The sequence below is a fragment of the Paramesorhizobium endophyticum genome (assembly GCF_014640615.1).
Classification (GTDB): Bacteria; Pseudomonadota; Alphaproteobacteria; order Rhizobiales; family Rhizobiaceae; genus Paramesorhizobium; species Paramesorhizobium endophyticum.
Genome location: NZ_BMHH01000006.1, coordinates 1 through 56,130 on the forward strand (window position 1 = coordinate 1; position 56,130 = coordinate 56,130).

Annotated in this window: 56 protein-coding genes (1 of these 56 only partly in view); 33 read left to right on the plus strand and 23 right to left on the minus strand. The window is 62.0% G+C overall.

What is annotated here, in order from left to right; translation table 11 throughout:
* Window positions 1-84: 84 nt before the first annotated feature.
* From IEX53_RS23845 to ocd, 4 genes are all read right to left on the minus strand, one after another.
* A complete protein-coding gene (locus IEX53_RS23845) occupies window positions 85-555 on the minus strand; it encodes a transposase (protein ID WP_236016108.1) in 471 nt (156 codons plus the stop codon).
* Between the two features lie 60 nt (window positions 556-615).
* Window positions 616-906 carry a hypothetical protein gene (locus tag IEX53_RS23850; RefSeq protein ID WP_236016109.1) on the minus strand — a complete coding sequence of 97 codons (291 nt, stop codon included), beginning with the start codon at window positions 904-906 and terminating at the stop codon, window positions 616-618.
* Between the two features lie 353 nt (window positions 907-1,259).
* Window positions 1,260-2,171: an arginase gene (gene rocF, locus IEX53_RS08810; protein WP_188823520.1), complete on the minus strand. Its 912-nt coding sequence runs from the start codon at window positions 2,169-2,171 to the stop codon at window positions 1,260-1,262.
* A gap of 86 nt (window positions 2,172-2,257) precedes the next feature.
* Window positions 2,258-3,304, minus strand: coding sequence for an ornithine cyclodeaminase (ocd, locus tag IEX53_RS08815; protein WP_188823522.1), 1,047 nt, complete (start codon window positions 3,302-3,304; stop codon window positions 2,258-2,260).
* 131 nt (window positions 3,305-3,435) lie between these two features.
* On the opposite strand from ocd, the gene IEX53_RS08820 reads away from it, so the two are divergent.
* The 6 genes from IEX53_RS08820 to ada all read left to right on the plus strand — a co-directional run bounded on the left by IEX53_RS08820 (window position 3,436) and on the right by ada (window position 8,952).
* Window positions 3,436-3,852 carry an Lrp/AsnC family transcriptional regulator gene (locus tag IEX53_RS08820; protein WP_188823524.1) on the plus strand — a complete coding sequence of 139 codons (417 nt, stop codon included), beginning with the start codon at window positions 3,436-3,438 and terminating at the stop codon, window positions 3,850-3,852.
* Between the two features lie 462 nt (window positions 3,853-4,314).
* The gene (locus IEX53_RS08825; protein WP_188823526.1) at window positions 4,315-5,220 is read left to right on the plus strand and encodes a metal ABC transporter substrate-binding protein; all 906 of its coding nucleotides are present in this window, start codon (window positions 4,315-4,317) and stop codon (window positions 5,218-5,220) included.
* Entirely contained in the window at window positions 5,217-6,119 is a 903-nt protein-coding gene (locus IEX53_RS08830; RefSeq protein WP_188823528.1) for a manganese/iron ABC transporter ATP-binding protein, read from the plus strand. Before IEX53_RS08825 ends, IEX53_RS08830 begins: the two co-directional genes overlap by 4 nt.
* Window positions 6,116-6,973: a metal ABC transporter permease gene (locus IEX53_RS08835; RefSeq protein WP_188823530.1), complete on the plus strand. Its 858-nt coding sequence runs from the start codon at window positions 6,116-6,118 to the stop codon at window positions 6,971-6,973. The genes IEX53_RS08830 and IEX53_RS08835 overlap by 4 nt, the downstream gene beginning before the upstream one ends.
* Complete coding sequence (locus IEX53_RS08840) at window positions 6,970-7,833, plus strand: metal ABC transporter permease (protein WP_188823532.1); 864 nt, start codon at window positions 6,970-6,972, stop codon at window positions 7,831-7,833. The genes IEX53_RS08835 and IEX53_RS08840 overlap by 4 nt, the downstream gene beginning before the upstream one ends.
* A 33-nt stretch (window positions 7,834-7,866) precedes the next feature.
* The gene (gene ada, locus IEX53_RS08845; RefSeq protein WP_373288614.1) at window positions 7,867-8,952 is read left to right on the plus strand and encodes a bifunctional DNA-binding transcriptional regulator/O6-methylguanine-DNA methyltransferase Ada; all 1,086 of its coding nucleotides are present in this window, start codon (window positions 7,867-7,869) and stop codon (window positions 8,950-8,952) included.
* Window position 8,953: 1 nt separating this feature from the next.
* Here ada and pheT read toward each other — a convergent pair whose 3' ends face one another.
* The 6 genes from pheT to infC form a co-directional block, all read right to left on the minus strand.
* On the minus strand, window positions 8,954-11,368 hold the full coding sequence (gene pheT, locus IEX53_RS08850; RefSeq protein WP_188823533.1) for a phenylalanine--tRNA ligase subunit beta: 2,415 nt from the start codon (window positions 11,366-11,368) through the stop codon (window positions 8,954-8,956).
* Between the two features lie 18 nt (window positions 11,369-11,386).
* Window positions 11,387-12,469, minus strand: coding sequence for a phenylalanine--tRNA ligase subunit alpha (pheS, locus tag IEX53_RS08855; protein WP_188823535.1), 1,083 nt, complete (start codon window positions 12,467-12,469; stop codon window positions 11,387-11,389).
* A gap of 114 nt (window positions 12,470-12,583) precedes the next feature.
* The gene (gene rplT / locus IEX53_RS08860; RefSeq protein ID WP_188823537.1) at window positions 12,584-12,985 is read right to left on the minus strand and encodes a 50S ribosomal protein L20; all 402 of its coding nucleotides are present in this window, start codon (window positions 12,983-12,985) and stop codon (window positions 12,584-12,586) included.
* A gap of 31 nt (window positions 12,986-13,016) precedes the next feature.
* Window positions 13,017-13,217: a 50S ribosomal protein L35 gene (rpmI, locus tag IEX53_RS08865; protein ID WP_110754263.1), complete on the minus strand. Its 201-nt coding sequence runs from the start codon at window positions 13,215-13,217 to the stop codon at window positions 13,017-13,019.
* A gap of 230 nt (window positions 13,218-13,447) precedes the next feature.
* Window positions 13,448-14,065: a methyltransferase family protein gene (locus tag IEX53_RS08870; RefSeq protein WP_188823557.1), complete on the minus strand. Its 618-nt coding sequence runs from the start codon at window positions 14,063-14,065 to the stop codon at window positions 13,448-13,450.
* 142 nt (window positions 14,066-14,207) lie between these two features.
* Window positions 14,208-14,744, minus strand: coding sequence for a translation initiation factor IF-3 (infC, locus tag IEX53_RS08875; protein WP_188823988.1), 537 nt, complete (start codon window positions 14,742-14,744; stop codon window positions 14,208-14,210).
* A 294-nt stretch (window positions 14,745-15,038) separates the two neighbouring features.
* Between infC and IEX53_RS08880 the strand changes: the two genes are divergently transcribed.
* From IEX53_RS08880 to IEX53_RS08930, 11 genes are all read left to right on the plus strand, one after another.
* Entirely contained in the window at window positions 15,039-15,818 is a 780-nt protein-coding gene (locus IEX53_RS08880) for an alpha/beta hydrolase (protein WP_188823559.1), read from the plus strand.
* A 226-nt stretch (window positions 15,819-16,044) separates the two neighbouring features.
* Window positions 16,045-17,196, plus strand: a complete 1,152-nt coding sequence (locus tag IEX53_RS08885) for a benzoate/H(+) symporter BenE family transporter (protein WP_188823561.1) — start codon at window positions 16,045-16,047, stop codon at window positions 17,194-17,196.
* 161 nt (window positions 17,197-17,357) lie between these two features.
* Window positions 17,358-17,801 carry a DUF2852 domain-containing protein gene (locus IEX53_RS08890; RefSeq protein ID WP_188823563.1) on the plus strand — a complete coding sequence of 148 codons (444 nt, stop codon included), beginning with the start codon at window positions 17,358-17,360 and terminating at the stop codon, window positions 17,799-17,801.
* 110 nt (window positions 17,802-17,911) lie between these two features.
* A complete protein-coding gene (locus IEX53_RS08895; protein ID WP_188823565.1) occupies window positions 17,912-18,664 on the plus strand; it encodes a M48 family metallopeptidase in 753 nt (250 codons plus the stop codon).
* Window positions 18,661-19,293: a YdcF family protein gene (locus IEX53_RS08900; RefSeq protein WP_188823567.1), complete on the plus strand. Its 633-nt coding sequence runs from the start codon at window positions 18,661-18,663 to the stop codon at window positions 19,291-19,293. The genes IEX53_RS08895 and IEX53_RS08900 overlap by 4 nt, the downstream gene beginning before the upstream one ends.
* A 54-nt stretch (window positions 19,294-19,347) precedes the next feature.
* Window positions 19,348-20,022 carry a phosphoribosylanthranilate isomerase gene (locus IEX53_RS08905; RefSeq protein ID WP_188823569.1) on the plus strand — a complete coding sequence of 225 codons (675 nt, stop codon included), beginning with the start codon at window positions 19,348-19,350 and terminating at the stop codon, window positions 20,020-20,022.
* A 12-nt stretch (window positions 20,023-20,034) separates the two neighbouring features.
* Window positions 20,035-21,255, plus strand: coding sequence for a tryptophan synthase subunit beta (gene trpB / locus IEX53_RS08910; RefSeq protein ID WP_188823571.1), 1,221 nt, complete (start codon window positions 20,035-20,037; stop codon window positions 21,253-21,255).
* Between the two features lie 8 nt (window positions 21,256-21,263).
* Entirely contained in the window at window positions 21,264-21,740 is a 477-nt protein-coding gene (locus IEX53_RS08915; protein WP_236016110.1) for a hypothetical protein, read from the plus strand.
* A complete protein-coding gene (gene trpA, locus IEX53_RS08920) occupies window positions 21,737-22,576 on the plus strand; it encodes a tryptophan synthase subunit alpha (protein WP_188823573.1) in 840 nt (279 codons plus the stop codon). The genes IEX53_RS08915 and trpA overlap by 4 nt, the downstream gene beginning before the upstream one ends.
* Before the next feature lie 37 nt (window positions 22,577-22,613).
* Complete coding sequence (accD, locus tag IEX53_RS08925; protein WP_188823574.1) at window positions 22,614-23,507, plus strand: acetyl-CoA carboxylase, carboxyltransferase subunit beta; 894 nt, start codon at window positions 22,614-22,616, stop codon at window positions 23,505-23,507.
* 5 nt (window positions 23,508-23,512) lie between these two features.
* A complete protein-coding gene (locus IEX53_RS08930; RefSeq protein WP_188823576.1) occupies window positions 23,513-24,844 on the plus strand; it encodes a bifunctional folylpolyglutamate synthase/dihydrofolate synthase in 1,332 nt (443 codons plus the stop codon).
* A gap of 11 nt (window positions 24,845-24,855) precedes the next feature.
* Here the strand turns inward: IEX53_RS08930 and IEX53_RS08935 are convergent, their stop codons facing one another.
* From IEX53_RS08935 to IEX53_RS08945, 3 genes are all read right to left on the minus strand, one after another.
* Window positions 24,856-25,470: an alpha-ketoglutarate-dependent dioxygenase AlkB family protein gene (locus IEX53_RS08935; protein WP_188823578.1), complete on the minus strand. Its 615-nt coding sequence runs from the start codon at window positions 25,468-25,470 to the stop codon at window positions 24,856-24,858.
* Between the two features lie 7 nt (window positions 25,471-25,477).
* Complete coding sequence (gene arfB, locus IEX53_RS08940; RefSeq protein WP_188823580.1) at window positions 25,478-25,915, minus strand: alternative ribosome rescue aminoacyl-tRNA hydrolase ArfB; 438 nt, start codon at window positions 25,913-25,915, stop codon at window positions 25,478-25,480.
* Window positions 25,916-26,104: 189 nt separating this feature from the next.
* Window positions 26,105-27,715 (minus strand): phosphoenolpyruvate carboxykinase, encoded by a 1,611-nt coding sequence (locus IEX53_RS08945; RefSeq protein WP_188823582.1) that lies wholly within the window; start codon window positions 27,713-27,715, stop codon window positions 26,105-26,107.
* Between the two features lie 326 nt (window positions 27,716-28,041).
* On the opposite strand from IEX53_RS08945, the gene IEX53_RS08950 reads away from it, so the two are divergent.
* The 13 genes from IEX53_RS08950 to trxA all read left to right on the plus strand — a co-directional run bounded on the left by IEX53_RS08950 (window position 28,042) and on the right by trxA (window position 46,631).
* On the plus strand, window positions 28,042-28,761 hold the full coding sequence (locus IEX53_RS08950; RefSeq protein ID WP_188823584.1) for a response regulator transcription factor: 720 nt from the start codon (window positions 28,042-28,044) through the stop codon (window positions 28,759-28,761).
* Window positions 28,762-28,858: 97 nt separating this feature from the next.
* Complete coding sequence (locus IEX53_RS08955; RefSeq protein ID WP_188823586.1) at window positions 28,859-30,685, plus strand: sensor histidine kinase; 1,827 nt, start codon at window positions 28,859-28,861, stop codon at window positions 30,683-30,685.
* A 9-nt stretch (window positions 30,686-30,694) separates the two neighbouring features.
* Complete coding sequence (locus tag IEX53_RS08960) at window positions 30,695-31,168, plus strand: HPr kinase/phosphorylase (RefSeq protein WP_188823588.1); 474 nt, start codon at window positions 30,695-30,697, stop codon at window positions 31,166-31,168.
* 232 nt (window positions 31,169-31,400) lie between these two features.
* Window positions 31,401-31,802 (plus strand): PTS sugar transporter subunit IIA, encoded by a 402-nt coding sequence (locus IEX53_RS08965; RefSeq protein ID WP_188823589.1) that lies wholly within the window; start codon window positions 31,401-31,403, stop codon window positions 31,800-31,802.
* 3 nt (window positions 31,803-31,805) lie between these two features.
* Complete coding sequence (locus tag IEX53_RS08970) at window positions 31,806-32,120, plus strand: HPr family phosphocarrier protein (RefSeq protein ID WP_188823591.1); 315 nt, start codon at window positions 31,806-31,808, stop codon at window positions 32,118-32,120.
* A complete protein-coding gene (locus IEX53_RS08975) occupies window positions 32,114-32,941 on the plus strand; it encodes a glutamate racemase (RefSeq protein ID WP_236016111.1) in 828 nt (275 codons plus the stop codon). The genes IEX53_RS08970 and IEX53_RS08975 overlap by 7 nt, the downstream gene beginning before the upstream one ends.
* Window positions 32,942-33,038: 97 nt before the next feature.
* Window positions 33,039-34,439, plus strand: a complete 1,401-nt coding sequence (ahcY, locus tag IEX53_RS08980; RefSeq protein ID WP_188823593.1) for an adenosylhomocysteinase — start codon at window positions 33,039-33,041, stop codon at window positions 34,437-34,439.
* 227 nt (window positions 34,440-34,666) lie between these two features.
* Window positions 34,667-37,147 (plus strand): PAS domain-containing sensor histidine kinase, encoded by a 2,481-nt coding sequence (locus tag IEX53_RS08985; protein ID WP_188823595.1) that lies wholly within the window; start codon window positions 34,667-34,669, stop codon window positions 37,145-37,147.
* Between the two features lie 9 nt (window positions 37,148-37,156).
* The gene (gene tsaE / locus IEX53_RS08990; protein ID WP_188823604.1) at window positions 37,157-38,665 is read left to right on the plus strand and encodes a tRNA (adenosine(37)-N6)-threonylcarbamoyltransferase complex ATPase subunit type 1 TsaE; all 1,509 of its coding nucleotides are present in this window, start codon (window positions 37,157-37,159) and stop codon (window positions 38,663-38,665) included.
* Between the two features lie 210 nt (window positions 38,666-38,875).
* Complete coding sequence (locus IEX53_RS08995; protein WP_188823606.1) at window positions 38,876-39,592, plus strand: nucleotidyltransferase family protein; 717 nt, start codon at window positions 38,876-38,878, stop codon at window positions 39,590-39,592.
* Complete coding sequence (addB, locus tag IEX53_RS09000) at window positions 39,589-42,723, plus strand: double-strand break repair protein AddB (RefSeq protein ID WP_188823607.1); 3,135 nt, start codon at window positions 39,589-39,591, stop codon at window positions 42,721-42,723. The genes IEX53_RS08995 and addB overlap by 4 nt, the downstream gene beginning before the upstream one ends.
* Entirely contained in the window at window positions 42,720-46,232 is a 3,513-nt protein-coding gene (gene addA / locus IEX53_RS09005; protein WP_188823609.1) for a double-strand break repair helicase AddA, read from the plus strand. Before addB ends, addA begins: the two co-directional genes overlap by 4 nt.
* A 72-nt stretch (window positions 46,233-46,304) precedes the next feature.
* Window positions 46,305-46,631, plus strand: a complete 327-nt coding sequence (gene trxA / locus IEX53_RS09010; protein ID WP_188823611.1) for a thioredoxin — start codon at window positions 46,305-46,307, stop codon at window positions 46,629-46,631.
* Between the two features lie 86 nt (window positions 46,632-46,717).
* Here trxA and coaA read toward each other — a convergent pair whose 3' ends face one another.
* From coaA to hisB, 7 genes are read right to left on the minus strand one after another with little or no spacing between them, the layout of a single operon-like run.
* Entirely contained in the window at window positions 46,718-47,686 is a 969-nt protein-coding gene (coaA, locus tag IEX53_RS09015; RefSeq protein ID WP_188823613.1) for a type I pantothenate kinase, read from the minus strand.
* Window positions 47,687-47,697: 11 nt separating this feature from the next.
* A complete protein-coding gene (locus IEX53_RS09020) occupies window positions 47,698-48,021 on the minus strand; it encodes a phosphoribosyl-ATP diphosphatase (RefSeq protein WP_188823615.1) in 324 nt (107 codons plus the stop codon).
* A gap of 20 nt (window positions 48,022-48,041) precedes the next feature.
* Entirely contained in the window at window positions 48,042-48,827 is a 786-nt protein-coding gene (gene hisF / locus IEX53_RS09025; protein WP_188823616.1) for an imidazole glycerol phosphate synthase subunit HisF, read from the minus strand.
* On the minus strand, window positions 48,824-49,555 hold the full coding sequence (gene hisA / locus IEX53_RS09030; RefSeq protein WP_188823618.1) for a 1-(5-phosphoribosyl)-5-[(5-phosphoribosylamino)methylideneamino]imidazole-4-carboxamide isomerase: 732 nt from the start codon (window positions 49,553-49,555) through the stop codon (window positions 48,824-48,826). Before hisA ends, hisF begins: the two co-directional genes overlap by 4 nt.
* On the minus strand, window positions 49,552-50,202 hold the full coding sequence (gene hisH, locus IEX53_RS09035; protein ID WP_188823620.1) for an imidazole glycerol phosphate synthase subunit HisH: 651 nt from the start codon (window positions 50,200-50,202) through the stop codon (window positions 49,552-49,554). The genes hisA and hisH overlap by 4 nt, the downstream gene beginning before the upstream one ends.
* A 2-nt stretch (window positions 50,203-50,204) precedes the next feature.
* Window positions 50,205-50,669 carry a DUF2628 domain-containing protein gene (locus tag IEX53_RS09040; RefSeq protein WP_188823622.1) on the minus strand — a complete coding sequence of 155 codons (465 nt, stop codon included), beginning with the start codon at window positions 50,667-50,669 and terminating at the stop codon, window positions 50,205-50,207.
* 4 nt (window positions 50,670-50,673) lie between these two features.
* Entirely contained in the window at window positions 50,674-51,282 is a 609-nt protein-coding gene (gene hisB / locus IEX53_RS09045) for an imidazoleglycerol-phosphate dehydratase HisB (RefSeq protein WP_188823624.1), read from the minus strand.
* Between the two features lie 393 nt (window positions 51,283-51,675).
* Between hisB and hslV the strand changes: the two genes are divergently transcribed.
* From hslV to IEX53_RS09060, 3 genes are all read left to right on the plus strand, one after another.
* On the plus strand, window positions 51,676-52,230 hold the full coding sequence (hslV, locus tag IEX53_RS09050) for an ATP-dependent protease subunit HslV (RefSeq protein ID WP_188823626.1): 555 nt from the start codon (window positions 51,676-51,678) through the stop codon (window positions 52,228-52,230).
* Between the two features lie 21 nt (window positions 52,231-52,251).
* Complete coding sequence (gene hslU, locus IEX53_RS09055; protein WP_188823628.1) at window positions 52,252-53,559, plus strand: ATP-dependent protease ATPase subunit HslU; 1,308 nt, start codon at window positions 52,252-52,254, stop codon at window positions 53,557-53,559.
* Between the two features lie 380 nt (window positions 53,560-53,939).
* Entirely contained in the window at window positions 53,940-54,881 is a 942-nt protein-coding gene (locus IEX53_RS09060) for a DUF1402 family protein (RefSeq protein ID WP_236016119.1), read from the plus strand.
* Here the strand turns inward: IEX53_RS09060 and IEX53_RS09065 are convergent.
* The 3 genes from IEX53_RS09065 to mltA all read right to left on the minus strand — a co-directional run.
* Complete coding sequence (locus IEX53_RS09065; RefSeq protein ID WP_188823632.1) at window positions 54,878-55,258, minus strand: helix-turn-helix domain-containing protein; 381 nt, start codon at window positions 55,256-55,258, stop codon at window positions 54,878-54,880. The genes IEX53_RS09060 and IEX53_RS09065 overlap by 4 nt on opposite strands.
* A gap of 13 nt (window positions 55,259-55,271) precedes the next feature.
* Window positions 55,272-55,877: a Smr/MutS family protein gene (locus IEX53_RS09070; protein WP_188823634.1), complete on the minus strand. Its 606-nt coding sequence runs from the start codon at window positions 55,875-55,877 to the stop codon at window positions 55,272-55,274.
* A 110-nt stretch (window positions 55,878-55,987) separates the two neighbouring features.
* Window positions 55,988-56,130: the 3' end of a murein transglycosylase A gene (gene mltA / locus IEX53_RS09075; RefSeq protein WP_188823637.1), read on the minus strand. Its footprint extends 934 nt past the window's final position; the window shows 143 of its 1,077 coding nt (coding positions 935-1,077); its start codon lies off the right edge, out of view — the gene reads right to left on this strand; the stop codon is at window positions 55,988-55,990.

The window sequence follows — 56,130 nt, forward strand, 5'->3', positions numbered from 1 at the left end:
GGCGCTACCCCTTACCCGGGCCGGACTTTCACCGGCTGGAACGCGCCAGCTTCGCCTGGCGCACCAAAAATGTCCACCACGTCATCAAGTCAGTTGTGGCTGGGGAGCGGTTTTGTCACGGATGCGGGCGTTTGCGCGGGTGATGATCTTTCGCATGATGGCTGCAAGAGCGAGGCGCTTTGGTTTCCCGGCTTTGAGGAATGCTTTGTATGCCGCGGCTAGATCATTTTTGCCGCGGATGGCGGTCAAGGCTGCGATAAAGAGCATCGGCCTGATGTGACGGCGGCCGCCCGTGGTGGTTCTATGGCCAGTCATCCTGCCGCTATCGCGGGGGTGGGGTGCGCAACCGGCCAGACAGGCCGCCTGTCTTCGGTTCATGGATCCCAGCTCCGGCATGCTGGCGATGAGGAAAGCGGCAATGGTTTCGCCGACGCCGGGAATGGTGCGCGCACCGGGCGCCTTGAGCCGGTTCTTTTCTTGTACCCGCATGGCGACGAGATCCAGCGTGCAGCCAGCAAGGATATCCGGCTGTGGTTGGCCTCGGCGGGCCGCCATGGCGCCAGCGTCTGGCCCCGGTCACACCCATACCGGACGAGCCATTGGGCATCGATGGCATCAGTCTTGGCCCTTTTGCCGAAGGAGCGGATATAGGACTTCACCTTGGCGGCATCGGCGCGATGGGTGGAATGGCCAGCATGGCCAGGAGCTCGTCTTCATATCCGCCGGTCGCCTCGCAAACCGCCAGAAGGCCGCCAGCCCGGCAAAAGCCTCCAGCGCGCTGCACAGCTCATCGCAGCGATTGGCGACCGTCATGGTTTGGCTGGTGAGGCTATCGAACAGGGTGACCGTATCGCAGGATACGCCCAACCCGATAACAGACTGGATTTTGTCATCAATTGTCATCATGATGCTCCACGCTTTGCATTGTCTGCGGGCGTCAATGCCCATTCAAGTCAACAAGCGATGCGAGACTGCGCGGCTGGGGCCAAGATGACGAGGGTCGCAAGACCTATTCCTGTACGGGCGCCCAGACCGCGGCGGTTCCCGGGGTGTCATCCCGGGAATCGCATCCAGCCTCAGCGCCAATTAAGCATGAAACAAACAGACAATTCCTGTGCTTGTCACAGGAATCCATGCCTCAACAGCCGTGTTGCTTCAACGAAGCAGAACACGCGACCGTTTGAGTACTCTAGCCCCGGAATGTCGACCGGGGGCCACGTCCCTCTCATATGAATGTTTCGGCCGAGTTCGGACAAAGCCTAAAAAATTTTCTGACCGAAGAGACTGCTCACCAATTCGACGAGCAGATAGGCTGTCTTGCCGCGGTCGTCGAGAAAGGGATTGAGCTCGACGATATCGAGCGAAGAGACAAGGCCGCTATCGTAAAGCATCTCCATCACCAGATGGGCCTCGCGATAGGTGCCGCCGCCGCGCACCGTTGTTCCCGTGCCGGGTGCGATCTCGGGGTCCAGGAAATCCGCATCGAAGCTCACATGCAGCAAGCCTCCGGCCTGTGCCACCGTTTCGAGGACGCACTTTATTGCCGGTACAATGCCGTTTTGGTCGATAAAGCGCATGTCGAATACGTTGACGCCAGCCTTCGCCAGTTCGGCGCGCTCGGCCGGATCGATCGACCGGATGCCGCACAGGAAAACATGGTTCGGCGCAACCACGGGCATGTCGTCAGGCAATATGCCGGAAAAGCCCTCCCGCCCGCAGAAAAAAGCCACGGGCATGCCGTGCATATTGCCGGAGAGAGAGGTGGCGGGCGTATTGAAATCCGCATGGGCGTCCATCCACAGGACGAAGAGCTCCCTGCCCTGCTCTGCCGCGTGGCGCGCGGCGCCCGCCACCGTACCCATGGAAAGACTGTGGTCTCCGCCGAGAAAGACCGGCACTCCACTCTCATTCAACGCGTCATAGGCAGCGCGCTCCAGCGTGCGGGTCCAACCGGCAATGAGAGGCGCATTCTTCGCGGCCCCGTGCAAGGCAAAAGCCGGGAGGTGTTCAGCAGAAAGATTGCCCCGGTCTTCCACCTCGTGGCCGAGCCGCTCCAGCGCGGGCCCAATGCCGGCGAGGCGCAGCGCTGCCGGCCCCATGGCGCAGCCGGCACTTTCCGCCCCCTCTTCGACAGGCGCTCCCAGGAGAACGATTTTCTTGTGGCCGGTCATGATTGCCTTTCATGCTTGCGTCCGCTTCCGCGATCGGTCGCGGAAACCCGGATCATTTCCCAAAATGAATAAGATTCTATGGCGGCTCAGAGAGCCAGTGCCTCGGGACGCGCCGCCGCGGCTTCAGAAAGAAGGCCGAAGAGATCACGCGGATCGGACGGCTCGGCGATGAGGTCGATATCGGCGTAGAAGTTCGTCCCCTGCACCTTGTCCCGCAGGAAACGGAGCGCGGAGAAATCCTCCACCGCGAAGCCGACGGAATCGAAGAGCGTGATCTGCCGGTCCGATACCCGCCCCGGCTTTTCCCCTGTAGCGACCTGCCAGAGTTCCGTCACCGGATGATCGGCATCGAGCTGCTGGATTTCCCCCTCGATTCGGGTTTGGGGCGCAAACTCGACAAAAATGTCGGATCGCAGCAGAATATCGCGGTGCAGTTCCGTCTTGCCGGGGCAATCGCCGCCCACCGCGTTGATATGCACACCCCCGCCGACCATGTTGTCTGTAAGCACGGTGGCGCACCGCTTGTCCGCCGTGACTGTCGTGATGATGTCAGCGCCCATGATCGCCTCCTCGGCGCTCGCGGCCCTGGCAATACGAATGCCCGACATCTCCATGTTGCGCTGGAACTTGCGATAGGCCGCCGGGTCCACATCGAAGGCACGCAATTCGCGGATGCCAAGAATGGCCTTGAAGGCGAGTGCCTGGAATTCAGCCTGCGCGCCAAGCCCGATCAGCGCCATGGTCCGCGCGTCCTTGCGGGCAAGGTATTTTGCCGCCATCGCCGAAGTAGCGGCGGTGCGCAGCGCCGTGGCAATAGTCATCTCCGAAATGAACTGCGGATAGCCGGTCGCCACATCGGCAAGCACGCCGAAGGCCGTGACCGTCTGCAGCCCCTGGCCGGGGTTCTGCGGGTGACCGTTGACATATTTGAAACCGTAGAGATCGCCGTCGCTTGCGGGCATCAGCTCGATGACGCCGTTGCGGGAATGTGAGGCGATACGCGGCGTTTTTTCAAACTCATCCCAACGGGCGAAGTCCTGCTCGATATAGGTGACGAGCTGGCGGAAAAGCGCTTCGATGCCGATCGATCTCACCAGATCGACCATATGTCGCGTACCTAAGAACTGAACCATGCTGCGCCTCCCTGTTTGAACCAAAGGATAGGGGACGGGACGGTTTAAAAGAAATGGCAAAGAGTTTTAAACTTCGGCATGTTTTTGATAATATCGTATAGTGGATTTGAGCAATTTAGCAGAGAACGACAATGGATGATCTCGATGCCCGCCTCATAGCCGCGCTTCGGCAGGACGGGCGAGCCCCGCTTTCCAAGCTTGCCGACATCCTGTCGGTTTCACGTGGAACAGTGCAGAACCGGCTGGACCGGCTGATCGCGAACGGCATCATCCTAGGCTTTACCGTGCGGGTGAAGGATATGGCCGGAACCGAGCGCATCAGGGCGATCATGATGATCGAAGTGGTCGGCCGCAACACGCGCCGCGTCGTGCAATCATTGCAGAAGATACCTGAAATCCTCTCGCTTCACACAACCAATGGCGCGTGGGATCTCATCGCGGAAATAGAAGTGGCAAGCCTCATCGATTTCGACCGCGTGCTCAATTCCGTGCGGCTTATCGAAGGCATCGCCCGTTCGGAAACGAACCTGCTGCTCGCGCCGGCGTAATGGGCAGTCATTCTTACTCTCTTCCGGCGAAAGCAGTCCATTTTTTAATGGAATCAGCGCCAAGCGCCCTCGTGGTTCGAGGCTCATTCCGCTGCGCTCCATTCACACCTCACCATGAGGACTACTGGAATGTCGCGGCTAGCCCCTCACCCTCACCCTTACCTAGCCCCGTGGTGGGAAAGGGTAAGGGGGGAGGCATTTCACCCGATAGGCTATTGGCTAGGCGCAACGCCTCTTCACCCTCATCCTGAGGTGCTCGCGGAGCGAGCCTCGAAGGACGAGGGTGAAGGGAGCCGGCATAGTTCATCATCAAATATGAACCGCACTAAGCTTTTCGAGCTTTTTGCAAATCATTCCCAGTTGCAAGTTTTCGTGAAATATGCCACCTCTTAATTAGGAATGAATTGCAACTGCAATAGGCCGTCATGCGTTGCATGCGCCGTGGGAAAAGGAAATCGCGACATGTTCGACCGCACAAGACGACACATCCTCGCCGGTATTGCGGGAGCCTTAGCCTTGGGCTTGATGCCCGGTGTTTCGCAGGCGGCAGGCAAATTCAAGGTGGTGACCACCTTCACCGTCATTGCCGACATGGCGAAGAATGTCGCGGGCGATGCGGCAATCGTGGAATCGATCACCAAGCCAGGTGCCGAAATCCACGATTACCAGCCGACTCCGCGCGATATTCTCAAGGCACAGAATGCACAGCTCATCCTATGGAACGGGCTTAATCTGGAGCGCTGGTATGAGAAATTCTTCCAGCGGCTCCATGACGTGCCGAGCGCCGTCGTCACCAAAGGGATCGTGCCGATAAGCATCGGCGAAGGCCCCTATGAGGGCAAGCCCAATCCCCATGCCTGGATGTCGCCCGAGAATGCGCTGATCTATGTCGACAATATCCGCGATGCCCTCGCCAAATACGATCCGGAGAACGCCGCGACCTATGAGGCGAATGCCAAGGCGTACAAGAAAAAGATCACGGATACGATCGCCCCTATCAGGGCCAAGCTCGACACCATTCCGAAGGACGAGCGCTGGCTGGTGACGAGCGAGGGCGCGTTCAGCTATCTTGCCCGGGATTTCGGCCTGAAGGAGCTCTATCTCTGGCCGATCAATGCCGACCAACAGGGCACGCCCCAGCAGGTGCGCAAGGTGATCGACGTGATGATGGCCAACCAGATTCCGGTTATCTTCAGCGAAAGCACCGTTTCGCCCAAGCCCGCCCAGCAGGTGGCGCGGGAAACCGGCGCGAAATATGGCGGAGTGCTCTATGTGGATTCGCTGAGTGAGCCTGGTGGCCCCGTCCCCACCTATATCGATCTCCTGCGGGTGACCTCCGACACCATCGCCAAAGGCCTCACTTCATGAATGCTCCCGTCAAAACCTTTGCCCCGCACCAGTCTTCCAGCCCCGGTGCGGGGCTTTCCGTCCATGATTTGACGGTCACCTACCGCAACGGCCACACGGCGCTTCATGACGCCGGTTTCGACCTACCCACGGGCACGATCACCGGGCTTGTCGGGGTCAATGGCAGCGGAAAATCGACGCTGTTCAAGGCGATCATGGGCTTTGTGCGCCCGGCGAAGGGGACGATCTCCATTCTCGGGCAGCCGGCGGCCCAAGCCTTGAAGAAGAATATCGTCGCCTATGTGCCACAGAACGAGGATGTGGACTGGAGCTTTCCGGTTCTGGTCGAGGATGTGGTGATGATGGGCCGCTATGGCCACATGAACATGATGCGCATTCCGAAAGCCGCCGACCGCGAGGCGGTAACATCGGCGCTGGAGCGCGTCGGCATGAGCGATTTCCGCAAGCGGCAGATCGGCGAGCTCTCCGGCGGGCAGAAGAAGCGCGTCTTCCTCGCCCGCGCGCTGGCGCAGGACGGGCGCGTCATCCTCCTCGACGAGCCCTTCACCGGGGTCGACGTCAAGACGGAGGATGCGATCATCGCGCTGTTGCGGACATTGCGCGACGAGGGCCGGGTGATGCTGGTTTCCACCCATAATCTCGGCAGCGTACCGGAATTCTGCGACCGGACGATCCTCATAAACCGGACGGTTCTCGCCTACGGACCCACCGCGCAAGTGTTTACGCAGGGCAATCTGGAAAAGACTTTTGGCGGCGTGCTGCGCCACTTTGTCCTTCACGAGCAGGCCGCCGGAAAGCCGGGGCTCGACGTGATCACCGATGACGAGCGACCGCTCATCCTGCGTGACGACAGGCCGGAGTCGCGCGGCCCCATCGAGGGCGGGAAGGGACGGGAATGATGGCGCTTCTCGAACCCTTCGCCTATGGCTACATGGTCAACGCCATGTGGGTGAGCGCCCTTGTCGGCGGGGTCTGTGCCTTCCTCTCCGCCTATCTGATGCTCAAAGGCTGGTCGCTCATCGGCGACGCGCTCTCCCATTCCATCGTGCCGGGCGTGGCGGGTGCCTATATGCTGGGCCTCCCCTTCTCCATCGGCGCCTTCTTCTCCGGTGCGCTCGCTGCCGGGGCAATGCTGTTCCTCAACGAGCGCACGCGGCTGAAAGAGGATGCGGTCATCGGGCTGATTTTCACCTCCTTCTTCGGGCTAGGGCTCTTCATGGTGTCGCTCTCACCCACCTCCGTGAACATCCAGACCATCATTCTCGGCAATATCCTCGCCATCACGCCCGAGGATACGCTGCAACTGGCCATTATCGGCTTCGTCTCCCTCGCTGTACTGCTCGTCAAATGGAAGGATCTGATGGTAACTTTCTTCGATGAAAGCCATGCGCGCTCCATCGGCCTCAACCCGCCGCTGCTGAAGGCCGTGTTCTTCACGCTGCTTTCCGCCTGCACGGTGGCGGCGATGCAGACGGTGGGGGCGTTTCTCGTCATCGCCATGGTGGTGACACCAGGCGCGACCGCCTATCTGCTGACCGACCGCTTCCCCAAGCTCATCATGATCAGCGTCGCCATCGGCGCGATAACGAGCTTTACCGGGGCCTATATCAGCTATTTCCTCGATGGCGCGACCGGCGGGGTCATCGTCGTCTTGCAGACGCTGATCTTCCTTGCCGCCTTCTTCCTCGCGCCCAAACACGGCATGCTTGCCGCCCGCAGGCGCGCGGCCAAGGCACTGGAGGCGAGCCGATGAGCTTCATCGATACGCTCACCCTGCCCTTCCAGTTCGAGTTCATGCGCTTTGGGCTTGCCATCGCCGTGCTCGTCGCCATTCCGGCGGCGCTGCTCTCCTGCTTCCTCGTGCTCAAGGGCTGGTCGCTGATGGGCGACGCCATCTCACACGCGGTCCTTCCCGGCGTGGTGGTGTCCTATATCATCGGTATACCCTATGCGATCGGCGCTTTCGCGGCAGGCATGATCTGCGCGCTGGGCACCGGCTTCCTCAAGGAAAACAGCCGCGTCAAACAGGATACGGTGATGGGCGTGGTGTTTTCCGGCATGTTCGGCCTAGGGCTCGTGCTTTACACCAAGGTCCGGTCGGATGTGCATCTCGATCATATCCTCTTCGGCGACATGCTGGGCGTCGGGCCTCGGGATATCCTCGAAACCGGTGTCATCGCGGCGTTCACCACCGGAATCATCGCCCTCAAATGGCGCGACCTCCTGCTTCACGCCTTCGATCCGGTGCAGGCCAAAGTGGTCGGTCTGCCGGTGCGGCTTCTCCATTATGGCCTGCTGGCGGTGCTTTCGCTCACCATCGTCGGCGCGCTCAAGGCCGTTGGGATCATCCTCGCCATCGCCATGCTGATCGCGCCGGGGGCCATCGCATTTCTCCTGACCCGCGCTTTCGGTCCGATGCTGGTGATTTCGGTGGTGATTGCCGTGCTCTCGTCCTTCTTCGGCGTCTATTTGAGCTTCTTCCTCGACAGCGCGCCCGCGCCGACCATCGTGCTCTTGATGACGATTGCCTTCATTGCCGCCTTCGTCTTCTCATCCAAGAAAGCAGCGTGGCGGGAACGGCAAGATTTGAAAGCAAGGGCCGGAGTGCGGTAGTCTGGCGGCGGCGATAGAAAGGCGGCAAGCTGAATGAAGGATCACACCATGAACCTTGCCACCATCAACACCACGGCCGCCGAGCGCGACCCGCGCTGGGCAGCGCTCGTCAATCGCGATCCGGCCTTCGACGGCAAGTTCGTCTACTCGGTGAAGACAACCGGCGTCTATTGCCGTCCCGTCTGCCCGTCGCGGCTCGCCAAGCCGGAAAACATCGCCTTCCATGCCGATTGTGCGGAGGCCGAACGGGCGGGCTTCCGCCCCTGCCTGCGCTGCCGTCCCAACGAAGCGCCGCTCGCCGAACGGCATGCGGCGATTATCGCAGAAGCGTGCCGCCGGATCGAGGCGTCGGAAGAACTGCCGTTGCTGGACGCGCTGGCGGAGGCAGCGGGCATCAGCCCGTTCCATTTCCACCGATTGTTCAAGTCCATAACAGGACTGACGCCGAGGGCCTATGGCGCGGCCCACCGCGCGCGCCGTGTTCGCGACGAACTCACCGCAAGCAAGGGCAGCGTCACCGAGGCGATCTATGATGCCGGGTTCAACTCCTCGAGCCGCTTCTACGAGACGTCCAACAAGGTGCTTGGTATGACGCCCAGCGCATTCCGGGCCGGCGGCGCCAAGGCGCAAATCAAATTTGCGGTCGGGGAGTGCTCACTTGGCGCAATTCTGGTGGCCGCGACGGAAAAAGGGGTCTGCGTCATTTCGCTCGGCGATGACCCGGATGCCCTCCTGCGCGAGCTTCAGGATCGGTTTCCCAAGGCGCAGCTGATCGGGGGCGATGCGGAATTCGAGAAGACCATGGCGAAGGTGGTAGGCTTCATCGATGCCCCTGGCATCGGCCTTGACCTGCCGCTCGATGTGCGCGGCACGGCGTTCCAGGAGCGCGTCTGGCAGGCCTTGCGGGATATCCCGGCGGGCAGGACGGTGAGCTATACAGAGATAGCCGAACGGATCGGCGCGCCCAAAGCCGTGCGCGCCGTCGCCGGAGCCTGCGCCGCCAACAAGATTGCCGTGGCCATCCCCTGCCACCGCGTCGTGCGTCAGGACGGCGACCTCTCCGGCTATCGCTGGGGTGTTGAGCGGAAAAGAGCGTTGCTCCAAAGGGAGCGGGGGTAGATCATCCCCGCAGCAATGCACCCGTCTGCTTGGTCACGCTTTCCACCACACGCTTGGCGATGCTTTCGATATCTTCATCGGTCAGCGTGCGTTCCTGCGGCTGGATCGCGACCTCGATTGCGATGGATTTCTTGCCCTCACCCAGCGCGGAGCCTTCGAAGATATCGAAGACCTGGATGCCTGTGATGAGTTTCTTGTCCGCGGCCCCTGCGGCACGGATCACCGCCGCCGCCTCTACTGCCTTGTCCACCACGAAAGCAAAATCGCGGCGCACCGTTTGGAAGTTCGACAGAGCGAGCGGGGGCTTGGTGCGGGTCGCTTTCTGTTTCGGCTCCGGAATGGCATCCACAAATACTTCGAAACCGCAGAGCGTGCCGCTCACATCCAGCGTCTCCAGCGTCTTCGGATGGAATTCGCCGAAATGCCCGAGAATGACCTTCGGCCCGAGCTTGATCGTGCCCGACCGGCCCGGATGATACCAGGACGGGCCACCCGCCTCGATCTGCAGCTTATCGACAGGCGCGCCGCAGGCTTCCAGCACGGACAGCGCATCGGCCTTGGCGTCGAACACGCCGACGCTTGCAGCATTGCCCACCCAATAGCGGCCCGAACCGTCTAGCTTCGCCGTACCGCGACGAATGCCGCCCGCAACGCGGCGCTGCTTGTCTGGCGTATCGCCTTCATAGGTGCCGGAGACTTCGAACAGCGCCAGATCCTGCGCGCCGCGGTCGGCATTCCTCTGCGCCGCCGCCAGCAGGCCAGGGAGAAGCGAGGGCCGCATGTCGGACATATCGGCGGCTATCGGATTGGCGAGCTTGAGCGCGGCTCCGCGATTATCGCCGCTACCGAAGGCCTCCGCATGGGCGGCGGGGATGAAGGAATAGGTGACGGCCTCCATCATGCCCCGCGCCGCCAGCGCACGCCGCGCGGCACGGCTGCGAATCTGGAGCGTGGTCAGGATCTTGCCATTGACCGCTGCATGGCCGGGCAGAGGCTGCGGCGCGATGCGGTCAACGCCGTGAATGCGCATCACCTCCTCGACCAGATCGGCCTTGCCGTCAATGTCCGGCCGCCAGGAGGGCACGCGAACATCCACCACATCGCCATTGTCTTGCGGCGTGAAGCCGAGGCGCGTGAGGATACCGATAGTCTCATCTTTCGTCACCTCAATGCCGGTTAGGCGCTTCACTTCCGCAACAGGGAAGGTAATCACTTTCGGCTCATAGCCCTCATAGCCGACCACTTCGGTCTGCGTTGGCGTGCCGCCGCAGAGGTCGAGCACCATGCGAGTTGCCAGTTCCAAGCCCGGCACCATGAATTCCGGATCGACGCCGCGCTCGAAGCGGTAGCGCGCATCGGTAATGATGCCAAGCTCGCGGCCCGTGCGGGCGATGTTGTAGGCGTTCCAGAGGGCGGATTCGATCAGAACATCGGTTGTGTTCTCATCGCAGCCCGAATGCTCGCCGCCCATGATTCCGGCAATCGATTCGACTCCGTTATCATCGGAAATGACGCAGACCTGCTCGTTGAGCTTGTATTCACGCCCATCGAGCGCCAGCACCTCCTCGCCGGTCTCGGCGCGGCGCACCGTCAGGTTACCGTTCACTTTGGCGGCATCGAAGACATGCAGGGGGCGGCCCCGGTCGAAGGTGATGTAATTGGTGATATCGACCAGCGCGTTGATGGGGCGCAGCCCTATCGCCTTCAGCCGCTGCTGCAGCCAATTGGGGCTCGGGCCGTTCTTGACGCCCCTGACCAGCCGCAAGGCGAAGCCGGGGCAGAGGTCCGGCGCATCGATAATTACCTTGACCGGCGTTTCGCCCTCGCCCTTGACCGGTGCAACCGCACCATCCTTAAGGGTGCCCAGACCAGCCGCGGCGAGGTCGCGGGCGATGCCGTAGACGCCCGTGGCATCCGGGCGGTTCGGCGTCAGGTTGATTTCGATCATGGGGTCGTCAAGTCCCGCATAGGCGGCGAAGCTTGTCCCCACCGGCGCATCAGCGGGCAGATCAATGATGCCGTTATGCTCGTCCGACAGCTCCAGTTCACGCTCGGAGCACATCATGCCATGGCTCTCGACGCCCCTGATCTTGCCGACCGACAGAGTGGCATCGATGCCCGGCACATAGGTTCCCGGCGGCGCAAAGACGCCGACGAGCCCGGCGCGGGCATTAGGCGCGCCGCAAACGACCTGAATCGGCTTGCCGTCGCCCGTATCCACAGAAAGCACCTGCAGCTTGTCGGCATCGGGATGGCGCTCCGCCGTAAGTACTCGGGCGATCTTGAACGACTTCAGCGCCGCCTTGTCGTCGACGGATTCGACCTCAAGGCCGATCATGGTGAGCGTTTCGACGATCTCGTCGAGCGAGGCTTCGGTATCGAGATGATCCTTGAGCCAGGAGAGTGTGAATTTCATGTTACCTTGATCTCCTTGTCACGCGCTCAAACCGCCGAACAGCGTCGGCATGTCGAGGGGGCGGAAGCCGTAATGCTGGAGCCAGCGGACGTCGGCGTCGAAGAAGGCGCGCAGGTCCGGCATGCCGTATTTCAGCATGGCGATGCGGTCGATGCCCATGCCCCAGGCGAAGCCCTGATATTCATCGGGATCGAGGCCGCAATTGCGCAGCACATTGGGGTGAACCATGCCGCAGCCCAGAATCTCCATCCAGTCACTGCCCTCGCCGAACTTCACTTCGGAGCCGGAGCGGTCGCACTGGATATCGACCTCCATCGACGGCTCGGTGAAGGGGAAGAAGGAGGGGCGGAAGCGCATTTTCAAGGAGGGAACCTCGAAGAACGCCTTGCAGAACTCCTCAAGCACCCATTTCATGTTGGCGACATTGGCGGTCTTGTCGATCACCAGCCCCTCGACCTGATGGAACATGGGCGAATGGGTGGCGTCGGAATCCATGCGGTAGGTCTTGCCGGGGATGACGATGCGGATCGGGGGCTTTTGAGTCTCCATAGTATGGATCTGCACCGGGGAAGTGTGGGTGCGCAGCAGCTTGCGCTCGCCCTTCTCGTCCGGATGGAAGAAAAACGTGTCGTGCATTTCGCGCGCGGGGTGCCCCTCGGGGAAGTTCAGCGCGGTGAAATTATAATAATCGGTCTCGATATCGGGGCCTTCGGCAATGGCGAAGCCCATATCGGCGAATATGGCCGTGATCTCGTCGATGACCTGGCTGATCGGATGGATGCGACCGCGCTCCGCCGGCGAGGCGCGCACGGGCAGCGTGACATCCACCTTTTCCGTCTCAAGGCGGGCGGCGATGGCGGCATCGCGCAATTCCATCTTGCGGGCGGCCAAAGCCTCGGTCACGCGGTTCTTCAATCCGTTGATGGCCGGGCCTTGTGTCTGGCGCTCTTCCGGCGACATCGCGCCCAGCGATTTCAGTTTCTCCGAAATCGAGCCCTTCTTGCCAAGCGCGGCGACGCGGATGGCTTCCACGGCCTCAACATCGGTGGCAGCGGCAATCTCCGCCAGAAGGTTTTGTTCCAGTTCAGCGATATCGGACATGGGCGTAAGGTTCCGTGGAATTTGGACGGGAAACAAGAGAAAACCCGCGCCAGCCCTAGCCAGCGCGGGTTTCCCAAACAGTATGAATTCGAAGCTTTGGGAGCGGCGGCTGGCTTAGCGGACAGCGCCTTCAAAAGCGTTCGGGGTGGTCTCTTTCAGATATTCCAGCGCCTTCTTGGCCGAAGCGATCAGCGCGTTGAACGCCTCCGGCTCATGGATGGCGATGTCGGAAAGAACCTTGCGGTCCACTTCGATGCCGGCCTTGGAGAGACCGTCGATGAAGCGGCCATAGGTCAGGCCCTGCTCGCGGACAGCCGCGTTGATGCGCTGGATCCACAGAGCGCGGAAGGAGCGCTTGCGGTTCTTGCGGTCGCGATAGGCATATTGCTTGGAACGATCGACGGCGGCCTTGGCGGCGCGGATCGTATTCTTGCGGCGGCCGTAGAAGCCCTCGGCCTGCTTCAGGACTTTCTTGTGCTTGGCATGGGACGTTACGCCCCGTTTCACGCGTGCCATGGTATGATCTCCTTAAAAATCAGGGCTCGGCTCAGAGGCCGTTCGGCAGGAACTTCTTCACGATCTTGGCATCCGGCTCTGCGAGAACCATGGTGCCGCGAGCATCGCGAATGAACTTGTTCGAGCGCTTGATCATGCCATGACGCTTGCCGGCGGCAGCGGCCTTGACCTTGCCGGAGGCGGTGATCTTGAACCGCTTCTTGGCAGCGGATTTGGTCTTCATCTTGGGCATTTTGCTACTCCTTTTCGACATTCCCCGTCGTTCCTTCGGAACTCCACGCCTCTTGGTGTATTGGCGCTTCCTACCGTACCGACGACGCTTGATGCCTATTGTTTGATACTTCCAGGCCGACCAAAGCCTGAAAAGCATGAAAAACCGCCACGGCATGCCCTGCCGGGCGGTTCGAACGCGGCCTTATAGACATGAATCCCGGTAAAACGCAAGGGAGGAATCGTGCGGAATCAGTAAAGCCTGAGCAGCACGGGCAAGGCATGGATGCCCTGCAGATATTCAACGAACTCGAACACCGGATAGGCGACGAAAAAGACGAGTCCATCCGTCAGCGTGCGGTAAATACGGTCCGGCCGCACCACAAGCTCGGCCTTGTCGCGAAAGAGCGAAAGGCGCGGGAAAAAGCGCGGCACTTCGCGCAAATAGGCCCGGTAAGGCTCGCCGAAGGTCTTTTCGAGAAATTTTTCTTCCGCGCGGATGACGATCTGAAAGGCGATAGAGCAAAGCACAGCGAAGCCGAATGCTAGGGTCAGGCTGCCCGTCTGTGCGCCGATGCCCGCCGCACCCAGCGTGCTGAAGACATAAAGCGGGTTGCGGGTGACGGAATATGGCCCGTCGCGAACGATTTCCGCGCTCTTCTTGCCCCCGATATAGAGCGTGCACCACATGCGGCCGATGATGGCGAGGACGATGAAGCCAAGCCCGACCGCCTCGATATATTCGTGAATCTGGTTATCGCGCCAGGCGGAGCGCACGAACAAAAGCGCAAGGAAAAGCAAACCGATCACCAGCGCAATAACGATGCGCCTCTTGCGTTGAAACCGGCCCATATCGCTTATGCTTTGCATTGCAAATTCTCCCGCCACCCGATTGAGGCGCGCCGGTGTCGGGATATTTCGTGGATTATTTGTGGCGGAAAACGGCCAATACTCCACCTCAAAGAAAAAGCCGCACAAGGCGGCTTTTCCGAATAGTAAATGGCAGACCAAATCAACGCGGCGCAAGCACCATCATCATCTGGCGGCCTTCGAGGCGCGGCTCGGCTTCGACCTTGGCAACCTCGGCCGTGTCTTCCTTGACGCGCTCGAGAAGCTTCATGCCGAGCTCCTGGTGCGCCATTTCGCGGCCACGGAAGCGCAGGGTGATCTTGACTTTGTCGCCCTCTTCGAAGAAGCGGCTCACCGCCTTCATCTTCACCTCATAATCATGGGTGTCGATGTTCGGACGCATCTTGATTTCCTTGATCTCGACCGTCTTCTGCTTCTTGCGGGCTTCGGCAGCCTTTTTCTGGTTCTGGTATTTCAGCTTGCCGAGATCGACGATCTTGCATACGGGCGGCTCGGCGTTCGGCACGATCTCCACGAGATCGAGCCCCGCCTCCTCGGCGAGCGCGATTGCTTCCTGAATGGACACGTTGCCGAGGTTCTGACCTTCGGCATCGATGAGCTGGACCCGGGGGACCCGGATATCTCGGTTGGAGCGCGGTCCGTCTTTCTGGACCGGCGACGCTCTGAACGGTCGGCGAATGGTCGTTATCTCCTAGTTATATCCTTCTGAGGCGATTCACGCCTCTCGAATTGGTTGTCGGCGCCATTGGTTCCACGCACAACAAAACTCTTGGCGGCAATGTCGCCAAGCGCGCGCGGATGTCAATAGCATCTTTGCAGCAAGAAATCACTCCTGCCAAGCATTTGCCGACAATCGATGAATATTGGCCACATTTGGCGGTTTTTCAATGCGGGGTTCCAAGCGCTTCGATTACATGGCAGAGATGCGAAGCAACAAGCGGGCGTGACAGGGACGCAGGAAGGAAGACGGGCAATGGAGGACGCGACACCCCATTTCATCGATGTGCAGGGGGCAAAGATCGCCGTTCTGCATCGCAAGGGACCGAAGGCGCCCGGTCTCGTCTGGCTCGGCGGCTACCGTTCGGACATGATGGGCGGCAAGGCGGTGCATCTGGATGGATGGGCGGCTGAGATGGGGCATTCCTGCCTGCGCCATGATTATTCCGGCCATGGCCAGTCCGGCGGCGATTTCAACGAAGGCACCATCTCGCGCTGGCTGGAGGAAAGCCTCGCCGTCTACCACCGCTTCGCGGAAGGCCCGCAAATCGTCGTCGGCTCCTCCATGGGTGCCTGGATCGCGCTGCGCATGGCGCAGGGGCTTGGCCGCTCGGGCAATGGACCTGATGGCATCGTGCTTATCGCACCCGCGCCCGATTTCACCGCCCTGCTCGTCGAGCCGCAGATGACGGAAGCGGAGAAACGGGACCTTATCGAGAAGGGCTATTTCGAAAAACCATCCGATTACTCCCCCAATCCATACATTTACACCCGCAAACTCATCGATGACGGGGGTGAGAATCTGGTGCTCAGCGGCATAATAGAGACGGGATGCCCCGTTCATATCCTGCAAGGCATGGAAGATGCTGATGTGCCCTATACCCATGCCCTCGCCCTCACCGAGCACCTGCCGATGGACGATGTGACGCTGACGCTGGTGCGCGACGGCGACCATCGGCTGTCCCGGCCGCAGGATCTCGATCTTCTCACGCGTACGGTGGCGGCGCTCGCCGAGCGTATTGCTTCAGGGAATTAGAATTCTGATGAAAGCGCCAAACATCCCCCTCTGCCCTGCCGGGCATCTCCCCCACAAGGGGGGAGATTGGCTGACACAACGGTCCGCTCTCATCCTACAACGCCTGAGATTGGTACCGAACGCCTATGAAGGCCCAATCTCCCCCCTTGTGGGGGAGATGCCCGGCAGGGCAGAGGGGGGTACTGTCCCGCCAACATTTCAATCTGATAACGGAAGGCACTAACCCATGCGCCTTTCCGTCATCGCTTCCGCAAGTGTCGCGGCCTTTGTCGGCTTCGGCGGCACATTGGCGCTCATCATTGCCGCCGCGCAGGCGCTGGGGGCGACGCAGGCTCAAACCGCGAGCTGGGTCACGGCGGTCTGCCTGGCGCTCGCACTATCTTCCGCCTGGCTGAGCTGGCGCTACAAGATGCCGATCATCACCGCCTGGTCGACGCCGGGGCTGGCGCTCATCGGCGCGAGCACGGGCTTCACCATGCAGGAAGCCGTGGGCGCCTTCATCGTCACCGCGCTCGCCATCATCGCCACCGGGCTCATCAAGCCGATCTCGACGCTGGTTTCGCGCATTCCCGCCTCCATCGCCTCCGGCATGCTGGCGGGGGTGCTGATGAGCTTCGTCACCGGCGCGGCGAAGACATTGGCGGTCGATCCCATGCTGGTGCTGCCGCTGGTGGCGCTGTTCTTCATTATCCGCCTGTTCAACCCCGCATTCGCCGTGCTTGCCGTGCTTTTCGCGGGGATCGCCCTCGCCTTTGCCCTTGCCAGGGTGCCGGAACTGCCCGCGCCTGAGCTCTCGACGCTCGCCTTGATCAGCCCCGTCTTCCATGCCAATGCCATGATCGGGCTGGCGCTGCCGCTTTATCTCGTCACCATGGCTTCGCAGAACCTGCCGGGCTTCGCCGTCCTGCGGGCAGCGGGTTATGAGCCGCCGACCGGGCCATGCCTGCAAGTTACCGGCCTGACATCGCTGCTGACGGCCCCCTTCGGCGCGCATACCAGCAATATGGCAGCGATTTCCGCGGCGCTCTGCACCGGGCCGGACGCGCATCCCGATCCTGCAAAGCGCTGGCTCACCGGTCCTGTTTACGCGCTCTGCTACCTGATCTTCGCCATTTTCGGCGCTTCGCTGGTGGCGCTTTTCGCTGTTCTGCCGGCGGCGCTGATCGTGCTCATCGCCGGGCTGGCCCTGATCGCGCCCTTCATCAATGCCCTCGTGCTGGCGCTGAAATCGGAGACCGAGCGGCTTCCAGCCATCGTCACCTTCGCCGTCACCGCCTCGGGCATTGCCATCGGCGGCATCGGCTCGGCCTTCTGGGCACTGGTGGCGGGCCTCGCCGTGGCTGGGCTCGATCACGCAAAATCGCTCAAATCGGCCTGACTCCCCGGAGGAATCGCGCAATTGCGCCTTGAAAAGTCATAATTCATTCACCACTTCGCGAATCGTAGCCACCAATAGGGGCTGGCTTATCTTTGGCCGCATGATCTTACCTGGAAGTCTGCAACTTCTCGGGATCATGCCCCAGATTACACGGAGTTGACATGAACAGTTCCGCATTGATCCGTCCGGCCTGGACGCCGGCTACCATCGCCCTGATGATCATCGGGTTTTTCGTTTGGTGGCCTCTCGGCCTTACGATGCTCGTCTACATCCTCTGGGGTGACCGCCTGGAAGGCTTCAAAAGTGACGTGAACAACGCCACCGACGGCATTTTCAGGAATTTCCGCAATGCCTGCCCGCGCGGCGGAGCATTCTCCTCGTCCGGTAATGCCGCTTTTGACGATTGGCGCCAGAAGGAGCTCGACCACCTTGCCGAAGAGCGCCGCAAGCTCGACGAGGCTCGCGCCGATTTCGAGGCTTATGCCCGCGAAGTGCGCCGCGCCAAGGACAAGGAAGAGTTCGACCGCTTCATGGCCGAACGCCGTAGCGCCGGGAAAAAGACCCCCGCCGCGAAGTCCGGCTCGCAGATCACCGATATCGACTGATCCGGCTTTAACATGCCCTTAACCACGAAACGGCGCGGATCATCCGCGCCGTCTCTGTTTGGGAAGACTTTCACATAAAATTTTCCACGAATCGTCTATGGTTGCAGTCCATGGTTCAGTCTCGCGTTACACCGCAAAAGAGTTTGGATGCCGAAAATGACCGGGCCTACGAGGTTGCCGGGCGGACCTTGCCGCTGCGCGTGGTGGAAAATCCGCGCGCGACAAGGCTGACGCTGCGTATCGAGGCCGGCGGCAAGGGTTTGCGCGTTACCATCCCGCCGGGCCTTCCGGCGCGTGAGGTGGATCGCTTCCTCTCCCGCCACGAAGGCTGGATCGAGACCCGCATCGCCAAGCTGCCCGACCGCGCTCTGGTGCGCCCCGGCATCAAGATACCCATCCGCGGCGTGCCGCATCTGATCGTGCATGAGCCGGGACGCGGCACGGTGGAAACCGCCATAGGCGAGGATGGCGAGCGGATGCTGATCGTCCATGGCGACCGGCTGCATCTGCCGCGCCGCATCGCCGATTATTTGAAGCGCGAGGCCCAGCGCGAGATGGAAGCGCTGGTCGCCCGTCATACGGCTGATGTCGGCCGCCGCGCCAAGGCGATCCGCTACAAGGACACCAAGAGCCGCTGGGGCTCCTGCACCTCGGACGGCGTGCTCTCCTTCTCCTGGCGCATCGCGATGGCCCCTGCCCCGGTCATAAACTATCTGGTGGCGCATGAGGTGGCCCATCTCATCGAAATGAACCACGGGCCGAAATTCTGGAAGCTGTGCCTCGAGCTTTGTCCCGACACGGAGCGGTGCAAGGTCTGGCTGAAGCGCAATGGCGCCGTGCTGCAAGCCATCGAATTCTCATGAATAACGGCGTGTACGAAGCGGCGCTCACGCTGTGGAACTATCATCTCGTTTATGACGAATTAAAGCCCGCCGATGCGATCATCGGCCTTGGCAGCTATGATCTGCGCGTGGCGAAACATTGCGCGGCGCTGTTTCAGGCCGGGCTTGCGCCGAAGCTGGTCTTTACAGGCAAGTCCGGCAACTGGACCGAAGGGCTCTATGAGAAGAGCGAGGCGGAGACCTTCGCCGACGTCGCGATTGCCGAAGGCGTGCCGGAAAAGGCTATCCTGATCGAACCCAAAGCAACCAATATCGGCGAAAACATCCGCTTCTCGCACGACCTTCTGGGCAATGCTCTCAAGCGCGTCATCATCGTGACGAAACCGCAGACGCAGCGCCGGGCACTAGCCACCATCGGCAAGCAATGGCCCCGGGTGGAGGCATCGATCACCGCGCCGCCCGTTCCCTTCGAGGAACAGCCGACCGCGGACTATCCGTTCGAGAAGCTTGTCCACGAGATGGTTGGCGACGTGAAACGGATCCGCGACTACCCGGCGAAGGGCTTCCAGATTCCGCAGACCGTGCCGCCGCGGGTGATGGAGGCATATAAATTCCTCCTCGGCCACGGATTTGGCGCACATCTTGGCTAGCCTGCCAGCGTAAATACTCGACTCGCCCGCTAATTTATGCGACGTGGGCAGACCATGGCTCTCGATATCAAAATATGCGGATTGAAGACATCCGAGGCGGTCGAAGCCGCGTTTCTTGGCGGCGCGACGCATATCGGCTTCATCTTCTTTCCTAAAAGCCCGCGCAATGTTTCGCCTGAACTGGCGGGCCGGCTGCGCCTCGCGGCGGATGACCGGGCGAAGGCTGTCGCCGTCACGGTCGATGCCGACAATGCCTTGCTTGATGAAATCACCGGCGCAATGCGTCCTGACATGCTGCAATTGCATGGGCGCGAGACGCCGGAGCGGGTGGTGGATGTCAGGGCGCGCTATGGCCTCCCGGTCATGAAGGCCCTTTCCATCCGCGATGCGGCCGACCTTGCCGCGATCGAGCCTTACAGGGGCGTTGCCGATCGTCTACTCTTTGATGCGAAGCCGCCTGTTGGTTCCGACCTTCCCGGCGGCAACGGCGTCTCCTTCGACTGGAGCCTGCTAGCGGCGCTTGACGGGAGCCTCGATTACATGCTTTCCGGTGGGCTGAACGCGGGCAATATCGCCGAGGCGCTTACCAGGACGAACGCGCCGGGCATCGATATCTCCTCGGGCCTGGAGCGCGCGCCGGGCGAAAAGGATGTACGCCTGATCGAGGAATTCTTCCGGGCCATTCGCGCGGCGACAAATGGAACGCCCAAGCGTTTTACCCGAACATGATGGAGCGAAGCGTTGAACAAGCCGGCTGAACCAAACTCATTCAAGACAGGCCCCGACGAAGAGGGCATGTTCGGCATTTTCGGCGGTCGTTTCGTAGCCGAAACCTTGATGCCGCTGATCCTCGACCTGCAGGATGCCTACCAGGCAGCCAAGGACGATCCGGAATTCAGGGCCGAACTGCAGGCGCTTTCGACCCATTATGCGGGCCGGCCATCCAAGCTCTATTATGCCGAAGGGCTGACCCGTCATCTGGGGGGCGCGAAGATCTACTTCAAGCGCGAAGATCTGAACCATACCGGCAGCCACAAGATCAACAATTGCCTGGGGCAGATCCTGCTGGCAAAGCGCATGGGCAAGACGCGCATCATCGCGGAAACCGGCGCGGGCCAGCATGGCGTGGCGTCGGCGACGGTCGCCGCGCGCTTCGGCCTGCCCTGCGTCGTCTATATGGGCGCGACGGATGTCGAGCGGCAGAAGCCCAACGTCTTCCGCATGAAGCTGCTCGGCGCGGAGGTGAAGCCCGTCACCGCCGGTAACGGCACGCTCAAGGACGCGATGAACGAGGCGCTGCGCGACTGGGTGACCAATGTCGAGGACACCTATTATCTGATCGGCACGGCGGCCGGCCCGCACCCCTATCCGGAACTCGTTCGCGATTTCCAGTCGGTGATCGGCACAGAAGCCCGCGAGCAGATCCTCGAACGCGAAGGCCGCCTGCCCGACGCCATTGTGGCGGCGGTCGGCGGCGGCTCCAACGCCATCGGCCTGTTCCATGCCTTCCTCGACGATGCAGATGTGAAGATTTACGGCGTCGAAGCGGGCGGGCGCGGCCTTGACGGCGATGAGCATTGCGCCTCTATGAATGCCGGTAGCCCCGGTGTTCTCCACGGCAACCGCACCTATCTCTTGCAGGATGCCGACGGCCAGATCCTAGAAGGGCATTCGGTTTCCGCCGGCCTCGATTATCCCGGTGTCGGCCCGGAACATTCCTGGCTCCGCGATACGGGCCGGGTTTCCTATGTGCCGATCCTGGATGACGAAGCGCTCGAAGCCTTCCAGCTTTGCACCCGCGTCGAAGGTATCATCCCGGCGCTCGAATCCGCCCACGCCATCGCCCAGGCCATCAAGCTCGCGCCTACGATGGGCAAGGACCAGGTGATGATCGTCAACCTTTCCGGTCGCGGCGACAAGGATGTGCATACGGTCGGCAAGCTGCTGGGCATGGAAATCTGAGGCATCCTTTGACCGAGAACATCGCTCTAGCCGGAACGTCCACCTATTCGCCGCGAGCCGCAAGGTTCGCGGAGGTGGTGGCGTGCGGCCCGACGATAATCAAGCTTTCGGTCATCGAGGCCGACGTAACCTTCCCGCTGCCGGACGCCGCAATCGAAGCGGCCAAGGCGACGATTGCCGGAGCCGCCTATAGGCTCACGGCAACGCGGCATCTGGGCGCCGGATTCGCCATCCTTCATCGGGGCGAAGAAGGACTCTGGCTGCTTCTGCACTGGTGGCTTGAGGGCGGGATCGCTACGCAGATCGTCTGGCGGTCGGATCTCGACGGCGAGCCTGAATTCGTACCAGCGGAGCCATTGCTGATGGCGTGCGTCTGGGAACTCGGAATTATCGATTTTGAACGGCGCGCATGGATGGAAACGGTGATGTCCGGAAAACCCGTCGCCGACTATCTGACGCGCACCATGCCACGGGGCACAGTATGACCACACGCATCGACAAAAAGTTCGCCGCATTGAAAGCGGAAGGGCGTCCGGCGCTCGTCACCTATTTCATGGGCGGCGATCCGGATTACGAGACTTCGCTCAGGATCATGAAGGCGCTGCCTGAGGCGGGTGCCGACATTATCGAGCTGGGCGTGCCCTTCTCCGATCCCATGGCGGACGGGCCAGCGATTCAGGCGGCGGGCTTGCGCGCGCTGAAAAGCGGGCAGACTTTGGTGAAGACACTCGCCATGGCGGCCGAATTCCGCAAGAGCGACGATACGACCCCGATCGTGCTGATGGGCTATTACAACCCGATCTATATCCATGGGGTCGAGCGCTTCCTGAAAGACGCGAAGGAATCGGGCGTCGATGGGCTGATCATCGTCGATCTGCCGCCGGAGATGGACGAGGAACTCTGCATTCCCGCGCTGAAGGCCGGGATCAACTTCATCCGGCTGGCGACGCCGACCACCGATGACAAGCGCTTGCCCAAGGTGCTCGAAAACACCTCCGGCTTCGTCTATTACGTCTCGATGACCGGCATTACCGGCTCGGCGTTGCCCGACACCTCGAAAGTTGCGCGGGCGGTCAGCCGCATCAAAGGGCATACGGCACTACCGGTCTGCGTCGGCTTCGGGGTGAAGACGGCGGAGCAGGCTAAGGTGATCGGCGCGTCCGCCGATGGCGTCGTCGTCGGCACGGCCATCGTCAACGCCGTCGCCAACACGATCCGGCCTGACGGCTCGCTCGTCGCCGACCCGGCTGAGGCCGTTGCCACCATGGTACGCGGGCTTTCCACCGGAATTCGCGCCGCGCGCCTTGCCGCTGCCGAATAAGCGCTTAGATTATTATAAAGAAAACGGAAACGGGATCATGAACTGGATCACCAACTACGTCCGGCCCAAGATCAATTCGATGCTCGGGCGCCGCGAGATGCCGGAAAATCTCTGGATCAAGGACCCCGAGACCGGCGAAATGGTGTTTCACAAGGATCTGGAAAGCAATCAGTGGGTGATCCCCGCTTCCGGTCATCATATGCGCATTCCCGTGAAGGATCGGCTGCGCTTCTTCTTCGACGACGGCAAATATGAGATGCTGGAAGGCGTGAAGGTACCGGTCGACCCGCTGAAATTCCGCGACGAAAAACGTTATATCGACCGCCTCAAGGACTATCGCGCCCGCACCGGCCTCGACGACACCATCGTCAACGCGCTCGGAACCATCGAGAGCCTGCCGATCTCCGTCATCATCCACGAGTTCGGCTTCATGGGCGGCTCGCTCGGCATGGCGGCGGGCGAGGCGATCATCAAGGGCTTCGAGACGGCCATCGCGCAGAAGCGCCCGGTGGTGCTGTTCTCTGCCTCCGGCGGCGCGCGGATGCAGGAAGGCATCATGTCCCTGATGCAGCTTCCCCGCACGACAGTCGCGGTGGAAATGCTGAAAGAGGCCGGGCTTCCCTATATCGTGGTGCTCACCAACCCCACCACGGGCGGCGTTTCGGCCTCCTACGCCATGCTGGGCGATGTGCATATCGCCGAGCCTGGCGCGATGATCGGCTTTGCCGGCGCGCGCGTGATCGAGCAGACGATCCGCGAAAAGCTGCCCGAACGCTTCCAGACCGCCGAATATCTCATGGAGCACGGCATGGTGGACATGGTCGTTTCGCGGCTCGAAATGAAGGCGACTATCGCGCGGTTGCTGCGTCTCATGCTGAAACAGCCGGCGGCCAGCACAGCGACGAGCGCTCCCGCCAGCATCGCCGCCTGACGATCATGGCGCTCAAAACCGCCGAGCAGGAAATCGAGCGGCTGCTAAGCCTGCATCCGAAAGGTTTTGACCTGTCGCTCGACCGCATCACGCGGCTGCTCGGCGCGCTGGACAACCCGCATCTGAAGCTGCCGCCCGTGATCCATATCGCGGGCACCAATGGCAAGGGTTCGGCGAGCGCCTTCTCACGGGCACTGCTCGAAGCCGCTGGCTTGACGGTGCATGTCCACACCTCGCCGCATCTGGTCAACTGGCACGAGCGCTATCGCCTTGGCGCGCCCGACGGCGGGCGGCTCGTTGCCGACGATGTGCTGGCGGAAGCAGTGTCGCGAGTGGCGGAGGCCAATGCCGGCCAGCCGATCACGGTTTTCGAGATCTTGACCGCCGTCACTTTCGTCCTCTTTTCCGAGCATCCCGCCGATGCGGTGGTGCTGGAGGTAGGGCTTGGCGGTCGGTTCGACGCCACCAACGTCATTCCCAAGCCAGCCGTTAGCCTGATCATGCCGGTTTCGCTCGATCACCAGGCCTATCTCGGCGACCTGGTGGAACTGATCGCGGCGGAGAAGGCCGGGATCATCAAGCGCGGTTGCCCGGTCGTGGTCGGCTTCCAGCAGGACGATGCGGCGCGGAATGTGATGATCGAGACCGCCGAAAGGCTGCGCTCCCCGCTTTTCGTCTATGGCCAGGATTTCTTCGCTCATGAAGAGCACCGCCGCCTGATCTATCAGGACGAGACGGGCCTCATGGACCTGCCCCTGCCGCGCCTTGTGGGCCGCCACCAGCTCGGCAACGCTGCCGCAGCGATCAAGACGGTGCGCGCCGCAGGCTTCGATATTCCCGACCGCGCAATCGAAAAAGCCATGACGACGGTGGAATGGCCGGCGCGGATGCAGCGGCTCACACAGGGGCGCTTGGTGGACCTTGCCCCGGCTAAAGCGGAGATATGGCTCGATGGCGGGCATAATCCCGGCGCGGGCATCGTGATTGCCGAGGCCATGGCGGAACTGGAAGAACGCTCTCCACGCCCGCTGTTTCTCATATCAGGCATGATCAACACAAAGGATCCCGTCGGTTATTTCAAGGCGTTTACGGGCATGGCGAAGCATGTCTTCACCGTGCCGATCCGCTCCAGCGACGCTGGCATCGCGCATGAAGCGCTGGCGGTGGCGGCCGAGGAAGCGGGCATCTCAGCCGAGCCGGTGCATTCGGTCGAAAACGCGCTGAAAATCCTGCGCGACAATACCAATGCAGGCGATGTCCCGCCGCGCATCCTGATCGGCGGCTCGCTCTATCTGGCAGGCGATGTGCTGGCGGATAATGGCACGCCGCCGGTGTAATTCAGAGCGTTCTACGGCTTCGTCACGCGGCGCAGCGTCAGATTGATCCGCCCGCCATTCTTTAGCAGCGTCGAGGTTGCGGGATAAATCCGATCGACGCCGTGAAAGGCAAGCCGAGCCGCGCCGCCAAGCACGACGACATCGCCGCTCTTGAGCCTGAAGGATTGCGTGGGGTCGTTGCGTTTCGTGCCGCCGACGCGAAAAAGGCAGGTGTCCCCCAGCGAGAGAGAGACCACCGGCGCGCCGAATTCTTTTTCGTCACTGTCCTGATGAAGGCCCATCTTCGCCTTGTCCGAGTAGAAATTGACGAGGCAGGCTTCCGGCGGATGCGGATAATCGGCAACTTCGCGCCAGAGCGCCATAAGCACTTCCGGAATTGCGGGCCATGGCTCGTCCGTCGCCGGATGCGTCGGCTGGTAGCGATAGCCGCGCTCCTTGTCGGTTACCCAGCCGAGCATCCCGCAATTGGTCATGTGCACGCTCATTTCCTTTCCGGTCTTGGGCATGGCCGGGACAAAAAGCGGCGCTTCGGCCACGATAGTCCTGATAGCCTCGACCAGCGCTTCCTGTGCCGCGCGGTCGAAATAGTCGGGGAGGTAGCGAAACCCTTCCGGCAAACCCGTCATTATCCCGTCAATCCCCACTCACTTTTCCGCGCATTTTCTTGATGCCTGAACGGCCGGATTTCTCCTTGAGCCGCCGCTCGATCGCGCCTTTGGAGGGCTTCGTCTTCTTGCGCGGCGGCGGGGGCGGTTCGGCGGCCTTGGCGAGAAGGGCGACGAGCCGCTCACGCGCGTCCTCGCGATTGCGCTCCTGCGTACGGAAGCGGCTGGCCTCGATCAGAATATCGCCCTCCTTGGTCGCCCGCTGCCCGGCAAGCCTGATCAGACGCTGGAAAACCTCCTCGGGCAAACCCGCCTGCCCTGCCCTGAACCGCAATTGCACGGCAGTCGAAACCTTGTTGACGTTCTGACCGCCCGGGCCGCCGGCGCGAATGAACGCCTCCCCGAGATCATCCTCGCGGATGGAAATACGGGCATTAATGCGGATCAGGCGGCGATTCTCTTCCATGGAGAGAAATATAGCAAAAAAGCGGGCGGTTGGCGCCCCTCCCTCCCCCTTGCGGGGAGGGTGGCCCGAAGGGTCGGGTGGGGGTGGTGACGTTTACGCCATTGTCTCCAGCAAAAGCGCACCCGTCACCACCCCATCCGCCCGCTGACGCGGGCACCTTCCCCGCAAGGGGGAAGGAGGGAGCCAAGCTTATTCCGCCGCGACCACCAGCGCGGGGGCCGCACCCTTTACTTCCGTGTCGACATGCGCCTCGAACTTCTCGAAATTGGTGATGAACATGCCGACAAGTTTTGCCGCTTGCGCGTCATAGGCCGCCTTGTCGGTCCAGGTGGAGCGCGGGTCGAGGATGGCGCTGTCAACGCCGGGCACGGCCACCGGCACGGCGAAGCCGAAATTCGGGTCCGTGCGGAACTCGGCATTCTTGAGTGAGCCGTCGAGCGCGGCGGTCAGCAGCGCGCGGGTTGCCTTGATCGGCATGCGGCTGCCCGTGCCATAGGCCCCGCCCGTCCAGCCGGTATTGACCAGCCAGCAATCGACGCCATGCTCGGCGATGAGTTCGCGCAGCAGATTGCCGTATTCGCTCGGATGGCGTGGCATGAAGGGCGCGCCGAAGCAGGTGGAGAACGTCGCTTCCGGCTCGGTCACGCCCTTCTCCGTGCCTGCTACCTTGGCAGTGTAGCCGGAGAGGAAGTGATACATCGCCTGCGCCGGCGTCAGGCGGGCGATGGGGGGCAGAACGCCGAAGGCATCCGCCGTCAGCATGATGATGTTCTTCGGCTGGCCCGCCTTGCCGGTGGCGCTCGCATTGGGGATGAAATCGAGCGGATAGGCGCAGCGCGTGTTCTCGGTCAGCGAGCCGTCATCGAAATCAGGCACGCGGGCCTCGTCGAGCACGACATTTTCCAGCACCGTGCCGAAACGCTGCGTGGTGGCGAAGATTTCCGGTTCCGCCTCAGCCGAAAGCCGGATGGTCTTGGCATAGCATCCACCTTCGAAGTTGAAGACGCCATGCTCGCCCCAGCCATGCTCGTCATCGCCAATGAGGGTGCGGTTGGGGTCGGCGGAAAGCGTCGTCTTGCCGGTGCCCGACAGACCGAAGAAGATCGCCGTATCGCCATCGGGCCCCTGATTGGCGGAGCAATGCATCGGCATCACGCCCTTCGGTGGCAGGATGTAGTTGAGCGCGGTGAAAACGGACTTCTTCATTTCACCGGCGTAGGACGTGCCGCCGATGAGCACGATCATGCGGGTGAGATCCACGGCGATGACCGTCTCCGTGCGGCAGCCATGGCGGGCCGGGTCAGCGCGGAAGGATGGCAGGTCGATGATCGTCATCTCGGGTATGAAAGACGCAAGCGCCTCGCGCTCAGGCCGGATCAGCAGGTTTCGGATGAACAGCGAATGCCAGGCATATTCGGTGATCACGCGGGTGCGGAGGCTATAGTCCGCGTCGGCGCCGCCGATCAGGTCCTGGACGAACAGCTCCCTGCCCTTCGCATGCTCGATGAAATCGGCATAAAGGGTTTCGAAAGCATCCGGGCTCATCGGCTTGTTGTTGTCCCACCAGACATGCGCCTCGGTATTGGCGTCGCGGACGACGAATTTATCCTTGGCGGAGCGGCCCGTATGCTGCCCGGTGCGGGCCAGAAGCGCGCCATGGGCGGTCAACTCCGCCTCGCCGCGGCGGATCGCTTCCTCATAGAGTTCGGCGGGGCCGAAATTGTAATAGACTGCGGAGATATCCTTCAGCCCCGAGCTGGTGATGGAAGCGGCCGCGTTGCGTGTGCCGGTCTCTTTCATGGTCTCTCCGCATATTCTATTAAAAAAGGTTAATCTAGGCCGCCTTGATAGCGCCTCAAGGACCGGCTGGATTTTTTGACAGCAGAAAAGCCGAATGATTTCAAATAAATAATCGATTTAAAAATTTTCAAACAGAATTAAATCGTTTAAAAATTCGCCTTGCGCGAAAAAGCACGATCAAGCAACCCTTGAGCGCATGAGCCGTAACATTTGTTTTCAAGGCAGAAAAAGTGCTATGCCACATTTTGTACCGAATTTGTCCTGCACAAACTCGTCGGGTAAAATCAAGTTTGCCGACTGATTTGTTGTTTAAGGAGAGAGGCGCCATGAGGGAAATACCAGCCATGCAGACGATTGCGCTCGTCGACGACGACCGCAACATTCTGACTTCGGTTTCCATTGCGCTGGAATCAGAAGGCTATCGCGTCGAGACCTATACGGATGGGGCTTCGGCGCTTGACGGCCTGATGGCCCGCCCGCCCAATCTCGCGATTTTCGATATAAAGATGCCGCGCATGGACGGCATGGAACTTCTGCGCCGTTTGCGGCAGAAGTCCGACCTGCCCGTAATTTTCCTGACGTCCAAGGACGACGAGATCGATGAATTGTTCGGCCTCAAGATGGGCGCGGACGATTTTATCACCAAGCCGTTCTCGCAACGGCTGCTGGTCGAGCGCGTCAAGGCGGTGCTGCGCCGCGTGGCGGCCCGCGACGGCACGGCGAAGCCGGTGGGCCAGCAGGCGAAGTCGCTGGAGCGCGGCGCGCTGGTGATGGACCAGGAGCGCCACACCTGCACCTGGAAGGGCGAGCCGGTGACGCTGACGGTGACCGAATTCCTGATCCTGCACTCCCTGGCGCAGCGTCCGGGCGTGGTGAAAAGCCGTGACGCGCTGATGGATGCGGCCTATGATGAGCAGGTCTATGTGGATGATCGAACCATCGATAGCCACATCAAGCGCCTGCGCAAGAAGTTCAAGGCGGTTGATGACAGCTTCGAGATGATCGAAACGCTCTATGGCGTTGGCTATCGCTTCCGCGAGGCGTGATCATTCCGGCCCGCGGGGGCGGCTGAGGCATGAGCCCAAAAAGTGCGGACTTTTTGGGTAAGCTCATGCGAGACTGAATAGGATCACGATCCGCGTCATGGTGGCTGAAGCTGAAAACAATGCCGTCACGGGTTTGAGGGAGCGGCGCGCGCGCCGCCAGCGCTCGCTGCTGCGCCGGCGCCTGTTGTCGCCCGCGCGGCACATGCTCGGCCATTTCCTGTTTTCCAGCCTCACCCGCCGCATCCTTTTTCTTAATCTGGCGGCGCTGGCGGTGCTGGTCTCCGGCATCATGTACCTGAACCAGTTCCGGGCCGGACTGGTCGACGCCAAGATCGAGAGCCTGATGACTCAGGGTGAGATCATCGCGGGCGCCATCGTCGCACAGGCTACCGTCGATACCAACTCCATCGTCATCGATCCGGAAAAGCTGCTCGAGCTGCAGGCGGGCCAGAGCATCACCCCCTCTCCCGATTCGCCGGAAAACTGGGAATTTCCGATCGATCCGGTGAAAGTCTCCCGCCTGCTGCGACGCCTGATCTCCCCCACCAGCACGCGCGCCCGAATCTACGACACCAACACCATCCTGCTGTTCGATTCGAGCCAGCTTTATTCCACCTATCCCGGCGGCAAGATCTCGGGCGGGCAGGTGCTGCGCTACGACCTTCCGCCGATCGAATCCGATGAGCCGGGACTTCTCCAGCGCTTCAACAACTGGATCGAGCACTTCTTCGAGCCCGACGATCTTCCGCTTGAGCAGGAGCAGCCGGGCGGCAGCGGATCGGCCTTCCCCGAGGTGATTCGGGCGCTGACCGGCTCCCCCGCCACGGCGCAGCGCCGCAATGAACAGGGCGAGCTGGTCGTTTCCGTCGCCGTTCCCATCCAGCGCTCCCGCGCCGTGCTGGGCGTGCTCCTGCTTTCCACGCAGGGCGGCGATATCGACAAGATCGTCCAGGGAGAGCGCAACGCCATCTTCCGCGTCTTCGCGGTGGTGGCCGTGGTCATGGTGATCCTGTCGCTTTTCCTGGCGTCGACCATTGCCAATCCGCTGCGCAAGCTAGCCGCTGCCGCCGACCGCGTCCGCCATGGCGTGAAGAACCGTGTCGAGATACCTGACTTCTCCGACCGGCAGGACGAAGTGGGCCATCTTTCCACCTCGATCCGCGCCATGACGAACGCACTTTATGCCCGTATCGAAGCGATCGAGAGCTTTGCCGCCGATGTTAGCCACGAGTTGAAGAATCCGCTGACGTCGCTGCGGAGCGCGGTCGAGACGCTGCCACTCGCCAAGACCGAGGAATCGCGCAAGCGCCTGCTCGACATCATCCAGCATGATGTGCGCCGCCTCGACCGGCTCATCACCGATATTTCGGACGCCTCGCGCCTCGATGCGGAGCTTGCGCGCGAGCAGGCCGAACGGGTGGACCTGAAGGCGCTGCTCACCAATCTTGTCTCCACCGCGCAGGAAGTGCAGCGCAACAAATCCGGCACCAAGATCGAGTTGAAGGTGGGAAAGCTGCCGCAGGGACGCAAGGGCTTTTACGTGTCGGGCCACGATTTGCGGCTGGGGCAAGTCGTCTCCAATCTTGTGGAGAACGCCCGTTCCTTCGTGCCTGACGATACTGGCCGGATCGACGTGTCGCTCAACTATGCCGGCAACCGCATCCGCGTCCTCGTGGAGGACAATGGCCCTGGCATCAGCGCGGAAAATATCGAGCGTATTTTCGAGCGCTTCTATACGGACAGGCCCTCCAGCGAGGCCTTCGGGCAGAATTCGGGCCTTGGTCTCTCAATCAGCCGCCAGATCATCGAAGCCCATGGCGGCACGCTGACGGCGGAGAATATCGTCGATCCCGCGTCGCCAGACGCCTCCTCCGGCCATTGGCTCGGCGCGCGCTTCATCGTCGATCTGCCGGCTGGGTCCTGATCGCGGCACATGGCGAATAGTGAAAACATCCACGCCACATCGCTTCTCCTGGGCGACCGCGGCGTCCTCATCACCGGCCCGTCCGGTGCCGGCAAGTCCGCGCTGGCGCTGGCGCTGATAAATGCTCGGCGCGCGAGCGGTGGTTTTGCGGCGCTTGTTTCCGACGACCGCACGATTATCCGCGCGGTGAATGGCAGGCTTATCGCCTCACCTACGGAAACGCTCGCCGGGGGCATCGAGGTGCGCGGCGCGGGTCTTTTCCGCATTGCACACGAAGAGACCGCTATCCTGCATCTGGCTGTCGATCTGGTTCCCGCGAAAGACGCGGTACGCTATCCGGACGGGGCCAAAACCACCTTTCATGGCGTGGCGCTACCCCTCCTCCGGCTGCCTGCTCCAGGTCAACAAGGCACATTCCAACCCGCTTGCCAGGCCATCGAGGCCGCGCTTTTCATGCCGCCATGGCCCTTGGACGCCCTTTAAACCGGGCATTTATGGTTGCCGGTTAGGGTTAAGGCGGCGGAGAATCGCTGCCTGCCTTGCTGCGCTGCGGCATATCGGCTAAATCGAGGCAGTGGCCGGATTTTTTGCTTGATATCGCATTTTCGGCTGTCAAGATGTGCAACCTGCCGGAAATGGGTGCGATCCGGCGGTCAGAGGCGCTGGCGGGGTTTGCTTGCATGTCCATGCGGCGCATGACGGGAGCAATTAGAGAATGATCGGACTCGTGCTTGTGACGCACGGAAAGCTGGCCGAGGAGTTTCACCATGCGGTCGAGCATGTCGTCGGTCCGCAGGAGAATTTCGAGACGGTCTGCATCGGCGCGGAAGACGACATGGAACAGCGTCGCCGCGATATTGTCGATGCCATCGAGCGCGCCGAAAAGGGGCACGGCGTCATCATCCTGACCGACATGTTCGGCGGCACGCCGTCCAACCTCGCCATTTCGGTGATGAAGCCTGGCAAGGTCGAGGTGATCGCAGGCGTCAACCTGCCCATGCTGATCAAGCTCTCCAGCGTCCGCGTGGCCGGGGAGATGCAGGCAGCCTTGCGCGAGGCGCAGGAAGCGGGCCGCAAATATATCAATGTCGCCAGCCAGGTTCTGACGGGAAAATAATCCATGCGCTCCAGCATCACGCTTACCGGCGAATACGATCCCCAAACCGCGATTTCCCGTTCCCTCGAGATCGTCAACAAGCGCGGCCTCCATGCCCGCGCCTCGGCGAAATTCGTGCAGCTCGTCGATGGCTATGATGCCCATGTGCGGGTCGAGAAGGATGGCGTCACCGTGGGGGGCACTTCCATCATGGGCCTGATGATGCTCGCCGCCTCCCCCGGTTGCTGCATCAATGTCAGCGCCTCCGGGCGCCAGGCGAAGGAAGTGCTCGACGCGCTGGCCGAGCTGATTGCCAACAAGTTCGGCGAAGAGTGCTGAATATTCCCCCATCAATTATGGGCCTCGCCGATCCTGTGGCGGTTTTCGATGCGGGGATCGGCAGCTACGCATTGGTCGATCTGATAAGGCGCAACCAGCCCCGGCGCGACATCATCTATTTCGCCGACCGCGCGCGCTTTCCTTACGGCGCAAAATCCCGCGATGAATTGATGTCGATCATGCGCGCCACCATTACCTATCTGACCGGGCTGGGCGCGGGAGCGGTTGTGCTGGCTTCTAACGCGCCGTCGATCATGGTGCTCGATGAATTGAAGCGCGAGTTCGACGTGCCTGTCTATGGCGTCGCCCCGCCGGTCCGCGAGGCGCTGGCTGCGAGCCGAAGCGGTGAAATCGCAATCATGGGGGTCCGGTCGATGATCGAGAGCGCGGAACTGAAAGCCTTCGTCCGCGCCAACGTGCCCGCCCCTGAAAAGGTCGCACTCATCAACGCCTCCCCGATGGTGGAGTTGGTGGAGAGCGGCGCGTTTCTGTCGCGGCCGGAAACGACGACAGCAGAGGTCGCCGACTTTTGCCGTTCCATTGCGGAGGCCCATCCGGCCGTCGATACGCTTACCCTTTCCAGCACGCATCTGCCTTGGCTACGGTCCTTCTTCGAAAAGGCGCGCCCCGATTGGCAATTCCTCGATCCGGCGGATGATGTCGTGGCCGCCTTCCCCGCAGCGCAAGGCGGTTCGGGCCGCACCGTCGCACTGGTGACGGAAAGCAGCACCTATACGGTGGCGGGTTTTCGCGACATGCTGGAAAAACTGGGCATCGAGCTGCCATTGACTGTCGTTGAGCCCGCAATCGCGGGAAGTTGACGATATGCACGCATAAAGATTTCTTTATATCGCATTGCGCCTTTCCCGCCGATCTGGTACAGAAACGGCTTAGAATTTTCTGGAACGGAGCACGGGAATGACCGCAAGCCTGGATTTTGTCGTCAAGGACATGAGCCTCGCCGATTGGGGCCGCAAGGAAATCACCATCGCCGAAACCGAAATGCCGGGCCTGATGGCTGCCCGCGAGGAGTTCGGCACGGCGAAGCCGCTGAAGGGTGCGCGCATCTCTGGCTCCCTTCACATGACGATCCAGACCGCCGTTCTGATCGAGACGCTGCAGGCGCTGGGTGCTGACGTGCGTTGGGCTTCCTGCAACATCTTCTCCACGCAGGACCATGCCGCCGCCGCTATCGCAGCCACCGGCACGCCGGTCTTCGCCATCAAGGGCGAGACGCTGGAGGAATACTGGACCTATACCGACCGGATATTCCAATGGCCGGATGGCGGCACGTCCAACATGATCCTCGATGATGGCGGCGACGCCACCATGTATATCCTGATCGGCGCGCGCGCCGAGGCGGGCGAGGATGTGCTCTCCAATCCGGGCAGCGAGGAAGAAGAAATTCTCTTTGCCCAGATCAAGAAGCGTATGGCCGAGACGCCGGGCTTCTTCACGAAGCAGCGCGAGGCGATCAAGGGCGTCACCGAGGAGACGACCACCGGCGTCAACCGTCTCTATCAGCTGCAGAAGAAGGGCCTCCTCCCCTTCCCGGCGATCAATGTCAATGACAGCGTCACCAAGTCCAAATTCGACAACAAATATGGCTGCAAGGAATCGCTGGTCGATGGCATCCGTCGCGGCACCGATGTGATGATGGCGGGCAAGGTCGCCGTCGTCTGCGGCTATGGCGATGTCGGCAAGGGCTCGGCCCAGTCGCTGGCCGGCGCAGGCGCGCGCGTGAAGGTGACGGAGGTCGACCCGATCTGCGCGCTCCAGGCGGCGATGGACGGCTTCGAAGTGGTAACGCTCGACGACGCCGCACCCACGGCCGATATCGTCATCACCACGACCGGCAACCGCGACGTCATCACCATCGACCACATGCGCAAGATGAAGGACATGGTAATCGTCGGCAATATCGGCCATTTCGACAATGAGATTCAGGTCGCGGCGCTGCGCAATCTGAAATGGACGAACATCAAGCCGCAGGTGGACATGATCGAGTTCCCCGACGGCAAGCGGCTGCTGCTGCTCTCCGAAGGCCGCCTGCTGAACCTCGGCAACGCCACCGGCCATCCGAGCTTCGTCATGTCCGCCTCCTTCACCAACCAGGTGCTGGCCCAGATCGAGCTTTATACGCGGGGCGAGAACTACAAGAACGAGGTCTATGTCCTGCCGAAGCACCTCGACGAAAAGGTCGCGCGGCTGCATCTCGACAAGCTTGGCGCGAAGCTGACCACGCTTTCGGAGGAGCAGGCCGCCTATATCGGCGTTACCCCACAAGGGCCGTTCAAGCCGGAACACTACAGATATTAACCATAGTTTAAATATCTACAACATATGGATACCGGGTAGTTGACAAACTGCCCGGTATTTATTTTTGCCCCGCGCCCGCTTCACGGCGATTCCCTTGAGGGGTATTTTGATGTGATTCGAGGGATCAAAGACGCTGATTCAGGCATGGTGCCGGAAAGCCGCAGGCTTTCTGGAGATGATTGCCCGGAGGCCAAAGTGTCTGTTCTTTGCGGCGGAGAGGATTAGATATGCGTGGAAAGGCTTTGCGGCATAAGGTGCTGCGGGCGGGCGTTGCTGCCATTGCCCTGTTACCGGTGTCCGCATGGGCTCAGGTTTCCGAGTCGATGCCTAAGATTTCCACGCCCTTCGGCGCGTCGCTGGGCACGTTCGAGGTCATCCAGTTCGCGATGTTCCTGGGCGCCATGGGCGCGGCCCTGCTTTCCGCCGGCTGGCTGATCCGCGACCGAGGAAAGATCGCCGAGGAAAATGCCACGCTGCGCGCGAAATTCGCCGATCTCTCCCACTCCGCCCAACGCAGCGAGGCGCTGCTGAACCTGAAGGACCAGCGCATTGTCGTCTGGGATGGGGGTGAGCGAAAAGCCGAATTGCTCGGCGGATTGCCGGCAACGAGCGGCGCGCCACGGGACCGCGCCGGCTTCCTGGCCTTCGGACGCTGGCTGCGGCCCGAATCAGTGGCGGCGCTGGAACGCGCGATTGTCGCCCTGCGTGACCGGGCGCAATCCTTCGATCTCGTCGTGGAGACGGTCAACGGCACGTTCCTCGACGTGCAGGGCCGCACCTCCGGCAGCTATGCCATTGCCCGCTTCGTCAGCCTTGATGGACTTCAGGCCGAGCATGCCTTCCTGAAGGCGGAGAATGCCCAGCTCGTTCACACGGTCACCCTGCTGCGCGGACTGCTCGATTCGCTCGACGCGGCGGCGTGGACGCGCGACGCACAAGGCCGGCTCGATTGGGTGAACAGCACCTACGCCCGGGCTGTCGGCGCGTCCGATGCCGGCGAGGTGGTGGCGCAGGGGCATGAACTTCTCGGCACCAGCGCCCGCCAGCGTATCGAGCGCGAGCGGACGGCCAATGCGCGCTTCCGCGACCGTCTCTCCACGGTGATCGGCGGCGACCGGCATATTTTCGAGGTGACGGATGTTGCAGGCGTTGCAGGCTCCGCCGGGCTTGCCGCCGATATCAGCGAAGTGGAGCAGGTGCGCGAGGAATTGCAGCGCACTGTGCGCAGCCATGCCGAAACGCTCGACCAACTCAACACTGCGGTCGCCATTTTCGACCCCGACATGAAGCTGCAATTCTTCAACCAGGCCTTCACGAAGCTCTGGGCGCTCGATCCTGCTTTCATGGAGGCCCGTCCGAGCAATGCCATGCTGCTTGACCGGCTGCGCAGCGAGGGCAAGCTTCCGGAACAGCCGGAATGGCGGCGCTGGAAGGACTCCATGCTTTCGGCCTATCGCGCCGTCGATCCGCAGGAGCATTGGTGGCATTTGCCCGATGGGCGCACGGTGCGCGTCGTCGCCAATCCGCATCCCAAGGGCGGCGTCACCTGGGTGTTCGAGAATCTGACCGAGAAGTTCGACCTCGAAAGCCGTTACAACACGCTGATCCGCGTGCAGGGCGAAACGCTCGACCATCTGGCCGAGGGCGTCGCCGTGTTCGGCTCCGATGGCCGCATCCGCCTGTCGAACCCGGCCTTCGCCGCGCTCTGGTCGCTGCCCGCCAATCTGGCGGTCGAGGGAACCCACATCACCGCCATCCGCACCTTCTGCGAGAAGGTTTCGGACCCGGCGCTCTGGGAAAATTTCGTGGCGACCGTCACCGGCTTTGCCGACAAGCGCGAAGGCGAATCGGGACAGTTGGAACTGGCGAGCGGGATCATTCTCTCCTATGCGCTGGTCCCCTTGCCCAAGGGGCAGACCATGCTGACCTTCGTCGACGTAACCGACACGGTCCGCGTCGAGCGTGCGCTCAAGGACAAGAACGAGGCGCTCGAACTCGCCGACCAGATCAAGAATGATTTCGTGCAACACGTCTCCTATGAGCTGCGCTCGCCGCTGACCAACATCATCGGCTTCACCGAGCTGCTCCAGACCCCGACTTTTGGCGAGCTCAACGAGCGCCAGCGCGAATATCTCGACCATATCGGTACCTCATCCTCGGTGCTTCTCACCATCGTCAACGATATCCTAGATCTGGCCACCGTCGATGCCGGCATCATGGAGTTGGAGATCGACGACGTGCCCGTGGCCGAGACAGTCGCCGCTGCCGCCGAGCGCGTTTCCGACCGCCTGCGCGAGCACAATATCGGCTTGCAGGTGGATCTCGCCCGCAATATCGGCTCCTTCCGGGGCGACGCGAACCGCATCCGGCAGGTGCTGTTCAACCTCCTCTCCAATGCGGCCAATTACGCGCCGGAGGGTTCCACGATCCTGCTTCAGGCTGTTCGCAAAAACGCCGAAATTATCTTTTCCGTTCATGACGATGGGCCGGGCATGTCGAAGGACGTGCTCGACACCGTGTTCAAGCGTTTCCAACCGCGCACGAATGGCGGGCGTCGTCGTGGAGCGGGGCTTGGCCTTTCGATCGTCAAGAGCTTCGTCGAACTGCATGGCGGTTCGGTCGAGATCGATACGGCAACGGGCCGGGGCACGACGGTTGCCTGCCATTTCCCCGTCGAAGCCCGCACCTTCCGGGCTGCGGCAGAGTAATAGAAGTCGATGCGCATCCTAAATATTTCGCTGGCTAACGAAGCCGAGGCGATCCGGTTCGGTGAAGACTTCGCCCTTGCCTTGGCGCGGGGCGATCTGGTCACGCTTTCCGGCGATCTGGGCGCGGGCAAGTCTACTTTGGCGCGCGCGGTCATTCGTACGCTGGCTAACGATCATGCCTTGGATGTGCCGAGTCCGACCTTCACGCTGGTCCAGTCCTACCCGGAATTGCGCCTGCCTGTCGCCCATGCCGACCTCTATCGCCTGTCCTCGGGCGCGGAGTTGGACGAGCTTGGCCTCGAGGAAGCATTGCAGGACGGTGTCGTGCTGGCCGAATGGCCGGAGCGGGGGGAAGGCTATCTTCCGCCGCCCGCCTTCACGGTGAAGCTGCTTCACGAAGGCGAGGGGCGCAAGGCCGTCATCGAGGCCGAAGGCGAACCGCTGAAGCGTCTGGAGCGCTCGCTCCATATACGCCGCTTCCTTGAAGAGAGCGGGCGGGGAGGGGCCTCACGCCGCTATCTCCTGGGCGATGCCTCCCCACGTGGCTATGAGATCATCGGACGGGCGGACGGAAGCGCCGAAATCCTGATGAACGCGCCGCCCATGCCTTATGACCCGCCGGTCAAAAACGGCAAATCCTATCGCCAGATCGCGCATCTGGCCGAAAACATCTTCGCCTTTGCCGGCATGAACCGGCTGATCAAGACGAAAGGCTTCCGCACGCCCGATGTGCTCGCGGAAGACCTCGACAACGGCGTTCTCCTGCTGGAGCATCTGGGCGATGAGGGCGTGCTGGACGGTGAAGGCAAGCCCATCCCCGAGCGCTACGAAGCCTGCGCGCGCCTTCTCGCCCATGTCCATCGGGTGAACTGGCCGCGCGAAACGTTCGTGACGGAAAGCATCGCCCACACCATCCCCGATTTCGACCGCGACGCGATGATGATCGAGGTCGAACTCATGAGCGGCTGGTACGCGCCATGGGTGAAGGGCCACGCGCTCGATGCGGCAAGCCGCGTCTCCTTCGAGGCGGCATGGGACCGGGTTTTCCAGCATCTGGACGGTGCCGAGAAAAGCCTTGTTCTGCGCGATTTTCATTCGCCTAACATTCTCTGGCGCGGCGAAGCGGAAGGTCATGGCCGCATCGGGCTTATCGACTTTCAGGATGCGATGATCGGCCCTGCCGCCTATGATCTCGCCTCGCTGGCGCAGGACGCAAGGGCGACGATCGAGCCGGAACTGGAAGCGCATCTTTTCGCTGCCTATTGCGACGAGCGGCTGAGGCTGGGCGGCGCTTTCGACGAAGCGAATTTCCGCGCCGCCTACGCCATCATGGCCGCGCAGCGCAATTCCAAGATTCTCGGCATCTTCGTCCGGCTCAACAAGCGCGACGGCAAGCCTTATTATCTCAAACATCTGCCGCGCATTCGCGCTTATCTCCGGCGTGCGCTGGCGCACCCGGTGCTCAATCCGATGCGTTTGTGGTATGAGGACCATGATTTGCTGCGGGAAACCGAATAACTGGACCGGTAATGGCTTGATGGAAACGCTGTTCACCCCCCTCTGTCCTGCCGGACATCTCTCCCGCAAGGGGGGAGATTGGCTGACATGGGCGTCAGCCTTAATTCTGCAACGTTTGCGATTGGTGCCGAACGTCAATGAGGGCGCAATCTCCCCCCTTGAGGGGGAGATGTCCGGCAGGACAGAGGGGGGTATCCTTTGGCGCGACATTTGAATATCCCCCAAAAAGCAATGGTCCTTGCGGCGGGATTGGGCAAGCGCATGCGCCCGATCACGGACACCATTCCGAAGCCGCTCGTTACCGTGGCCGGCAAGCCGCTGATCGATTGGGGGCTGGATGCACTGTCGCAAGCGGGCGTGCCCACGGCTGTGGTCAATGCGCATTACCTCGCCGACCAGATGGAAGCGCATCTGGAAAGCCGGACGCACCCGCGTGTCGTTATTTCTGACGAACGGGAGAAACTGCTCGATTCGGGGGGCGGCATCATCAAGGCCCTGCCGCATCTGGGGAACGAGCCCTTCTTCGTCCTCAATGCCGACACCTTCTGGACCGATGGCGACACGCCCAATCTCCGCCGCCTGAGCGAGCATTGGGATGAGCGCCGCATGGATATTCTCCTGATGGTGGCTTCGCCGGACCAGGCCACGGGACATACCGGGCGCGGCGATTTCACGATGGATGGGGAAGGGCGGCTCAGCCGTTATGGCGATTCCGGCTCGCCCCTCATTTATGCGGGCGTCGCCATCGTGCATCCGCGCATCTTCGCCGGGGCGTCCAGCGGGGCAATATCGATCAACCGCTATTTCGACCGCGCCATCGGGGAAGGCCGTCTTTACGGGATGAAGATGGAGGGCCATTGGCTCACCGTCGGCACACCGGAAGCGATCCCCGAGGCTGAAGCCGCGCTTGCAAGGACCGGGCGGTGAAGCGGCCGCCCCGCCTTTTCTCGATCGCGCCGGGGACGCCGTTCCTTCCCACCCTGGTCCGCGCGCTTTTCGACGGCACGCTCATCCCCGGCTTTCCGGAAAAGCCCGATGATCCACTGGCGCTGCAGTCGGCAACGATTTACGTGCCGACTCGCCGTGCGGCGCGCGCCCTCCGCTCCCTGCTGGTGGAAATGAATCCGGCCAAGGCGGCCATCCTTCCTACGATCCGCCCCTTGGGAGACGTGGACGAGGACGCCGCGCTTTTCGAGGCCGACCAGCGCGGTTTCCTCGACCTTCTGCCTGCCATCGGCGGCGCGGAACGGCTTCTGCTGCTGGCGCAACTCGTTCGGCCGTGGCGAGAAAGTTTGCCGGCTCATATTCGTGCGCTTTTCGGTACCGAGGATGTGTCGGTGCCCGCCACCACCGCCGACGCCATCTGGCTGGCGCGCGATCTTGCCGGCCTCATGGACCAAGTGGAAACGGAAGGCGCAAGCTGGGCGGAGCTTGGCCGCATCGCCCCGGACGAGCTTGCCGACTGGTGGCGCGTGACGCTGGGCTTCCTCGATATCGTCACCCGCCTCTGGCCGGATTTTCTGGCTGAGCGGCAGCGCTCAAACCCCGCCGCCCATCGCAACCGGCTGATCGAACTGGAAGCAGAGCGACTGCGCCTTCATCCGCCCGCCGGGCCGGTCATCGCGGCGGGTTCCACCGGCTCAATTCCCGCCACGGCGGAACTGATCTCGGTCATCGCCAATCTGCCCAACGGCGCCGTGGTGCTGCCGGGCCTCGACCGGGATCTCGACCCCGCCGCCTGGCAGATGCTGGGTGTGGCGGAGGCGCATGCCTCGATCTTCGGCCACCCGCAATTCGGCCTGCGCAAGCTCATCGCCCATGTCGGCGGCCTGCGCGACGATGTGGTGCATTTGGGAGAGTTGTCCGATGCGATGCGGATGCGGGAGCGCATCGTCAGTGAGGCGCTGCGCCCTGCTGAGACGACGGATGCGTGGGGCGGGCTCGCGCTCGATCCGGCATTGCGCGCCAGCGCCATGCGCGACGTGGCGCTGATCGAGGCGGCGAATGAGCGTGAAGAGGCGCTGGCGGTCACGCTCGCCCTGCGCCATGCCATCGAAAATCCTGACCAAACGGCGGCGCTGGTCACGGCGGACCGCGATCTTGCCCGTCGCGTCTCGGTCGAGCTTGCCCGTTTCGGCATCGAGGCGGATGATTCGGGCGGCCGCCCCTTGCGCGACAGCCAGGCCGCCACGCTGTTCCGGCTGCTTCTGGAAACATTGTTCAACCCCGGCGATCCGGTGGCGCTGCTGGCCCTCGCCAAGCATCCGCTCGTCAGTGCCGGGGGCAAGCGGGCGGATATCCGCCGTGCCGCTGAAACGCTTGAGCTCGTCGCCTTCCGGGGCGGGACGGGCAGGGCCTCCATCGCCGATCTCCCCGCTTTCTTCGACAAAAAGGTCGCGGAAAGCGCGGCGCTTCATTACCGCCCCGCCTGGCATGAGAGGGTTAGCCCGGCCATGCTTGCCGAGGCGCGCGCCCTCTGCGTGGCGCTATCGGAGGCTGTCGCACCCCTCCTTCCGCTGACGGGCAAGGGGGTGCCTGTCGGCATGGCGACGATGATTCGCCTCAGCGTCGAGGCGCTGGAGAATCTGGCGCGTGACGAAAAAGGCAGCGTCGCGCATCTCTACGAAGGCGAGGCGGGCGAGAAATTCGCCGCCTTCCTGCGCAATCTGGTGGCCGCCGAGTCGGGCCTCGATTTCCAGCCGCAGGAATGGCCGGCCATTGCCGACGCGCTGATATCGGGCGAGACGGTGAAGCCGCGTCCGGGCGGCCACCCGCGCCTCTTCATCTGGGGCGCGCTCGAAGCCCGGCTTCAAACCGTCGACACCATCGTTCTAGGCGGTCTCAACGAGGGCGCGTGGCCGGGCAAGACCCGCAACGACCCCTTCATGTCGCGCCCGATGAAGGCGGCAATCGCACTGGAGCCGCCAGAGCGGCGCACCGGCCTCGCTGCGCATGATTTCCAGATGGCGCTGGGCGCTACCCGGGTGATTCTCTCCCGCTCGCAGCGCTCCGAGAATGCGCCGACCGTGCCGTCGCGCTGGCTGCAGCGGCTGGAGACGGTGCTGGGCCCGGAAGAAACAGCGGGGATGCAGGAGCGGGGCACGCGCTACATCCATTGGGCGCGCGATGTCGATGCTGCTCCCGATGTTCCCTTCGTCAAGCGCCCCGAGCCCAAGCCGCCGGTGGAGGTAAGGCCGAAGCATTTCTCGGTCACGGAAATCGAGACCCTGCGCCGCGACCCCTACGCCATCTTTGCCAAGAAGATATTGCGGCTGCGCCCGCTGGAGCCGCTGATCCGCGACCCGGCGGCGGCGGAGCGCGGCACGCTGTTCCACGATATCCTCGGCGCGTTTACTCAAAGTGGCTTCGACCCTGGCGGGGAGGGGGCGCTGGCGGCGCTCCTCGATCTGGGACGCCAGTTTTTTGAAGCTGCCGCCCTGCCGGTGGAAATCGAGGCAGTGTGGTGGCCGCGCTTTGCCGCCCTCGCACCGGAATTCCTCAAATGGGAGCGGGAGCGCGCCAGCAATGTCGCCGCGCGCCATGCCGAAATCGCCGCGCGGGCGCTGGAAGTGGATGGACGCGGCGTCACGCTTTCCGGCCGCGCCGACCGGATCGACGTGATGCGGGACGGCACGGCTGAGATCATTGATTACAAGACCGGCTCCACCCCCTCGCGGCGGCAGGCGCATGTGCTGCTCTCGCCGCAATTGGCGCTGGAAGCCGCGCTTCTGGCTCGTGGCGCGTTTGGGGATACGGGTCCTGCGCAGGCCTCGGATCTGCTTTATGTCCGCCTGCGCGGCAATGGCGCGGTGGAACCGGAATCGATTCTCGCTCTCTCCGGCAAGACCAAGAGCTTCAAATCCGCGCCAGAAATCGGCGAGGAGGCGTGGCAGCGGCTGGGCCAGTTGCTGGATGAATATGCCAGGCCGGAAAAGGGTTATCTCTCCCGCGCGCTGCCCTTCCGCGAGACCGATCTCACCGGCGATTACGATCATCTCGCCCGCGTGCTCGAATGGTCGGCGGGCGCGGCGAATGGCGGCGGGGAGGGGAGCGAATGAAGAAGAAACTGTTCATCCCGCCGGAAACCATCGCCGCCCAGGTCCGCGCGGCCAACCCGCAGGCGTCCGTCTGGGTTTCGGCCAATGCCGGCTCGGGCAAGACCCATGTGCTGACCGAGCGCGTCATCCGCCTGCTGCTCGAAGGCACCGACCCATCGAAAATCCTTTGCCTGACCTATACCAAGGCGGCGGCTGCCGTCATGCAGAACCGCGTCTTCGCCCGCCTCTCTGAGTGGGCGACGCTCTGCGATGACGCGCTTGCCGAAAAGCTTGAGGCGCTCGAAGGAAAGCGGCCGGGCCAATCGCGGCTCAAAGTGGCGCGCCGTCTCTTCGCCCGCGCGCTCGAGACGCCGGGCGGCCTGAAAATCCAGACGATCCACGCCTTCTGCGAGGCGATCCTGCACCAGTTTCCGCTGGAAGCCAATATTGCCGGCCATTTCGAGCTGATGGACGATCTGATGCAGGTCGCGCTGGTCGGCGAGGCGCGGCGGCAATTGCTGGAGAGCGCCCGCACGGATGCCAACCCCGCGCTGGCCAAGGCCTTCGACGATGTCTTGAGCGTCGCGGGGGAGATGGGTCTGCAAGCGCTGCTCGACGAAGCGGTCAATCGCCGCCACGCTTTGCAGCGCTTCATCCGCGAGATCGGCGGCGATGAGAGCCGCAAATCTCTCTTCTACGCCGCTTTCGGCTTCTCCGGCGACGAGCGGGAGGAGGATATCATCGCGGAAGTCTGGCCGATGGAGGATTTCCCCGATGGCGTGCTCGACCGGCTGCTCGCCATCGCGAAAGGGGCCAGCCGCGCGCAGGATTTCGCCCTGCAATTGCGGGAAATGCACAAGGCAAAGTCCGTTCTCGACAAGCAAGAAATCCTCCGCCTTGCCTTCCTGAAATCGACGGGCGAGCCGAAAAGCGGCAGCTATGTCTGCTCGAAGCCCGTTCTGGCGGTCGTGCCGGATTTTGAGGAGGCGTTCGACCGGGCGGCGGCGCGGGTCCATCAGGCGCACGACCGGCTCAGGCAATTGCGGCTGATCCGGCTCAACCTCTCCGCCTTCATGCTGATCGACGATCTTCTGACGCGCTATCAGGCGATGAAGCGCAGCCGGGGGCTTCTCGACTTTGACGACCTCATCAACCGCACCGTCTCGCTGCTCGCCCGTGAAGGGGCAGGACATTGGGTGCAGTACAAGCTCGACCGGGGCATCGACCATATTCTGGTCGACGAGGCGCAGGATACCAGCCCCGAGCAATGGCAGGTCATCCATATGCTGTCGGCGGAGTTCTTCTCGGGCCATGGCCAGCGGGACATCAAGCGCACCCTGTTTGCGGTCGGTGATGAGAAGCAGTCGATCTATTCCTTTCAAGGAGCGGTACCGGAAGATTTTGCCGCCTCGGGCAAGATGGTGCGAAAAAAGGCGGAAAGCGCGGAGCTCACCTTTGGCGATGTCCGGCTCAATTTCTCCTTCCGCTCCACGCCGGACGTGCTTTCCGCCGTCGATCTGGTCTTCGAGCGTCCGGAAGCCTATCGCGGGCTTGGTTTGGAGCCGGGGCCGACGCAGCATGAGGCGATTCGCCGTGAAGCGCCGGGCCAGGTGGAGATATGGGACCTGCTGAGCCCGGAGGCGGTCGAGGAGCCGGAGGATTGGCGCATCCCCGTCGATCATCTCGCCGCGCCCGCCGTCCGGCTCGCCGAGCAGATCGCCGCCACCATCCGCCATTGGCTCGACAATGGCGAGATCATTCCGGGCCAGGAACGGAAGCTCGAAGCGCGCGATATCATGGTGCTGGTCAGGAAACGCGATCAGTTCATGCCAGCCCTGTCGCGGGCGCTGAAGACGCTGGGCGTGCCTGTCGCGGGCGCCGACCGGCTGAAACTGACCGACCACATCGCCGTCAAGGATTTGACGGCGCTGGGCCGTTTCGTGCTCCAGCCCGCCGACGATCTGTCGCTCGCCGCGCTTCTGAAAAGCCCGCTCTTCGGTTGGGACGACGACCGGCTTTTCGCGCTCGCCCATCCGCGGGAGTCAGGACAATCCCTTTTCGAGCGCATGGGTGAGGAGGCGGAAAACGATTCCGGGCTCGCCGCCATTCACGAGACCTTGCGCGGCTGGCGCGCGGCTGCCGACACCATGCCGGTCTTCGAGTTCTATGCCCGCATTCTCGGGGCAGGCGGCGCACGGCGCAAGCTTCTGGCACGGCTGGGGCCGGAAGCGGGCGATGTCATCGACGAGTTCCAGAACTACGCGCTGGCGTCCGAAAGGGCCGGCTTGCCCGGTTTGCAGGCCTTTCTCGAAACGCTGGAGGCGGCGGAGCCGCAGATCAAGCGCGAGCTCGACCAGAACCGCGACGAGGTCCGCATCATGACGGTCCATGCGGCCAAGGGGCTGGAAGCGCCGGTGGTGTTCCTGGTCGATCCCGGCAGCGCAGCATGGACGGCGAATCGCGCGCCTAAGCTCATCCCCTTCGATATGAAGGAGCCGGACGGTTGGGAGGGCAAGGGCTTCATCTGGCAGCCGAACAGCGCCTATGAAACCGCCTTCACCGCCGCGCGAATCGAGGAACTGAAGCGCCGCGCCGAGGAGGAATACCGCCGCCTGCTCTATGTCGGCATGACGCGGGCCGAGGACCGTCTCATCATCTGCGGTTATAAGGGCGCGCGCGACGGCGGCGAGACCTGGGCCAAGCTGGTTTCCGACGCGCTGGCCGAGCGCTGCGAATCGGTCGAGCATCCGGTGGAAGGGGTCGTTGCGCGACGCTACCGCAAGACGATACCCGGCGAGATCGCCCTCGCGGAAAAGGAAGAATCAGCCGCGCCCCAGCCCGAGCCGCTGCCGGAAAGCTACCGCCGCCCGATGAAGCGTGAGGCCGGCTTGCCGCGCCCGCTTTCTCCGTCCGGCGCGTCGGTGCTGATCGAGCCGGATGATCCAGCCCAGGCCATGCCTGGCTCGCCGGTGCTGACGCAGGAGGAGGGCGCGCCCGGCTTCGCGATTCGGCGCGGCACCGTCATCCACGCACTTTTGCAGCGCCTGCCCGATCTGCCCATGGAGGAAAGGCAGGCGGCGGCGGAGCGATATCTCACGCACGCCGCCGGTGATTGGCCGGGGGGAGAGCGGGAAAAAGCGCGCGATTCGGTCTTCGCCGTGCTGGAAAACGCCGATTTCGCGCCCGTCTTTGCCGAAAATTCGCGGGCGGAAGTGGAAATCATGGGAACTTTGACGCTCGGCGGCAGGGAGCACGCGGTTTCCGGCAAGATCGACCGTCTTGCTGTGGAAAAAGACCGCATCCTCATCGTCGATTACAAGACGAACCGGCCGCCGCCTGCCGGTCTGACCCATGTCCCCGGCCAGTATATCGCCCAGCTTGCGCTTTATCGCGCGCTGCTCAAGCCGCTTTATCCGGAGCTTGCAGTGGAGGCGGCGCTGCTTTTTACCGAAGCGCCGCGGCTGATCACGATTTCGGGCGAGGCCATGGACGAGGCCATCGCCGCTCTTGAAAGCCTGGCTCACTCGTGAGAAACAGGTGCTTGACGCGCATCGTGGAACACACCACATGATGCGTTACTGTTAATCGAAAGGGAACGCCAGATGGCAACCGTAAAGATCGACGCCAGCAATTTTCAGTCCGACGTGCTCCAGTCGAGTGAGCCCGTCGTGGTGGACTTTTGGGCGGAATGGTGCGGCCCATGCAAGATGATCGCCCCCGCGCTGGAGGAAATCGCGTCTGAAATGGCCGGTCAGGTCAAGATCGCCAAGGTGAATATCGACGAGAACCCGGAACTCGCCGCCCAGTTCGGCGTACGGTCGATTCCGACGCTTCTCCTTTTCAAGGATGGCGAACTTGCCGCCAACATGGTGGGCGCCGCTCCCAAGAGCCGCCTGTCCGACTGGATCAAAGTATCCGCCGCCGCTTAAAGCGTGAGTTTATGATTTTCAACGAAAAGCCCGGCTTCGGCCGGGCTTTTTGCGTTTCAGGGTTTCGAGCATTCAGGCGAATACGCTCAAATCTTTCGGAGCGCCACTTCCTCGATAAAATGATTGGCGCCTTTGCGCAGGATCAGGTCGGCGCGGGGGCGTGTCGGCAGGATGTTATCCCTCAGATTCTTCAAATTGATATTGGTCCACAAGCCCTCGGCGATGGTGAGCGCCGCGTCGTCGGAAAGCTGCGAATAGCGGTGGAAGAAGGATTGCGGGTCGCGGAAGGCGGTTTCGCGCAGGCGCATGAAGCGGTCGATATACCATTTGCGGATTTCCGCCGTTTCCGCGTCGATATAGATCGAGAAATCGAAGAAATCCGAGACGAAGGGCACCATCTTGCCGTCCTCGGGCAGGTCGCGGACCTGGAGCACGTTGATGCCCTCGAAAATCAGGATATCCGGGCGGTCGATGGTGACATATTCGCCCGGCACCACGTCATAGGTGAGGTGCGAATAGACGGGGGCGCGGACATTGCTCATTCCCGCCTTGATGGAGGAAAGGAACCGCAGGACGGCGCCGACATCGTAGCTCTCCGGAAAGCCCTTGCGCTCCATCAGGCTCTGCGCGCGTAAGATGGCGTTCGGATAGAGAAAGCCGTCTGTCGTCACCAGGTCGACCTTGGGGCTCGACGGCCAGCGGGCGAGGAGTTCCTTCAGCACACGAGCGGTCGTGGATTTTCCGACCGCCACCGAACCGGCGATGCCGATGATGAAGGGCGTCTTCACCGCATCGTCCATTTTCAGGAACTGCTGACGCTGGCGGAAGAGAAGCTGGCTCGCCTCGACATGGGCCGACAGAAGCCGCGACATAGAGAGATAGATGCGGCGGACTTCTTCAAGATCGATGGGGTCGCCCAGCGAGCGCAGCCGCCGGACTTCCTCCGCCGTCAGCGTCAGCGGCGTATCGGCGCGGAATTCCGCCCATTCGTCAGCCGAAAACAGGCGATAGGGCGAATATTTGCTCGGGACGAGCTGATCCGTGGCTTCCCACATCGAGGTGCCCCTCAGGAGGTTTTGCGTCCGGCCTTTTCCGCAAGGCCGGATTGCGCGGTGCGCCGTTCGAGTTCCGAGAGAACCGAGGCAAGCTCGACGCCGTTTATCTTCCAGACCACCAGGAGATGGTAGAGAAGGTCGGCGCTCTCACTGATGACGCCATCCCTATCGCCCGAAACGGCTGCTATCACCGTCTCGACCGCTTCCTCACCCAACTTCTGGGCGGCTTTGCCGACGCCCTTGGCGACGAGGCTCGCCGTATAGGACGAACCGTCCGTGACAGCGGCGCGCTCGGCGACGATGCTCTCCAGATCCTTGAGAGTAAAATCCGTCATTTGTCCTCCCCGCCCGAAATTTACTGGGCCGGATCGAGCCGCATAGCGATCCCGGCTTCCGCCATATAGCGCTTTGCCTCACCGATCGTATAGGTGCCGAAGTGAAAAATTGACGCGGCGAGGACAGCCGTGGCGTGTCCGTCACGAATCCCGGCCACCAGATGGTCGAGATTGCCGACGCCGCCGGAGGCGATGACCGGCGCGCGCACCGCATCCGCCACCGCGCGGGTCAGCGCGATATCGTAGCCGGCCTTGGTGCCGTCGCGGTCCATGGAGGTGAGGAGGATTTCACCCGCGCCGAGATCGACCATGCGCCGGGCAAAATCGATGGCGTCGATGCCTGTCGCCTCGCGTCCGCCATGGGTGAAGATTTCCCAGCGGTCCGCCTCGTCGGGGCCGGACACTTTCTTGGCGTCAATGGCGACGACGATGCACTGGTTGCCGAACTTATTCGCCGCTTCGGCGACAAAGTCCGGATTTTTCACCGCTGCCGTGTTGATCGACACCTTGTCGGCCCCGGCGAGCAGCAGCTTGCGGATATCCGCGACCGTGCGTACCCCGCCGCCGACCGTCAACGGCATGAAGCATTGCTCGGCCGTGCGCGCGACCACATCGAAGATCGTCTCGCGGTTCTCCGAGGAGGCGGTGATGTCGAGGAAGCAGAGTTCGTCCGCACCGGCGGCATCATAGGCTTTCGCCGCCTCGACAGGATCGCCGGCATCGATCAGATCGACAAAATTGACGCCCTTGACGACGCGGCCATCTTTCACATCCAGGCAGGGAATTACGCGGGCCTTGAGTGTCATGCAGCGGCCCTCAAGATTTCCAGCGCTTCTTGAGGATCGATACGCCCATCATAAAGCGCACGGCCGGAAATGGCGCCTTCGAGCTTGCGGGCGTCGGGCATTGTCATGCGCTTGATATCCTCGATGGAGGCAAGGCCGCCCGAGGCGATGACCGGAATGGAAACGGCGTCCGCCAGCGCCAGGGTCGATTCCCAATTGATACCGGCCAGAACCCCGTCGCGGTCGATATCGGTGTAGATGATCGCAGCCACGCCCGCACCCTCGAATTTTCTGGCGAGCTCGATAACGCCGAGTTCCGAGGCTTCCGCCCAGCCCTCGACCGCGACCTTGCCGCCCTTGGCGTCGATGCCGACGGCTATTTTTCCTGGAAATCTCTTGCAGGCCTCGATGACCAGCGCCGGATCGCGCACGGCGACCGTGCCCAGGATCACCCGCGCAAGGCCCTTTGCCAGCCAGTTTTCGATATGCTCAAGCGTACGGATACCGCCGCCCAACTGTACCGGATTCTTCGTCCCCTTCAGTATCGCTTCCACTGCCGCGCCATTGACGCTCTCGCCCGCGAAAGCGCCGTTCAAGTCCACCACATGCAGCCACTCGAAGCCATGTTCCTCGAAGGCTTTCGCCTGTGCGGCGGGGTCGGCGTTATAGACGGTGGCGCTGTCCATATCGCCCAGCTTCAGGCGAACGCACTGGCCGTCCTTCAAATCGATGGCGGGAAAGAGGATCATGGCTTCCACTTCAGGAAATTGGCGATGAGGGCAAGGCCGAGCGCCTGGCTCTTTTCGGGATGGAACTGCGTGCCTGCCAGATTGTCGCGGGCGACAGCGGCGGTGATGGGACCGTCGTAATCGGCAGTCGCCAACACATCGTCAGGGTTTTCCGCCTCGAGCGCATAGGAATGAACAAAATAGGCGTGGAGGCCGTCCGCACCGGTCTTAATTTCGTCGAAGAGCGGGTGGGAATGTTTCACGTGAATCGTGTTCCAGCCGATCTGGGGGATTTTCAAGGACGGGTCCGATGGCGTCATTTCGCGCACATCGCCCTCAATCCAGCCGAAGCCTTCGGTCACGGTCTTTTCCAAACCGCGCGAGGACATCAATTGCATGCCGACGCAGATGCCGAGGAACGGGCGCGCCTTGTCTATCGCTACTTCCTGCACCGCCTCCGCCATGCCTGGCACGGCGGCGAGCCCGCGGCGGCAATCGGCATAGGCGCCGACGCCCGGCAGCACGATGCGGTCGGCGGTCAGCACCCGCTCGGCATCGCTGGTCAGATCGATTTGCGCGTCAACGCCGTTTTCCCGCGCGGCGCGCTCGAAAGCCTTGGTCGCGGAACGCAAATTCCCCGAACCGTAATCGATGATGGCGACACGCATTCTCAATTTTCTCCGGAAAAGCCGACAAGGCCCAGCCTTGCATCCGGCTGGGTGGAGGCGGATCGGCTGGCGCGCTTCTTCCGCGTGGCCGGAGCCGTTGCGCCATTAGAGAAATAGCGGATTTCGGCTTCCGCCCGGTCGTCCGCCTCGATGACACCCTTCTCGGCATAGCCCTTGCGGCGCAGCGCGGAAAGACGCCAATTGTTGCCTTCGAGCGCGACGAGAATGGATATGAGGAGCGTCAGGATGGTAGCGGTGCCGGGTGCGCCCCAATATTCACCGGCCACTCCCAATGCCACCGCCGCGGCCAGAACCAGGCCAGCCTCGAACCAGAGGCGATAGAAGAGAAGCCAGATGACGGGCATGATCAGCGCCAAAAACGAAAAGCCGTCACGGACGAAAACCGTGCGCTCCGCCGTGTCTTTGCCCGTTTCCGCCGGCGGCTCCATGACGACATAGCTTGCCATGTGATCAGCCTTTCAGAGTGCCCTTGGTGGAGGGGATCGCGTCCTTCTGGCGCGGATCGGCTTCGATTGCCGTCCGCAGCGCACGCGCCACCGCCTTGAAGCAGGTCTCGGCGATATGGTGATTGTTTGCGCCGTAATGATTGGTCACATGCAGGGTGATCCCGGCATTTTGCGCCAGCGCGTGGAAGAATTCGCGCACCAGCTCGGTATCGAAAGTGCCGATCTTCGGCGCAGAGAATTCCACCTGCCAGACGAGGAACGGGCGGCCCGACACATCGAGCGCGGCGCGCGTCAATGTTTCATCCATGGCGAGGTCGATGGAGGCATAGCGCATGATGCCACGCCGTTCGCCCAGCGCCTTGGCGATGGCCTGCCCGATGGCGATGCCGGTATCTTCAACCGTATGATGATCATCGATATGGAGATCGCCCTTGGCCTTGATCTTCATGTCGATCAGCGAGTGGCGCGAAAGCTGCTCCAGCATATGGTCGAAAAAGCCGACGCCCGTGGAGATCTCGAACGCCCCGGTACCGTCGAGATCGACGGAAACGGCGATGCTGGTTTCCTTTGTGGTGCGCTCTACCGACGCAGTGCGGTTGCTGTTCGATGCCATGGTTTATTCCCGCTGTCGTAAGTTAACCCGCTTCTAGAACAGCGAGCGTCCTTTGCCAAATGAATGTTTCCTGGAGCCCTTCACCCTCGTGGTTCGAGGCTCCCCTTCGAGGCTCGCTTCGCGAGCACCTCAGGGTCGCACCTCACCATGAGGGTGAAGGGGCGCCGGCGCTTCCTGTAGCCCTCATCCTGAGGCGCTCGTGGAGCGCAGCGGAACGAGCCTCGAAGGGCGAGGGCGCTTGGCAATTCCGCCACAAGCCCGAGCACGAGGACTGAAGGAATGTTAAGCCAAAGCGGTTTGCATTTCGTTCATGCGTTCATACATAGACTGGCATCAAGGGGTTCCATGTTGCCGCCGTTGACGGGGCGAGGGGCCTGCTCAACGGAGTTTTTCATGATCGAACATAATCCCAACACCATTTACGGCACCACGATCGTCACCATCCGCAAGGGCGGCAAGGTGGTGATCGCCGGCGATGGGCAGGTCTCGCTCGGCCAGACGGTGATGAAGGGCAATGCGCGCAAGGTGCGCCGCATCGGCAAGGGTAATGTCATCGCGGGCTTTGCCGGCGCAACCGCCGACGCCTTCACGCTGCTGGAAAGGCTGGAATCGAAGCTCGAGCAATATCCCGACCAGCTGATGCGTGCCTCAGTGGAACTTGCCAAGGACTGGCGCACTGACCGCTACCTGCGCCGCCTCGAGGCGATGATGCTGGTGGCGGACAGCCAGGTTACCCTGGCGCTGACCGGCACGGGCGACGTGCTGGAGCCGGAACATGGCGTTATGGCCATCGGCTCCGGCGGCAATTACGCGCTCGCCGCGGCGCGGGCACTGATCGATACGGATATGAACGCCGAGGATATCGCACGCCGGGCCATGCAGATCGCCGCCGATATATGCGTCTACACCAACAGCAATATCATCCTCGAAAGCATCGACGCCGCGTAACGGTGAACTGGAATCAGAAGAATGACAACATTTTCCCCCCGCGAGATCGTTTCCGAACTCGACCGCTTCATTATCGGGCAGAAGGACGCCAAGCGCGCCGTGGCCATTGCGCTGCGCAATCGCTGGCGGCGCCAGCAGCTCGAAGGGCAGATGCGCGAAGAGGTGATGCCCAAGAACATCCTGATGATCGGACCGACCGGCGTGGGCAAAACCGAAATCTCCCGCCGCCTCGCCAAGCTGGCGGGCGCGCCCTTCATCAAGGTGGAAGCGACGAAGTTCACCGAGGTCGGCTATGTCGGCCGCGATGTGGAGCAGATCATCCGTGATCTCGTAGAAGTCGCCATCGGCCTCGTGCGCGAGAAGAAGCGCGAGGAGGTGAAGGCGCGGGCGCATCTCAACGCCGAGGAACGGGTGCTCGATGCGCTTGTCGGCAAGACGGCGAGCCCGGCAACGCGCGATTCCTTCCGCAAGAAGCTGCGCGACGGGCTGCTCGACGACAAGGAAATCGAGGTGGAGGTGGCCGACAGCGGTTCCGGCATGCCGAGCTTCGAAATTCCGGGGATGCCGGGCGCCAATATCGGCGTGCTGAATCTGAGCGACATGCTCGGCAAGGCTATGGGCGGACGCACCAAGCTGCGCAAGACCACGGTGAAGGAATCCTACGGCCTGCTCATCAATGACGAGTCCGACAAGCTGCTCGACCAGGAGCAGATCGTGCAGGAGGCGCTGCGGTCGACGGAAGATGACGGCATCGTCTTTCTCGACGAGATCGACAAGATCGCCGCGCGTGATGGCGGCGTCGGCGCAGGTGTCTCACGCGAGGGCGTGCAGCGCGATCTGCTGCCGCTGGTCGAGGGAACGACGGTGGCGACAAAATATGGGCCGGTGAAGACGGACCACATCCTGTTCATCGCCTCGGGCGCTTTCCATGTTTCGAAGCCATCGGATCTGCTACCCGAATTGCAGGGCCGCCTCCCGATCCGCGTCGAGCTCAATGCGCTGACGCGGGAGGATTTCCGCCGGATCCTTACGGAGACCGAGGCGAGCCTGATCAAGCAATATATCGCGCTTATGGCGACGGAAGAGGTGACGCTCGACATCACCGACGATGCCATTGACGCGCTCGCCGATATCGCTGTGGACCTGAACTCCAGCGTTGAGAATATCGGCGCGCGGCGGCTGCAGACGGTGATGGAGCGGGTGCTCGACGAAATCTCCTTCGCCGCGCCGGACAAATCCGGCACGACCTTCACCGTCGATGCCAAATATGTGCGGGATACAGTCGGCGACCTAGCCAAGAATGCGGACTTGTCGCGGTTTATTTTGTAAGGGGCATATACGATCCCCTTCACCCTCGTCCTTCGAGGCTCCGCTTCGCTCCGCACCTCAGGATGAGGGTGAAGGGGCGTCGCGCCTCTCATCCGATGGCGGCTGCGGCGATCCATCAGCCCTCATGGTGAGGTGCGAATGGAGCGCAGCGGAATTCGCCTCGAACCACGAGGGCGCTTGGCACCGATACACGAATCGCACCTTTCGTTTTACGTGAAACGGTGTGGCATTCCAGCATCGCCGTTAACTAATCGTAAAACCCCCTCGACTTCACCGAGGGGGTTTTCTATTTTCCGCCCCGACGTTCCACCAACGGAACGTTTGATTTCCCCGGGGCTGACCGCACAGACATGAAGAGCCTGTTAACCCTTATCGCCGGCATGGGCCTCTTTGCCGCGAGCCTCCTCAGCTTCGGCGACGCTAATGCGGCCACGCTGGTTCCCCCAGGAAACCGCAATGCGGAACAGCCCAGCATTCCCGGCGCCTCGGCCAAGCGCACGCGCGAACTCAAGACGACCTACGATGCGAAGTACCGCAAGATCTATGATCTGCTGAAGCGCGACGCGGGATTGCGGACGAAGATCAAGAATATTGCTGCCGACTATGGCATCGATCCCATCCATATAGCCGGGGCCATCGTCGGCGAGCATACCTATAATGTGGATGTATATGACCGGCTCCAGACCTATTACGTCAAGGCCATGTCCTATGCGCGGCAGGGGGTGAGCTTCGATTATAATGGCGAGGCGGTGGGGGATTTCGTGAAGCGGCCGGAATTTTCGGCCTGTGGCAGCTTTACGGACAGCTATTCCCTCTGGGATTGCCGCGAGGATGTGTGGAACCGGACGTTCCGCGGTCGCCGGGTAGATGGCAAATCCTATCCCAACCAGCGTTTCAGCGCCGTTTTTTTCCAGCCCTTCTATGCGGGGCAGACGTTTGGGCTCGGACAGATCAATCCGCTGACGGCCTTGCAGATGTCTGATATGGTCAACCGCATCTCCGGCCTGCCCAAGCTCGACGCCGAAGACGGCAATACGGTCTACAAGACGATCATGGATCCAGACCTGACGCTGCCTTATGTGGCGGCGACGCTAAAACACTCCATCGACGCCTACCGGCAATTCGCCGATTTCGACATTTCGAAGAATCCCGGCATCACCGCGACGCTTTACAATACCGGCGGGGCCGATGAACGCGCCCGTGCGCTTGGCCGGGAAAATGCGAAGCGCAGGGCGGCGGGCCAGGAGCTGCTGCTGCCGCAGGAAAATTATTATGGCTGGCTGGTGAACAGCAAGCTGGATGAACTCAAGGAGCTTTTCTAGCTTCGCATTGTCTTGCGCCGCTTCCTTGCAGCCTTGACCTCTTCGGTGAGCGACAGGATCGTCTCGCGGTCGATCATGCGGATACTGGAGGCGATCAGATTGGCGAGTTCGGTGGCTTCCGGCGAAAGGCCCGCTGTGTCGATCACGACGCGGGGATGCGAAATCTTCGCCAGTTGCTGCAATTCCTCCGCCTCGTCCCAGATGATGTTGAAATAGGTGATGATCCGCTGGAGAAGGTCCCAGGTCGGCTGGCCGCGGCGACCGTGCTCCAGCGCCGAGAGGTAGGCCGCCGAAACCCCGATCTTCGCGGCCATTTCCTTCTGCGAGACGTTGCGCTCTTCGCGCAGTTCCCGCAGGCGCTTGCCGAAGGGTGTCATGGCCTTTTCCCCATCATGTTGTAGTGCGGCGCAGGCGGACATAGAGCGCGCCATGGCCGCCATGCTTGCGCGCTGCATCCTCGTAAGCGCTGACCAGAATGCGGAAAGCGGGCGTGGAAAACCAATGCGGCACCGCCTGGCGCAATATGCCCTCGCTGCCGGAAGACGAGCCTTTGCCGGTGATGACAAGCACATGGCGCAGGCCCCGAGAACGGGCATCGAGCAGGAAGCCATAGAGCAGCCCATGCGCCTCGCCTTGCGTCAGGCCGTGCAGATCGATCCGCGCCTCGATATCGAGCCGGCCCTTGGCGATTTTGCGATGCGTCGTCCGGTCGAGCGGGTGGGGCGGATATGGCTCGCGCGGGGGCTGTTTTGGCTTCGCTGCAGGCGGGAGGGCAGGGGGCACCTGCCCCACTTGCGGCGGCGATGCTGGCTCCCGTCCGCCGACTTCCGCTTCCCAGAGCTCGAAATCATCGGGCAATTTAGGGAGGCGCGAGGCGCGAGGCTTCAGGGGACGTGTGGTGCGGGCGACGGTTTCCCAGAGAATACGGTCTTCCAGCCGCAACGGGGTTTGCGGCCAGTCGTCAGCATCTTTCGGTTTCTTGTCGCGGGGTGCCATAAATCACCCCTTTAGAGCAGGATGCAATGAAATTGAAACAGGCATCCTGCTCTAACTCTTTGTTTCGCCGCATGATCTTACCTGGAAGTCTACAACTTTTCGGGATCATGCTATAGCAGGCTCCTCGGCACCAGTGCATAAAAATCAGCATTGTTACGGATGACGCCCGCGATCTCGCCTGCAGCCGGACCGGAGCCGGTGAAGAGATCACCGCGCGCGGGGCCGACAATGGCCGTGCCGGTGTCCTGCGCGA

What these genes read in the sequence shown, in the direction of transcription:
- IEX53_RS23845 (WP_236016108.1), bottom strand. Translation starts at nt 555, where the DNA reads ATGGCGGCCCGCCGAGGCCAACCACAGCCGGATATCCTTGCTGGCTGC.
- IEX53_RS23850 (WP_236016109.1), bottom strand. Translation starts at nt 906, where the DNA reads ATGATGACAATTGATGACAAAATCCAGTCTGTTATCGGGTTGGGCGTA.
- rocF (WP_188823520.1), bottom strand. Translation starts at nt 2,171, where the DNA reads ATGACCGGCCACAAGAAAATCGTTCTCCTGGGAGCGCCTGTCGAAGAG.
- ocd (WP_188823522.1), bottom strand. Translation starts at nt 3,304, where the DNA reads ATGGTTCAGTTCTTAGGTACGCGACATATGGTCGATCTGGTGAGATCG.
- IEX53_RS08820 (WP_188823524.1), top strand. Translation starts at nt 3,436, where the DNA reads ATGGATGATCTCGATGCCCGCCTCATAGCCGCGCTTCGGCAGGACGGG.
- IEX53_RS08825 (WP_188823526.1), top strand. Translation starts at nt 4,315, where the DNA reads ATGTTCGACCGCACAAGACGACACATCCTCGCCGGTATTGCGGGAGCC.
- IEX53_RS08830 (WP_188823528.1), top strand. Translation starts at nt 5,217, where the DNA reads ATGAATGCTCCCGTCAAAACCTTTGCCCCGCACCAGTCTTCCAGCCCC.
- IEX53_RS08835 (WP_188823530.1), top strand. Translation starts at nt 6,116, where the DNA reads ATGATGGCGCTTCTCGAACCCTTCGCCTATGGCTACATGGTCAACGCC.
- IEX53_RS08840 (WP_188823532.1), top strand. Translation starts at nt 6,970, where the DNA reads ATGAGCTTCATCGATACGCTCACCCTGCCCTTCCAGTTCGAGTTCATG.
- ada (WP_373288614.1), top strand. Translation starts at nt 7,867, where the DNA reads ATGAAGGATCACACCATGAACCTTGCCACCATCAACACCACGGCCGCC.
- pheT (WP_188823533.1), bottom strand. Translation starts at nt 11,368, where the DNA reads ATGAAATTCACACTCTCCTGGCTCAAGGATCATCTCGATACCGAAGCC.
- pheS (WP_188823535.1), bottom strand. Translation starts at nt 12,469, where the DNA reads ATGTCCGATATCGCTGAACTGGAACAAAACCTTCTGGCGGAGATTGCC.
- rplT (WP_188823537.1), bottom strand. Translation starts at nt 12,985, where the DNA reads ATGGCACGCGTGAAACGGGGCGTAACGTCCCATGCCAAGCACAAGAAA.
- rpmI (WP_110754263.1), bottom strand. Translation starts at nt 13,217, where the DNA reads ATGCCCAAGATGAAGACCAAATCCGCTGCCAAGAAGCGGTTCAAGATC.
- IEX53_RS08870 (WP_188823557.1), bottom strand. Translation starts at nt 14,065, where the DNA reads ATGCAAAGCATAAGCGATATGGGCCGGTTTCAACGCAAGAGGCGCATC.
- IEX53_RS08880 (WP_188823559.1), top strand. Translation starts at nt 15,039, where the DNA reads ATGGAGGACGCGACACCCCATTTCATCGATGTGCAGGGGGCAAAGATC.
- IEX53_RS08885 (WP_188823561.1), top strand. Translation starts at nt 16,045, where the DNA reads ATGCGCCTTTCCGTCATCGCTTCCGCAAGTGTCGCGGCCTTTGTCGGC.
- IEX53_RS08890 (WP_188823563.1), top strand. Translation starts at nt 17,358, where the DNA reads ATGAACAGTTCCGCATTGATCCGTCCGGCCTGGACGCCGGCTACCATC.
- IEX53_RS08895 (WP_188823565.1), top strand. Translation starts at nt 17,912, where the DNA reads ATGGTTCAGTCTCGCGTTACACCGCAAAAGAGTTTGGATGCCGAAAAT.
- IEX53_RS08900 (WP_188823567.1), top strand. Translation starts at nt 18,661, where the DNA reads ATGAATAACGGCGTGTACGAAGCGGCGCTCACGCTGTGGAACTATCAT.
- IEX53_RS08905 (WP_188823569.1), top strand. Translation starts at nt 19,348, where the DNA reads ATGGCTCTCGATATCAAAATATGCGGATTGAAGACATCCGAGGCGGTC.
- trpA (WP_188823573.1), top strand. Translation starts at nt 21,737, where the DNA reads ATGACCACACGCATCGACAAAAAGTTCGCCGCATTGAAAGCGGAAGGG.
- accD (WP_188823574.1), top strand. Translation starts at nt 22,614, where the DNA reads ATGAACTGGATCACCAACTACGTCCGGCCCAAGATCAATTCGATGCTC.
- IEX53_RS08930 (WP_188823576.1), top strand. Translation starts at nt 23,513, where the DNA reads ATGGCGCTCAAAACCGCCGAGCAGGAAATCGAGCGGCTGCTAAGCCTG.
- IEX53_RS08935 (WP_188823578.1), bottom strand. Translation starts at nt 25,470, where the DNA reads ATGACGGGTTTGCCGGAAGGGTTTCGCTACCTCCCCGACTATTTCGAC.
- arfB (WP_188823580.1), bottom strand. Translation starts at nt 25,915, where the DNA reads ATGGAAGAGAATCGCCGCCTGATCCGCATTAATGCCCGTATTTCCATC.
- IEX53_RS08945 (WP_188823582.1), bottom strand. Translation starts at nt 27,715, where the DNA reads ATGAAAGAGACCGGCACACGCAACGCGGCCGCTTCCATCACCAGCTCG.
- IEX53_RS08950 (WP_188823584.1), top strand. Translation starts at nt 28,042, where the DNA reads ATGAGGGAAATACCAGCCATGCAGACGATTGCGCTCGTCGACGACGAC.
- IEX53_RS08955 (WP_188823586.1), top strand. Translation starts at nt 28,859, where the DNA reads ATGGTGGCTGAAGCTGAAAACAATGCCGTCACGGGTTTGAGGGAGCGG.
- IEX53_RS08960 (WP_188823588.1), top strand. Translation starts at nt 30,695, where the DNA reads ATGGCGAATAGTGAAAACATCCACGCCACATCGCTTCTCCTGGGCGAC.
- IEX53_RS08965 (WP_188823589.1), top strand. Translation starts at nt 31,401, where the DNA reads ATGATCGGACTCGTGCTTGTGACGCACGGAAAGCTGGCCGAGGAGTTT.
- IEX53_RS08970 (WP_188823591.1), top strand. Translation starts at nt 31,806, where the DNA reads ATGCGCTCCAGCATCACGCTTACCGGCGAATACGATCCCCAAACCGCG.
- ahcY (WP_188823593.1), top strand. Translation starts at nt 33,039, where the DNA reads ATGACCGCAAGCCTGGATTTTGTCGTCAAGGACATGAGCCTCGCCGAT.
- IEX53_RS08985 (WP_188823595.1), top strand. Translation starts at nt 34,667, where the DNA reads ATGCGTGGAAAGGCTTTGCGGCATAAGGTGCTGCGGGCGGGCGTTGCT.
- tsaE (WP_188823604.1), top strand. Translation starts at nt 37,157, where the DNA reads ATGCGCATCCTAAATATTTCGCTGGCTAACGAAGCCGAGGCGATCCGG.
- addA (WP_188823609.1), top strand. Translation starts at nt 42,720, where the DNA reads ATGAAGAAGAAACTGTTCATCCCGCCGGAAACCATCGCCGCCCAGGTC.
- trxA (WP_188823611.1), top strand. Translation starts at nt 46,305, where the DNA reads ATGGCAACCGTAAAGATCGACGCCAGCAATTTTCAGTCCGACGTGCTC.
- coaA (WP_188823613.1), bottom strand. Translation starts at nt 47,686, where the DNA reads ATGTGGGAAGCCACGGATCAGCTCGTCCCGAGCAAATATTCGCCCTAT.
- IEX53_RS09020 (WP_188823615.1), bottom strand. Translation starts at nt 48,021, where the DNA reads ATGACGGATTTTACTCTCAAGGATCTGGAGAGCATCGTCGCCGAGCGC.
- hisF (WP_188823616.1), bottom strand. Translation starts at nt 48,827, where the DNA reads ATGACACTCAAGGCCCGCGTAATTCCCTGCCTGGATGTGAAAGATGGC.
- hisA (WP_188823618.1), bottom strand. Translation starts at nt 49,555, where the DNA reads ATGATCCTCTTTCCCGCCATCGATTTGAAGGACGGCCAGTGCGTTCGC.
- hisH (WP_188823620.1), bottom strand. Translation starts at nt 50,202, where the DNA reads ATGCGTGTCGCCATCATCGATTACGGTTCGGGGAATTTGCGTTCCGCG.
- IEX53_RS09040 (WP_188823622.1), bottom strand. Translation starts at nt 50,669, where the DNA reads ATGGCAAGCTATGTCGTCATGGAGCCGCCGGCGGAAACGGGCAAAGAC.
- hisB (WP_188823624.1), bottom strand. Translation starts at nt 51,282, where the DNA reads ATGGCATCGAACAGCAACCGCACTGCGTCGGTAGAGCGCACCACAAAG.
- hslV (WP_188823626.1), top strand. Translation starts at nt 51,676, where the DNA reads ATGATCGAACATAATCCCAACACCATTTACGGCACCACGATCGTCACC.
- hslU (WP_188823628.1), top strand. Translation starts at nt 52,252, where the DNA reads ATGACAACATTTTCCCCCCGCGAGATCGTTTCCGAACTCGACCGCTTC.
- IEX53_RS09060 (WP_236016119.1), top strand. Translation starts at nt 53,940, where the DNA reads ATGGGCCTCTTTGCCGCGAGCCTCCTCAGCTTCGGCGACGCTAATGCG.
- IEX53_RS09065 (WP_188823632.1), bottom strand. Translation starts at nt 55,258, where the DNA reads ATGACACCCTTCGGCAAGCGCCTGCGGGAACTGCGCGAAGAGCGCAAC.
- IEX53_RS09070 (WP_188823634.1), bottom strand. Translation starts at nt 55,877, where the DNA reads ATGGCACCCCGCGACAAGAAACCGAAAGATGCTGACGACTGGCCGCAA.